This window comes from Eubacterium xylanophilum ATCC 35991 (assembly GCF_000518685.1).
GTDB classification, from domain to species: domain Bacteria; phylum Bacillota; class Clostridia; order Lachnospirales; family Lachnospiraceae; genus Eubacterium_F; species Eubacterium_F xylanophilum.
Genome location: NZ_JAEB01000015.1, coordinates 1 through 57,671, shown reverse-complemented (window position 1 = coordinate 57,671; position 57,671 = coordinate 1). Strand labels below are relative to the sequence as shown.

The following is a 57,671-nucleotide window of genomic DNA, read 5'->3' as shown; positions in this document are numbered from 1 at the left end:
GCCATCGAGAATTACTTTCATACCGCGACGATGTACTTCCTCCATAAACTTGGCAAAGAACTTATTGCTGGCTTCCAGATTCTCCTTGTTTACAACACGCTGAATATACTTTGTGGCATGGGTATTGTCTTTATCCCACTCCTCCAGAGGTTGACCCCCGTCATTCTTGATAACCGTATAATGAGGATCTATATAATCATAATCCTGAGTATCATATTTGTGATTTGATGGAGAAACAAAGATCGGATTCAGATAAAGCACCTCAACGCCCAAATCCTGCAAATAGTCGAGTTTCTCCATAACTCCCTTCAAATCCCCGCCATAGAACTCTCTGACATCCATAGTTGCAGGATACTTGTTCCAGTCCTTTACGCGAACTACATGCTCTCCTATGTAAGAATACTCCCTGTCGACTACGTCTGTAGAAGAATCTCCATTATAGAATCTATCCACAAAAATCTGGTACATAACTGCACCTTCCGCCCACTCCGGAACTTCAAAGCCCGGAATAATATCATAGTCGAAGCGTGAATCATAGCTATCCATGTCCCCTCGTTTGTTAAAGTAAACACTTTGGTTATTCTTCACAATTTGAAACTGGTAGGTATATCTCTCTCCGCCCATGGTCATGTGTATGCTGTAGTAATCGAACATTTTTCTTGAAAACTCCAGCTTCATCTCATGGCTTCCGTCCTTGTCAACCAAGAACACCTTGTCCACATTGTTTCGCCCTACTCTACATCTAATTGTAACTCGTTGATTTTTCTTGGGATTTTTGGGTAATACATATAAGCTTGAACCTGATGAAAATATTGCCTCTCTATTCAAATAATCTCCTGGCATAAATACTCCTTATCTTGCCGGATAACTCCGGCTACATCTTCAGTCCTGCTTTCATAGAATACTCTTGTACATTATAAACCTTTATAAAAGTCAAAAGGACAGCTCACATCTGCTGTCCTTTTGGGAGAAGGTATTTTTGTTACTTATGGGGTGTAGCAAAAACTATATAATGTATTGGGGTTTACGATAGTAAGTATAGCACCATGCAACATTTCAGTGTGCACAAACATTGAATTTTTTTTAAAATTCTTTTTGTTAGATTTGCCCAATGCTCTTCTCCAAAAAGGTATAATGCACAATTCACAGAGCATAATCAACATTTTATTGTTAATTTTGTTCTATGGGTTATATCATACAATCTCAGTATTGTCGAATAATTGCTCGAATTCCTCTCTGGTGATTCTCTCCTTCTGAATCAGAAGATCAGCCAGTTTGTCGAGAATTTTTCGATTCTCTGTGAGAATATTTGTCGCTTTCTCATAGCACTCATCTATGATTTTCTTAACCTCTGCATCGATAATCTCAGATGTGGCATCACTGAAGTTCTGCGTATGAGCAATATCTCTGCCGAGGAAAACCTCATCGTCGCTAGTCTCGTAATTGATCATTCCCAATTTACTGGAAAATCCATACTTAGTTACCATATCTCTTGCATATCCTGTGGCCTGCCTGATATCCTGAACAGCACCTGTAGTCACATCGTCGAATACGATGCTCTCAGCAATTCGCCCGCCGAGAGAAACTATGATATTCTCTAGCATCTCGCCCTTGGTGACATGCATATTGTCCTTTTCCGGCAATGGCATAGTATAACCGGCTGCGCCCTCTCCGGTAGGAATGATAGACACAGTATACACCGGACCCACTTCCGGAAGAAGATGGAAGAGTATAGCATGTCCCGCCTCGTGATATGCTGTAATCTTCTTATCTCTATCTGTAATGATACGGCTCTTCTTCTCCGTTCCTATTCCAACTTTGATAAACGATTTCTTGATGTCCTCATCGAGGATATATGCTCTCTTGTCCTTAGCCGCCGATATAGCTGCTTCATTCATGAGATTCTCAAGATCTGCACCGGCAAATCCGGCAGTTGCTCTGGCAACATCCTTCAAATTGACATCTTCACCGAGAGGCTTTTCTCTGGTATGAACTTTGAGAATCTCCTCTCTTCCCCTCACGTCCGGTCTGCTTACCATGACTCTTCGGTCAAATCGTCCGGGACGCAGAATCGCAGGATCAAGGATATCAACACGGTTTGTAGCCGCCATCACGATGATTCCCTCATTCTCACCAAATCCATCCATCTCAACCAACATCTGGTTAAGTGTTTGCTCTCTCTCGTCGTGTCCGCCTCCGAGACCGCTTCCACGTCGTCTTGCAACGGCGTCTATCTCATCAATAAATACGATACAAGGTTTTCTCTTCTTTGCCTCTTCAAATAAGTCTCGCACTCGTGACGCACCCACACCGACGAACATTTCCACAAAGTCTGATCCTGAGATACTGAAAAATGGTACGCCGGCCTCACCTGCTACGGCCTTGGCGAGCAACGTCTTACCGGTACCCGGAGGACCTACCATAATTATTCCCTTGGGAATCCTTGCTCCCAGCGCGGAATATTTTTCCGGATTTGAGAGAAAATCTACAACTTCCTCGAGCTGCTCTTTCTCCTCATTAAGTCCTGCCACGTCCGCAAATGTCTTGACTTTATCATCTGGCATTGTCAGCTGAGCGCGACTCTTGCCAAAATTCATGACTTTTCCACCGGATCCGCCATCTCCCCTGGATGTCATCATACTCATAAACAAGAAAAGCATAATGGCAATCAAAACATATGGTAAAATGTTGACATACCATGGTGTTCCCGTCACGTCATTTACTTTTACATTAGTAAAGTGATTATTGTCCAAATACTGCAAGATGCTGTTTACATTTGGAACATATAGATTTTTCTTAGTATTGTCAGTTTTTACAATTTTCAATACACCCGTTGGAACTTCTGGGTTCTGAACGATTTCAATTGTGGCAATGTTTCCACTCGCTATGTCGTTCTTGAACTGCTCCATGTTGTATTCTGTATTGTCCTGGCCCGAATAAATGCGTGTTGTCAAAAATGCAAGGCCAATGGCAATGATTATGACAAATATCAGTCCGTATCCTCTTGTGCCCTTCAAATGTTAGTCCTCCTTAATTATTAACTCTCCAATATAGTCGAGATTGCGGTATTTCTGAGCATAATCCATTCCAAAGCCCACAACGAACTTGTCAGGAATCTCAAATCCCACATAGTCCACATCGACTTCCTTAACCCTTCTAGATGGCTTGTCAAGCAGCGCACAAAGCTTCAGACTTGCCGGCCCTCTCTTAGCCAGGGTGCTAAGGAGAAAGCTTAGAGTACTTCCTGTGTCGACGATATCTTCAATGACAAGTACATCATCGCCTCTAATCTCCAGCTCGTCATCCTCTACGATTCGGATTGCACCACTACTTACAATCCCATCTCCATAACTGGAAACCGTCATAAATTCGAATTCCACCGGAACCGTCAATCTCTTTGCCAACTCACATGTAAAAAATACACTTCCCTTGAGTATACAGAGCAATGTGACCTTCTTCCCCGCATAGTCTCTGTTGATCTGCTCTGCAATCTCATCAATTTTGTCACTTATCTCTTTTTTAGATATAAGTTCGTTAATTTCTTCTTTCATTTTTCCTCCAGATATCTCATACTTTGGCCTGAATCAGCCCGGTGTAATAACCACTACCAAGACATTGGTGGTTGACTCAGTAACCTTGTAATCGTAACTAATTCTACCGGGAATCGCCCAAATCACGTGGTTGTCATCTGCGAGAACAACTTCCTTCTCTCTGACTGATTTTGGTATCTTCTCATCAATAAAGTACCTTGACAGCTTCTTGCGATTTCCCTCAGAATCCATGATGAAGTAATCTCCCTCATTGGGGTTCCTAAATCTCATTTTATTCTTAATTCTATCATAATCAAACCATTTAGTATAGTCTTTTTCGGGAATTTCTTGCTGTAAATCTTCTCGCTTAATGACGTCCATTACTACTCTCATCCTGTCTCCTCTGATGTCTATTACCTTTTCAAAAGGCACATCCACCTCTATATCCACGGACCTGGACAAGCGATTAGAATCCCTAAACCACACCTTATCATATCTCTTCTCGACAAATATTCCGCCGGGCAGACATACCATCTTACCCGTATCCATCTCCACAAGATCAGCAATCATCTTGTAGTGGACCTCCGTGATATCCTTCAGGCTATCCGTCATATTTTCTAACGTCAGTCGTATAATCTCATAGCATATATACTCGTCACATTTGAGAAAATCCTTGCAATCAAAGTAGTATTCTCCGCCATCCATGCGAACAATCTTCATATATCTCTTCTTTGCCTGCTTCTCAACATACATATTCTGCCTTTTAATCTTCTCAGCTGCCCTGGCAATATGCTCCACCGCATTTATATTAATATTCTCCTCAATAAAGGGAATCACATCTAAGCGCAACTTGTTGCGGGAATATTTCTTCTCAAAATTGGTTGAGTCATCTATGTACTCCAGATTATTTTCCTGAATATAATCGAGAATCTCCTCTCTGGAGGCAAAGAGAATCGGCCTAATTAGAAACTCACGCTTTGGTGCGATACCAGATAATCCCCTAGGACCACTTCCTCTAAACAAGTGGAACAAAACAGTCTCCGCCACATCTCCCATGTGGTGGGCAACTGCTATCTTCCTGTATCCCTTCTCGATGCATATACTTCTCATGGCATCATACCTGGCATGTCTTCCTGCCTCTTCCTCAGACATCTTGAGATTCTTCGCCATCTCCGTGACATCTACAACCTCGCAGTGATACTCAATGCCATATTTCTTCGCCATGTTCTCCACGAACCGCTGATCCCTATCAGCTTCCTCACCGCGAATACCATGATTGACATGTACAACACAGAGACTAAGCTCGTACTCATCCTTGAGCTTAACTAAAACATCCAACAGGCACACCGAATCGCGACCGCCGGACACTCCTAGGATAATCCTATCGCCCTTTACCAACAACTTATTCTTCTCTGCATATTCCCTAACCTTATCAATAAACATAAAAATCTCCTATAACATGAAAAGAATCACGCCATTCTCAGACATGATTCTCTACTTTGCTTTGAATACGATTTCATCGCTATAAACTAAACCAAACTTCTCTCTAGCCACATCTTCTACGTACTCATCTGTCTGCATGTACGCTTTCTTCTGCGCGATTTCATCCTTTTCCTGCTCTAATTCCTGTTTTCTGTTCTCCAACTCAACTCTCTGCTCATCGAGTGACGCACTCGTGCTTTTCAACTCATAAATCTGCACAGCCGAGTACAAGACAGAAATAGCAAGAATAACAGCCGCTAACATAAATAGCGCCTTACGACTCTTCTTTCTATTCTTCATTCAATACCTCTCAAACATAACATGCTCAAACACACATGTCTTTCTAACACTTACTCTACTTTTTCTCAATTATCACTTTTCTTATCTTTTTCTAGTTTCTCATTCTACACCTGTCATTTTTCTATTAGTGTAGAACATATATAATTATATAGAATTTTGGTCAAAAATTCAAGGGTTTTTTCAATATTTGTTAAAAAAAATCACAACTTTTTTTGAAAATGTTCCGGCACCACTATTTGCCGTCACAAAATCCCCCTCTAGAGCACCTTGTAAAGCTCTTTGGCCTCATCCTTCTTATATGTCTCCTCCAGGCTCAAAACTTCAACTTTGGTAGTCTTGTTTCCAAATTGAATCTCGATAACATCTCCTATCTTCACATTATATGATGCCTTGGCAACATTGTCATTTACGAGAATTCGCCCTGCATCACATGCCTCGTTAGCCACGGGTCTTCTCTTAATCAACCTCGACACCTTCAAATACTTATCTAATCTCATTGTTTTCTCCTTGTGCGATTATTGTCTTACGACCGAAGGGAGTAAGACCAGCAATATGCGTTTCAATTAATTGTCTTACGACCGAAGGGAGTAAGACAATTCCCAAAAAGCGAAAAAAACGCCAACCCACTTGAGATTGGCGTTATAAATTCCCTTTTCGAAAACTATTAATGAATTATTTATTAACAGCGTCCTTAAGAGCTTTTCCAGCCTTGAACTTAGGTGCATTAGAAGCTGGAATAACCATCTCTGCTCCTGTTGCAGGATTCTTACCTTTTCTCTCAGCTCTCTTAACTACTTCGAAAGAACCGAAACCAACCAACTGGATCTTATCGCCAGCCTTGAGCTGCTCTGTTACAACATCAACGAAAGCCTTTACTGATGCCTCTGCATCTTTCTTTGAAAGACCTGTCTTACTAGCGATAGCTGCTACTAAATCTGTCTTATTCATGGATTATATCCTCCTCGTTTATTTTCTAGAATTATACGTAAACTTCGTACGTTTTAAGCTACTATATATATTTATAAACCTATTTTAGCGATTTGTCAAGTGTTTTCGGCAAAAAAATCACTATTTAAGGGCATTTTCAAGGTTTTTTTCGAATTTTTGATGGGGCAACTCCATACATTTTCTTAATCAACTTACTAAAATGATATGCATCGTCATATCCAACCCGCTTCGCCACCTGTGAAATCCCGAGTTTTTCCTCGTTTTCAAGCATTATTTTGGCCTGTTCTAATCTTATTCTTATCAGGTAGTGAATAGGCGATTCTCCCATCTTCGCCTTGAAAAGCTTTGATATGTAGAAGGGACTCAAGTAGAGCTCCTCAGCAATTTGATCCAGAGATATCTTCTCAGCAAAATGTTCCTCCAGATAGGCCGCCAGCTTTATAGGAACTTCCTCTGTCTTGGAGTACTCGAAGATTTCACCCTGAATCAGCGAGTCCACCTCATACTGCTCCCTTGCAATCAATATTAGAAGCCTCTCCATCAGCGACTTTACCATATAGTATCGCCCAAGCTTTCTCGACCTGTTCTCGGTCTCCATCTCTCCACAAACCTTCTTAATCTCTTTCCAAACCTCTCCCTTGGTATGGAAAACCGATTTGCCGTTCCTGAGATTAATTTGACCCTCATGCATCCCCGAAAATTTGAAGTTGATTGCACCAAAGAAAAATTCGCGGCGAGGCATATCGCCTTCCCTGATTATGCTCTCATGCCTTGTGCCCGGTAGGAAAACCATTACATCTCCTTCTCTAACATCCACGTATTCATCGCCAATGTGATATATACCCTCACCCTCGAGGATAATCCCAATCTCCATAAATGCGTGGCTGTGAAAATTATTCTCGCTCTCTGTTCGATGAATCTCACCTGAAAAAAGTAGCTGTGGGTTGAATTCTCCCTCGACCAAATCAAATTCCGAATATTGCATGTTCTACCTCTTTACTCTATACTATAAAGTTGTCTATTAACCTCGTCTTTCCTATGTAAACAGCAATTGCGCAGAGTACCTCTCCATCAATCTCGCTGATTTCATCGAGCCCATCCCAGCTGACTATTTCTACATAATCGATCTTTGCGAGCGGCTCATTTTCTATAATCTCTCTAATAGCTGATGTCACCTTGCTTACGCTCTTTTCGCCACCACGAACCAGCTCCTCACCTGCAGCTAACCCTCTGTGAAGTACCAAGGCAGCCTGTCTCTCCTCCGGATTTAGATAGGTATTTCTCGAGCTCTTCGCCAATCCGTCCTCTTCTCTGATTATCGGACATCCTACTATCTCCAGTGGAAAGTTCAAATCGCGGACCATTCTCCTGATTACCGCAAGCTGTTGCGCATCCTTCTGTCCAAAATAAGCTTTGTCGGGTGTTGTAATGTTGAAAAGTTTTGATACAACAGTGCAGACTCCCCTAAAGTGTGTCGGTCTGGTTTTACCGCAAAGTCCCTTTGTAAGACCATCCATATCCACATATGTACAGAAGTCATCGTAGTACATTTCCTCCGGTTCAGGGTGGAAAACAACGCTAGCTCCTGTCTCCTCGCAGAGTTTGGCATCCCTGTCCAGATCTCTTGGATATGTAGCCAGATCTTCCGTCGGTCCAAACTGAATAGGATTTACAAAGACACTTACTACAACTTTTGTATTCTCCTCCACTGCTTTTTTGATAAGACTCTGATGTCCCTCGTGGAGATAACCCATAGTTGGCACAAGACCGATAGTCTCGCCAGCCTTTCTCCATTCTTTTATTATGCTTCTAAGTTCTTCAACTGTATTTACAATTTTCATTAGTACTCATTCTCCTTTGCTGGGAAGACTCCTGCGCTTACTTCCTCTTTGAATTTTACAAATGCTTCTTTCATAATATCCCCGATATTGGCATATTTCTTGACAAACTTCGGTGTAAAATCAGAAAACATTCCGAGCATATCCTGATATACAAGCACCTGACCATCACAGGCAGAACTTGCTCCTATACCAATAGTTGGAATGCTTAACTGCTCAGTAATCTTCACTGCAACCTGGCTTGGAACACCCTCTATAACCACGCAAAATGCTCCTGCCTCCTCGACAGCCTTAGCATCTTCAATTATTCTCATAGCCGCTTCTTCGTCGCGTCCCTGAATCTTAAACCCGCCAAATGCCTTGATAGATTGAGGGGTTAAACCGACATGTCCGCAAACAGGAATTCCGGTTTCGACAATTGCCTTTATCTGCTCCTTTATATTCACTCCGCCTTCGATCTTTACTGCATCAGCGTGGCCCTCCTTTATCAGGCGACCTGCATTTACAACTGCATCATAAACCGAAGTCTGGTAGGACATAAATGGCATATCAGTGACAACCATAGCATTGCTGGCACCTCTGGCAACCGCCGCACTATGATGAATCATGTCCTCCATCGTTACGGATATGGTGTTTTCATAACCTAAAATCACATTTCCAAGGGAATCCCCAACAAGAATACTGTTGATTCCGGCCTCATCTATAAGCTTCGCTGTAGAATAGTCATAAGCCGTCAACATTGTGAGTTTCTCGCCCTTTTCTTTTGCTTCTTGAAAAGTTAATACTGTGTTTTTCATCTTATTCCTCCATATTTTGAAAATATTCCGTTTTTTCAAAAATTCATAATTGGATTTTTGGTGAATAGTATTGCGCAAGAAACACATTATAAGATAAGCCTAGCGGGAGCTAGACATGTAAGATATCAATTGGATGCTGGGTCTTACACCTGCGGTGTAAGACATTAGATGCAGTTTCTTTCGAATACCACTCAATCTCAAGGATAGCACAAAATATGCTTTTTGTCTAGTGTTCACTAAAAATGTTGAGAAATTGTTGAGAAATTATTACATGAAATTTAAAAATTGTAATAAAATATTTATTTGACTACCTTATTTTGATTTGATAAAATTGATAAGGGTAAATTAAAGATTAAAGGAAAACATAGTATAGGTGAGGTCATGAAAAAGAAAGTATTAATCGGATCAGCGATATCCGTTGCCGTAATATTATTGGTGCTCGGTGCAATTATCGTTTATAGAAATATTCATTACAATGACATATGGTATGATTCAACAATAGTCAATGGAATAGATATCAGCGGACTCACAGTTGATGAGGCCAAGAACAAGATTCTTAATGACAAGAGAGATTACTCTCTCAATATATCCGCGAGAAACAACGGTGCTCTCATGATTGTGGGAAGTGATATAGGTTACCAATTGAATATAGGTGAGGAGTTTGACAAGTTGTTTGAGGCACAACACAGTGGGATTTATATTTTCCCAACGAAGAGTTCATACGATCTCAAGTACAATGCCTCCTATGATAAGGAAAAGCTGAAGGATATTCTCTTTAATTGCGAGTTGATTAAGGGCAGCGACACATATCCTATAGAAAAACCAGTTCCGGCTAAGCCGGAGTTCTCTGAGGAAAAGCAGTACTTTGTCTGCAAGCAGGAATTTCTCGGCAACAAACTGAAGAAAAAAGCATTTCTTGCTGCTGTAGAATCATCTCTTATGGAGGCAAGATCTGAGATAAACCTTGACGACGCGGAACATTTTCCTGATGTATATAAGAAACCATCGAGATTCTCAACTGATCCAAAGATCACAAAGCAGGTCAATGCCTGCAACAACACAGCTCTGAAGTTTGTCGTTTGGGATTTGGGAAATGGTCTGAAGGAAAAGCTCACACCTAAAACCATCGCAACATGGATTAATTACAAGGACGGCCTTGCTTCCATCGACGAGGCAAAGCTCACCAAGTGGGTTGAGAACTTCTGTCTCAAGTACAAAACCGTGGACAAAAACAGAACATTTGTCTCACATACCGGGAAAAAAGTCAAAGTTCCCGCTGGAGATTATGGCTGGCAACTAAACTACGACAAGACCTTGGAGCAGGCAAAATCTTCCGTCTTGAAGGAGCTTGACTCTGAGATTATAGAGACATATATCGCAGATCCAAGTCAGGAAAACAAGAGAAGCTTGACTTTCAAGAAGAAAGCTGTATATCTTGCCACCGCTGCAAAGCAGAGTTTTGGGCAAAACCCTGAGGATTGGGATCCAGATAATTATACGGAAGTTAGCCTTGCAGACCAGATGGTTTACGTTCACCGCGGAGGTAAGGTAGCATTCAAATGCAAGTGCATCACCGGGCTTCCGGTAGCTGGAAGACAGACAACTAAAGGTGTTTTCTTCATCAAAGAGCACCGAGACGCCTATACCCTCAAGGGAGCTGACTATGAGACACCGGTTGTCAACTGGGTGCGAATCACATGGTCGGGAACAGGCTTCCATCCGGCTACATGGCAACCATGGAGTAGGTGGAGCAAAACTCTTTACAAGACTCGAGGCTCCCACGGATGTGTTAACCTACATCCAGACGATGCCAAGAAAATATATGAATTGACAAAGTACAAGGAAGCAGTATTTATACACTAAACTGATTGAATCGGGCTTCAGCCTGGTCACCAATATTGACGGAAAGGATTTGTAGATTATGAACCAACGAAAAGCAGGAGCAATGCTGTCATACGTATACCTTGCCCTTACTTTTGCAGTGGGCATTTTCTACACTCCCCTTATCCTTCACTGGTTGGGAGACAGCGAATATGGAGTTTACTCTGTAGCGAGCTCCATTATTTCATTTTTGGCTATTCTTGACCTTGGATTCAATCAGACAATGATTAGATATGTGGCAAAAGCAAAGGCCGAAAAAAAGGAAGATGAAATTGACAAGCTCAATGGCATGTTCCTTATTTTCTACTCAATTATTGCGGTTATTGCCCTTATCGCAGGACTTATCATAACACTATTTATCGAAGATATTTTTCAAAAGGGATTCACTCCACATGAGTCGGAAACACTTACTATAATTTTTAGAATTCTCTTGGTTAATTTGGTGGTTTCATTTCCATTGGCCACCTTCTCAGCTGTCATCAATGCCAATGAAGGATTCTTCTTCTTGAAGCTTACCAATATAATATCTTTCATTCTGACTTATGGCGGAATATTGCTTTCGCTATACCTTGGAAATAAGTCTATTTCAATGGCATTAATAACTGCAGTTGTCGGAGTTTCCCTAAAAATCATCACAGCTATTTATGGAACAAAAAAATACAAGATTAGATTCAGATTTTCCGGTTTTGACAAAGCTCTTCTCCGAGAAATATTTATCTTTTCCTTCTTTATTTTCTTAAATATTGTAATTGATCAATTGTATGCAAGCACAGATAAGTTCATCCTCGGTGCACTCTGTAGCTCAGCAATTGTTACAACTTATACTGTAGGAGTACAGTTTTCATCGTATTTTGAGCAGTTCTCTACTTCCATAAGTGGAGTATTCCTACCCAAAATAACCCAGCTTGTGACAAAAGACGGAGACATGAAAAATGTTTCCGAACTATTTATCAGAATCGGTCGAATACAGTTTATCATCCTCAGCTTTCTCATGAGCGCATTTATCATATTCGGACAGAACTTCATATCGCTTTGGGTCGGCGACAAACAGCTTGATGCCTACAGAATAGCTCTAGTCGTTATCATCCCGGCTATTATACCCCTATCTCAAAATCTGGGTATTTCTGTCCTTCGCGCCATGAACAAGCACCACTTTAGGTCGATAATATACTTCTTCTTGGCGATAATGAACGTAGCACTGAGTATACCGATGGCCATAAAATTTGGCGGATTTGGAGCTGCTGCTGCCACGGGAATCTCAACTTGCTGTGGCCAGATTATCGCAATGAACTGGTTCTATTACAAAAAAATCGGAATCAACATCCCGGGATACTGGAAAGAAGTTACAAAGATAGCTGCCATAACCGTCTTAATCGGGCTTATTGGATATGGAATTCACATAATTCCAATCTGGCAAAACCCCTCATTAACAGCCCCTCTTCACGGTTGGATAAGCTTTATAATTCAGTGTATTATCTATGCTATTGCATATTTTATAATTGGATGGGTTGCTATATTTAACGAATACGAAAAAGAACTTGTAGACGGAATACTAAGAAAAATATTCCGCCACAAGTCCTGATTAAAAAATTATTATTTCTAAATTAATGATGGAATAATCTCAAGCCGGTAAAGCTCATAGCAATTCCATGCTTATTACAAGCATCTATAACATCCTGATCTCGGATAGATCCACCCGGCTGTGCGATATACTTAACTCCACTTCTATATGCTCTCTCAACATTATCACTAAATGGGAAGAATGCATCTGATCCACAAGTTACATCCTTGGCATATTCCTTGAGCCATGCTTGCTTCTCTTCTTTGGTAAATACAGGTGGCTTCTCTGTAAATACGCGCTCCCACTCTCCGTCTGCCAAAACATCCATATAATCTTCACCGATATAAAGGTCGATTGCATTATCTCTCTCTGCTCTCTTCATTCCCTCTTTGAACGGAAGGTTAAGAACCTGTGGAGACTGTCTCAAGAACCAATTGTCCGCCTTGCTTCCTGCAAGTCTTGTACAGTGAATTCTTGACTGCTGTCCGGCACCAATTCCGATAGCCTGTCCACCTTTGACAAAGCAAACAGAATTTGACTGAGTATACTTAAGAGTAATCATAGAGATTGCCATATCAATCTTAGCCTGTTCAGGAATTTCCTTATTATCTGTGACAACATTGGCAAAGAATTCATCGTCAATATTTAACTCATTTCTTCCCTGCTCAAAAGTAATTCCATAAACTTCTTTTCTCTCCAACTGCTTAGGAACATAATTAGGATCGATCTCGATAATAGCATATGCTCCCTTTTTCTTCTCCTTGAGAATCTCCAGTGCCTCAGGCTCATATCCCGGAGCGATGATTCCATCTGAAAACTCTCTCTTAATAAGCTTTGCAGCTGATACGTCACAAACATCAGAAAGAGCGATAAAATCACCATATGATGACATTCTATCAGCACCTCTTGCTCTTGCATATGCTGCTGCAAGTGGTGATAATTCTCCCAAGTCATCAACCCAGTAGATCTTTGCCTCAACTTCACTTAGAGGAAGTCCCACTGCCGCTCCTGCCGGAGAAACATGCTTAAATGATGTTGCAGCTGGAAGCTTTGTTGCTTTCTTTAACTCACTTACAAGCTGCCATCCGTTAAATGCGTCCAAAAAATTAATGTATCCCGGTTTTCCATTCAAAACAGTGATAGGAAGTTCTCCCTCTTCCATATAAATTCTTGAAGGTTTCTGGTTTGGATTACATCCGTATTTTAATTCTAATTCTTTCATGATTCACCTCGTAATTTTACTTGTTTTTATTAACAATTCTTGTAGAATATTTTCCTGTCTCAATATCAATATATCTCACGAAAAGTGATACTTTATTATCTTCATTGAGATTCTTCCAAATCATATCTGTATACTCATCAATATCATCCATAATATCAACTAGCTTTGGCTCACCCTCGAAACTTGGAAGTGGTTCTTCATTTCTAGCATAAGTGTGGATAAAGTGTCCTTCTCCAGCTATTGGATTAGAGTAATCAAAGGTATATCTGTTGCATGCATCAGGATTACCATTGTTGCTCTTAAGAATAGACATCTTATAATCAAAATCTCCATCAATATGCATAATTCCAGAGATTCTAGGTGTATAGTTTGGTCCATCCGGCTCAAACTCTCTGGTCTTAAGTGCACCTGCAAAACACTTGCCATCCTTGATTCCATCATAGATGGTATCTGTCTGATCACCATTAGTCACAATAGTGTCCTTTCCCAGCACGCGAACAGGAGCATAGATAATTAGACTTGGATCTTCAAGCTTAGACGGATCAAAAGCCTCTGTCCTGATTCCCTCGCCCTCTTCAACAAATACTCTGTTTCTACTGTTTTCGCTGCGACCCATGATAAAGTAAGCTGTTACCGCATACTTTCCATTAGGTGACTTCCCAATAACAATACCTCTTCCTGGATATGGATTATTTGCTAATTCCTTTTCCAATGACAACATCTGCATGACGAACCTCCTTATATTTGGAAAACTTTAGATTTACCTTATCATTCTATCACACATCGGAATATTTTACAATATGGGTTTCACACACAGATTCGCCGATATTCCATCGAATACCGGCGAATTCTGAAAATATATTTTTTACTGCTGGGTATACTATTGATTTTTATCAATAAGTGTATTATACTTAAAACACTAGCTATTTCCTAAGGGATAATGGTGAGAAGCATGAAAACAAGGAATTTTATAGGAAAGGACGATTTTATGTCGAATATTTTTGAAGATATGGCAGACGCTTTAACAGAAGCTGCTGAAACTGTAACAAACAAAGCTCGCGAGGTCAAGGATACTAGCGCTCTTAAAGCTAAGTTACGCTCTCACGAAAAGCACATCAATGATACATATAGTAAGATTGGAAGGTCATACTTTAATCTTCACAAGGATGAGGAAGACAATGAATATCTCACAGATATTAATTCTATAAAAGCAGATATGAAAGAAATCGAGTATCTCAAAGAGTGCATTGATAATCTCAACAGATAGTATATAAAAGGCAAGTGATCATCATCACTTGCCTTTTTTGAAAACATTAATATATTATCTGATATAGAAATCTCTATCTCTGCGACTATTTCCGCGCCTTCTATTCCTATATCGCCTTCTATTCTCTGTTCGAATCTTGTAAGATCTAAGCATAATGAGTGCAAATATAATCAATCCCATAACTATCACAATTGCTATAGTAATTACGATTGCTTTTCTCCAAGGAAATGGCTCCTTCTCCGCCTCTTGCTTGGCTTCATCAAACCACTCGCTCATATTAATGCTGTCATTGAGAGTTGTAGCTTTCTCGCTTTCAAAGTAAATATTCGATGAACCTACATCTGATCCATCATACTGGTAAGTTACTTTTCCGATTATTTTTTTTCCGACATTATCTGTCGGCTGATCAAAAAACTCAATATTTCTCGTGGTCTCACTGAGTTTTGCTCCCTTGGGAAGAACCACCTGAGCTCCCTTTTCCAAGTGAACCAGCTTTTCCTCAGAATTATACATCGGAGCAAATTTTGTAAAAAGATACTTAGAGTTAATCTCATTTACCTTGTCATTCTCAATAGAGATACCCTCATAATTCTGAAAACAATAATTGAGAAGTTTTGTGGAATCAGTATACGCATTCTCAGGTTGCCATGCAGCTCCCGGATTTCTCATTACGACACACACAAGTTCCAGATCATCCTTCTTTGCAAATGTTACAAGAGTGTTCTTACATTTATATGTATATCCTGTCTTTCCCCCCGTACAATACTTGTACTCTAGCTGTGGATAATTTGCCGGACAAAGCATCTTATGATGATTGATGAGGGTATATCCAGCTTTTCTCTTATTGGTCTTAGACATCCTATATATCTTCGTTCCCGTGATAGTTCTGAATGTCGGATTCTTCATAGCTTCTCTTCCAATGAGAGCCATGTCATATGCACATGTATAGTGATCTTTTCTCCACAAACCGTTGGTATTGGCAAAGTGAGAATTAGCACATCCAAGACTTTGCGCCTTAGCATTCATCTTCTCAACAAATTTGTCAATATCTCCACATATATAATGAGCAACACCATTACATGCCTCGTTTGCCGATGCCAACATAACCGCATAGAGACTTTCCTCCATACTTATCTTCTCTCCGGCAACAATCTCTATATTAGAAGCACCGCTCTCCCAATTGGCAAATGCGTCCTTAGTATATTTGACCTTCTCATCAAGAGAGCTGTTTTCCAGTGCGACCAATGTAGTCAAAATCTTAGTTATACTGGCAGGATACTCCTTTTTCTTCATATCCTTGTCATACAGAATCGTACCAGAATTAATATCCATCACACAGGCAGTCTCGGATATCAGACTTGGCTTTGCTGCCGCATCGGATTTCACACCTCCCGCAAGAATTCCGTTAATTATAATTAGTAAGAAGAACAGTAAAAATGTTCTGCCTTTCCTTATCACTTCTTTAACCTCCTTGAGCTCTGAATTTGATTTTTTAAATATCTTATGTTATAATACATGATATTTACTCACGTATATATACAATATCATAAAATACTAGGATGGTGCAAGTATGAGATTAAGAAAAGTTAAAGGTGCCGAAGAATACATCGAAAATAGCAAATTCGTTGTTCAGGTTCCACAAGATAACAAGGGAAGATGGAGTGAGTTCTTTGGAAATAGCAATCCAATCCATATTGAAATAGGAATGGGAAAAGGACAATTTATCCACAAACTCGCTCTTCAGAACCCGAATATTAACTATATTGGTATAGAGATGTACTCGAGTGTCCTCTACCGCGCAATCGAAAAACGAGAAAAGTATCTCGCCGACGGTACTGATTTGAAGAATCTATTCTTCATTAGAATGGATGCCAAGGATATCTGCGATGTTTTCGATGAAAACGAGATTTCTCGAATTTACCTCAATTTTTCAGATCCATGGCCAAAGGACAGACACGCCAAACGTCGTCTCACAAGCTCGCGTTTTCTCCCATTGTACGATATTATATTATCGCCTGATGGAGAAATTTGCTTTAAGACAGATAACAGAGATCTCTTTGATTTCTCCGTAGAAACCATCAACGAATCTCCGGTCTGGAATCTTAAAGATGTTACATATGACCTTCACAACAGTGAATTTGCGAAAGGTAATGTTATGACCGAGTACGAAGAGAGATTCTCATCACTCGGTCAGCCAATCAACAGATTAGTTGCTTACAGATAGCTTTATGAGGATTAGCTTTCGCTAGTCCTCATTTTTTTGGAAACGCATACTGCTGGTCTTACAAGCTCTGCTTGTAAGACATTTTTTCCTTCTTGGCATTATAGAATACCTTTATTAGATGAACTATAACTGCCACTGTAGGCACTCCCAAAAACATTCCTATCACTCCAAAGTATGCCCCACCTACTGTAATTCCAAATATTACCATCAAAGGCTTAATACCGGTCAAATCTCCAAGAATCTTAGGTCCAAGATACAGGCCATCAAACTGCTGGAGAAGGAAAATCATTATGGCAAAGATAAGGGCATTCTTTGGTTCAATAACCAGATATATAACTACACCGGGTATTGCCCCGATAAATGGTCCGAAATAAGGAATCATGTTAGTTATTCCAACGATAACACTAAATAATATAGAATATGGGAGCCCAATAATATTCATAATTATCAAGCACAAAATACCTATAATTAATGAATCAATCATCTTTCCAACAAGGAAACCATTAAATATATGATTACATTCTCTTATAGTATTCCATACCATCGGAGCATTTTTCTTCTTATAAAAAACATATATTATTTCTTTTAACTTGGCTGCAATCTTAGCCTTGTCAATTACAAAGTAACAAGATATGACAATTGAGAAAATTATATTAACTGCTCCACTTACTATAGATTTTGAAAAGTTGAAAATATATGGAAATACAAAGGTGGCAAAATCCTTACCATATCCCACTGAAATTTTCGAAACATTTTCATGTAAATATTTTACGATTGATTCCATTGGAAGAATTGGATACTTGCGCTGTACCTCGGCTGGGTTCTCAATCAAGAATTTATATGAATCTCTCAGAGATACTGTCAAATCCTTGAAACTTTTGATTACTTGTGGAACAATATATACCAATGTTACTCCTAGGAATACCAACACTATTACATAAGATATAGCTATGCTTATTGTTCTGATATGACTCTTTTTGTCTTCAGATCCTGTTATCTTCTTAAGCAACCAATGAATTTTGTCCACCAAAGGGCTCACAAGGAAAGCTAGAATAATGCCAGCTATGAAAGGAGTTATGATTTTAAAGAACCTTCCTATCTGGTAAATTGTTGCTCCCCAGTTGATAATCATACCCGTTACGATTACTATAACAGCAATAATTACTACTATTGATAGAAGGTTACCCTTCATGGCTCTAAGGTATCCTCCGATTTTGTTGTTGATTTTTTTGTTTTGTTTACTCATATTTCCTCCACTATTTGCTTTTTTTCTATATTATATACTACATATTTTAGTTCTATTTGTCAAAAAAACGCTTATATTTCACGATTTTATATGTATTTTGCATAAAAATACATATTTTCTGAATTTTTTTCAAATTTCCTCTTGCATTTTCCAAAGTTTTGTTATATAATAAATCTTGCATTACGGAATTGAAGTGCTAAGCGCCTTTAGCTCAGTTGGAAGAGCACCTGACTCTTAATCAGGGTGTCCGGGGTTCGAGCCCCCGAAGGCGTACTCCCGAGTCCTTGTTTGGCAGACCTGCAACTGCTGGGTAAGGGCTTTTTTTTTGCCAAAAATAAATAACTAACAAATATCATTTCTATATTATATTTATTAGTTATCAATTTATTGTCTTACGACCGAAGGGAGTAGGACCAGCAATATGCGATTCCTTTTATTGTCTTACGACCGAAGGGAGTAAGACCAGCAATATGCGATTCCTTTTATTGTCTTACGACCTGAAGGGAGTAAGACCAGCAATATGCGTTTCCTTTTTGGCATTTTTTATTACTTACAATTTAAAGCCTGCTCCAAGGCCTGTTTTTCCTCTTCTGAGAGTGTTACAAACACTTCCCCACCTTTTACCTCTTTGATAAAACTATAACAGCCCTCTGCATTAGAATGCATCGAATTAAATATAAATCCGTCATTTTCATTATTTAGCATAGCGAGGACAAAACTAATAGTTCCTCCAACTTCTTTGAAGGCATCATACTTGACTATAGCAAGCTTCTGATATGTTTTCAGAAGGTTCTTATCAATATTAACAAGTCGCTTATTAATATCTACAATCTCGTCATTTATCTCCTCCATATTATCAAATTTATCTTGAAAAGCCTCTTCTAGACTCTTGCCATCTTTACCTTCCATAAAGGTCTCATATCTCAACCTTAGACTGCTAATTTTGGCAAGTGCAACTATAACTAATACAAATAATAATACAACCAATCCGATTAGTATTAAACTCACCAAATCAGCATCAATTCCTACATCTGTCCAATGAAACATTGGTATTATACCTCCATAAATATATATTTTTTTAATTTTCCTTGAGCTTTAAAATATCTGTAATTCTCTCAAAATCTTCGTTTGAATAATACTCAATTTCTATCTTACCAGACTTCTCGTCCTTTCGATTAATAGAAACTTTTGTTCCCATGATTTGCTTGAGTTTTTCTTCAAATTCACGATATACAAAATCATTACTAAGCTCTTTTGGTTTTTTCTTCTTCTTTTCCGGCTTGTCAAGTGACTTAATCAGCTTTTCAACTTCACGTACACTTAACTTCTCATCAAATACCTTTAAGGCGAAGTCATACTGCTTATCCATATCCTTAATAGCAAGAAGTGCCCTTGCATGTCCACTACTAATTCTTTCATCCACAAGCATGTCCTGAACTCTCTTATCTAGTTTCAAAAGTCTCATGGAGTTGGTAATAGTTGTTCTGCTCTTAGCAACTCTCTCAGCAAGTTCATCCTGCTTTAGATTATATTCTTCTATAAGATTTTGATAAGCCATAGCTTCTTCAATTGGATTGAGATCTTCTCTCTGAATATTTTCGATAAGAGCAATCTCCATTATCTCCTGATCAGTATAATCTCTTACAATTACAGGTACTTTCTTAAGACCTATTTTCTTAGCTGCACGCCATCTTCTCTCTCCGGCAATTATCTTATAATAACCATCTTTCTTGGTTACAAGAAGTGGTTCAACAACGCCATGAACTTTGATTGACTCTGCCAGCTCGATAAGTTTATCTTCGTTGAAAGTCACACGTGGCTGATTTTTGTTTGGCTCAATTTTATTAACATCAATCATCTCTTCAGCACTGAGTAACTTCTCATTTTTAGGAGTTATTAAGGAATCTAATCCATTTCCCACATCTTTTTTTAATCCTCTACCAAGTCCTTTTCTTGCTGCCATTATAAGTCTCCTTTCGATATAATCTCTTCCGCCAAAGCCTTATATGCCTTCGCACCCGCAGATCTTCTATCATAAATATTTATAGGCAAACCATAACTTGGTGCCTCCGCTAGACGAACATTTCTAGGTATTATAGTATTATAAATATGCTGATTCAGATTTTCGCGAACATTTTCTATTACCTGAAGTGATAGATTTGTTCTTGAATCATACATAGTAAATACAACTCCATTAATATGAAGTCTGTCATTCATTCTATCCCTGACCAATAGTATTGTCCTTATAAGCTGCTCTAATCCCTCGAGAGCATAGTATTCACACTGGATTGGAACTAGGATTGAATCTGCTGTTGTCATGGAATTCAGTGTCAATGAGTTAAGAGAAGGTGGACAATCAATGATGATATAATCATAATTATCTCTCTGCTCCTCTATTCTTTCTGACAACATATAATACCTATTATCCATATCAAGAGTTTCTACTTCAAAACCAGCTAAATCAACTTTGGTTGGTAGCACATCCAGATTTTCCAATACTTCACTCTGAACACACTCTTCAAAAGTATTATTACCAATCATATACTCATATACAGTATATTTTACCTGGTCCTTTTCAACTCCAAGTCCACTTGAAGCATTTCCCTGCGGATCCATATCAACTACTAAAACCTTCTTGCCCTTTTCAGCAATTGAAGCAGCAAGATTAATTGTGGTGGTAGTTTTTCCAACTCCGCCCTTTTGGTTTGCTATCGCAATAATATTATTATCCATTATTTCCTCCGCTACTTTACTCTTCAAATTCACTTTGCAACTCCCATAAACTTTATTATACCAAATCTTGGATTTATTGTAAAGAATGTGAAAGCTTAGAAATGCTTTAAATTAAGCATTTTTAATGGTTTTTGTCGAAGAAAAATATTCCTTCCTAGATATAGTATGTCAAATTTATCAACCCACTATATAATGTTTCACGTGAAACATTATAATGGTTTTTTCTTAGGTTTACCCGGATTTCTTGGATATTTATCCGGAGTCGAATCGAATTTATCAATGACTACAACACTACGATAGTACTCATCTTCATTACAAAGTTCAAGATTTTCTCGAACTTTACAATTTAACTTATTAAGCGCATTGTCAGAATCTTCAATTTCCTTATCTGATTTTAGGCTTTTATATAACAGTAACTCGCCATTCTTTTTAATAAAAGGTGAACAATACTCAAGAAGTATAGGAAGGGATGCAACTGCTCTTGATATAGATAAATCAAACATTTCTCTATATATTTCATCTCTTCCCAACTCTTCTGCTCTTCCATGAACTAAAGAAACATTGGTTAAACCAATTTCTTTGATGACAACACTTAGAAAATCAATTCTCTTTCTCAGAGAATCAATTAATGTAAATTTAGTGTTACTTAACAATATAGCCAGTGGAATTCCAGGGAAACCTGCACCTGTCCCCACATCTATAATACTCTTTCCATCAAACTCCGCCTTATCCATTTTAGATAAGATTAACACACTATCAAGGAAATGTTTCTTGATTACTTCCTCGTATCTGGTAATAGTTGTTAGGTTAATTTTCTCATTCCAATCTATCAATAATTCATAGTATTTTTGGAACTTTTCTATTTCATCATCATTTAAATCTATATTATAATTATAGAATAATTTTCTCATGGCACTTTCCTTTGTTCAATATTTATCATTTTCCACAATATATAGTAAAAAAATGTTTCACGTGAAACATTTTTCTACAGTAAATATTTGTATAAATCATTCACTTTCGGTACTATTATCATTCTTCTGTTTTCCCTTATAGTCAAGATAAACAAGAAGAACAGATATATCTGCTGGAGAAACACCAGATATTCTGGAAGCCTGACCAATGGAATTTGGTCTAATATCAGATAATTTTTGAATAGCTTCAAGTCTAAGACTATTTACATCATTATAATCTATATCATCCGGTATTTTTTTTTCTTCCATCTTCTTAAACTGAGCAATTTGCTTATTCTGCCTGTTGATATATCCCTCATATTTAAAGAATATATTGACCTGCTCGCAAACATCATAATCTAGTTCCGGCCTATCTTTATCAATCGGAGCAATTTTGAAGTAATCAAGTTCAGGTCTCTTGATAAGTTCTGAAAGATGAATTCCACTTTTGAGTTCTGTACTCCCATACTTTCTGAGAACATCCTGTACTTCAGGTCTGTTACCTGTAGTAGCTTTCTTAATTCTCTCGATTTCCCTATCAATAGATTCCATCTTATTAAGAAACTTCTGATATCTTTCTTCATCAATCAATCCTACTTCATATCCAATTGGAGTTAATCTCTTGTCGGCATTATCCTGACGAAGAACTAATCTATACTCAGCTCTTGAAGTCATCATTCTATAAGGTTCATTGGTACCTTTTGTCACAAGATCATCTATGAGAACTCCGATATATGATGAGGATCTATCTAATATTATAGGTTCCTTGTGTTGCATTTTTCTTGCAGCATTGATACCGGCAATCAATCCTTGTGCGCCGGCTTCCTCATAACCGGAACTTCCATTTGCCTGACCCGCGCTAAATAGTCCGTCGACTTTCTTCATCTCCAAACTCGACTTACACTCTGTTGACTGAATACAATCATACTCAATAGCATAAGCATTTCTTACAATCTCGGCATTTTCCAAACCGGGAACGGATCTGTACATATCATATTGAACATCTTCCGGTAGGGAACTGGACATTCCACCTATATATACTTCGTTGGTATATAATCCTTCCGGTTCAATAAATACCTGATGTCTTTCTTTGTCAGAAAATCTCACAACCTTATCTTCGATAGACGGACAATACCTTGGTCCAACTCCCTTTATAATTCCGGAGTAGAGTGGAGATCTATCGATGTTGTCATTAATAATTTTATGAGTTTTTGCATTAGTATATGTAAGCCAACATCTTACCTGTTCTCTCTCTATGTCTTCCGGTTTGTTGGTAAAGGAAAATGGTACTACATTTTCATCTCCATACTGTGGTTCCATCTTAGAAAAGTCCACAGTATTTCCATCTATTCTAGCAGGAGTTCCCGTCTTAAATCTCATAATATTAATTCCAAGATTTCTTAGGGAATCTGTGAGAAAAGTCGCCGAGTCAAGACCATTAGGTCCAACCTCTTTATATACGTCTCCTGTAATACATCTTGAGTTAAGATAAGTTCCGGTACATATAACACAAGTTTTACAATTATATATACTGTGATTATATGTCTCTACAGCTTTAACTACTACTCTGCCATCTACTTTCTCAGTCTTAATATCTATTACTTCATTCTGAACAATAGTTATATTCGGTTCATTCTCCATCTTTCTTCTCATGAGATTGGAGTATTCCTTCTTATCAGCCTGAGCTCTAAGGGAGTGAACTGCCGGACCCTTAGACTTATTAAGCATCTTACTCTGTATATATGTAGAGTCAATATTTTTACCCATTTCTCCACCAAGAGCATCAATCTCCTTAACAAGATGACCCTTTGATGATCCACCTATATTGGGATTGCATGGCATCATTGCAATACTGTCAACACTTATCGTAAACAGAGCAACTTTAAATCCTAACCTGGCAATAGCAAGAGCAGCTTCACATCCGGCATGACCTGCTCCTATAACAACTGAATCAAAATTCTTCTCTAACAAAACATTTCTCCTATAATCATCTACTTGCCAATACAGAACTTTTTGAATATATTATCAATCAAGTCATCATCAACACTCTCACCGATTACATATCCAAGGCTTGTATAAGCATCCATTAAATCAATAGTATAAAAATCTTCTCCGAGCATATTTTCCATGCTCACCATAACATTCTCTATACTTTCCTTTGCTTTTTCTATATGTGTCAACTGTCTCTGGTTTGATAAATAAATTTCATCATTGAAAGACAGAACATTTAAATCAAACTTTTCTTTAATTATATTTTCAAATTCCTCTATTCCATTTCCACTTTTGGCGGAAATCTCTACGATATCATCATCCGTAATACTTTTAATTTTATCTAAATCTATCTTAGTTTCAAGGTCATTTTTGTTAATTAATATAATTCTTGTCATATTACTAGTATTATTAATTAACTTTACATCTTCATCATCAAGACATCTACTTCCATCTAGTATCAATATACACAAATCTGCAATTGTGAGATGTTCCTTCGCCTTTTCTATTCCAATCATTTCAACTCTATTATCAGTATCATGAATTCCAGCTGTATCTATCAAGTGAAGAAGAATATTACCTATTACTACATCTTCTCTAATTACATCTCTAGTAGTTCCGGGTATATCAGTAACAATCGCTCTTTCCGCACCTAAAATAGAATTCATAAAAGAAGATTTACCCACATTTGGTTTTCCAACTATAACAGTATTAATTCCCTCTTTTATAAGTCTTCCATTATTGAAATTATCTATTATTTTCTGCAACTCATCCCTGTATTCTTTGAGCCTTACTTCAAACTTGGCATCGAATTCATCCAGAGAAAAATGTTCCGGATCATCAAGAGCTGCCTCTATATATGATATATCATCTAGGACTATTTTTCTTAGATTAATTATTTTTTCTTTGACCTTGCCATGTAGCTGACTGACAGCACTTTTGAGGGAATAATTACTCTTTGATTCTATTACATCCATGACTGCTTCAGCCTGAGAAAGATCAATTCGACCGTTGAGAAAAGCTCTCTTCGTAAATTCTCCTGGCTCGGCTATTCTAACTTTTCCGCCGGAGCATAAAAGACTCAAAATCTGTCTCGCACACATGGAACCGCCGTGGCACTGAATTTCTACTACATCCTCTCTGGTATAGCTTGATGGTCCGCGCATTAATAGAATTATAACCTCATCTATGAGAGTGCCATCTTTGTCCCTTATAAATCCATAGCTTATCCTGTGTGTTTCCATATCGGACAATTTTTTTCCGGAACCAAAACTAACAATATCATCAACAGATGATACTGCATTTTCTCCAGAAACTCTTATAATACTTATACTTCCACCCAAAGAACTGGTGGCAATAGCCGCAATAGTGTCCTCGTTAAACATAATATTCCTCATCCACAAAATTTGAAAAAAGGCGCTGCCAATCTGCAACGCCTAAAGCTAGTCAAAATCTTAATTACTCTGCACTGTTCTCTTCATGATTACTTCTGTAACCAGCATTGTTGTAATCAGATCTATAATCACTCTTATAACTCTTTCTATAAGTGTTCTTTCTGTAACCACCTTTGTTACCGCCTCTATAGCCGCCTCTGTTTCCACCTCTGCCGCCATAATTGTTATTTCTGCGACGGAAGTTTCTTCTAGGAGCTGTAGCAGCAAATTCCTTAGTTACTCTGATTACTACCTTACGATATGGATCCTCACCCTCACTATTTGTCTCAACATCAGGATTATCCTGCAATGTAGCATGAATGATTCTTCTCTCATAAGGATTCATTGGCTCAAGTGCAACCGGCTTTCTAAACTTCTTAGCTTTGTTAGCCATATTTCTCGCCAAATTTTCGAGAGTCTGCTTTCTTCTCTCTCTATAATTCTCTGTATCAAGCTTTATCTTTAAATAATCATCTCTGTCTTTGTTGACAACAAGAGAAGTAAGATACTGAATTGAATCAAGTGTCTGTCCTCTCTTACCGATAAGAGCTCCCATGTCATCGCCTGTTAATTCGATATACATGGCATTTTCCTCGACATTAAACTCCATGTCAACATTTACATTCAAGTTCATTTTCTCAAAAAGATTATCTAAAAATGTTCTGATAAGATCTTCTACACTATCTTTCTTCTTAACCTTAATAATCGCAGGCTTACTTCCAAGACCAAGAATTCCTGAAGTGCCTTTCTCAATTACCTCATATTCAATATTATCGCTAGTTGTCTCTAGCTTTACAAGTGCATCTGTAACTGCTTCTTCTACAGTTTTTGCACTAACTTCAATCCATTCTGACATTGATTTTCCTCCACCTTCCTTACATCTAAGGAATCAATACAAATTATTTCTTGTCATTTGATATCATATTAGCATACCCTGAAATGCTTCCCTTTTTGTACTCTTTCTTCACCTTAACATCACTGTTTCCCTTGTCATCATTAGAAGGGTTACTATAACTGCTTACGGAACTAATCGAACTTGTCTTTTTCTTAGAGTACATCTCCATCTGCTTTACAGCTTCTTCTCTCTTCTTATTCTTAGCTGCTGCCTTCTCCTTATTTTTCTCAATAAGCTCATCCATATCAATACTATCAACTTGCTTATTGATGATAACTGCTTGCACACATCTAAAAATCGAACCAATAATCCAGTAGATACCAATTCCTGTTGACAATGAGAGACAGAAAAATCCTGACATAAGAGGCATAAAGTTGTTCATCATCTTCATACTCTGAGCCATAGAATCCTGCTCTGATCCTGAATTAGTATTGGTATTATTCTGCATAAGCCTAGTGTTCAAAAACTGGAATACCACTGCAAGAATTGGCACAAGAAATGCCAATGCACCAAGTACACCACCTATTGCCTTAAAGTTTTCAATAGGAGTAATTCCCACATTTAAACCAAGGAACATCTTAGCACTCTCAAATTTTGCAAGTTCAGGAACATACTTATGTACATTATTTGGGTTGATTACCTGATAAAGAGCAAACATGATTGGCAATGTAATAAGAAGTGGTAAACATCCTCCCATAGGGGATATTCCATACTTTGCATACAAAGCCTGGGTCTCAGCATTCATCTTTGCCATAGAGTCATTATCTTTTTTTCCCTGATACTTCTTCTTAATCTCATTCAATTCAGGATTGATTTTTGACATGAGTCTAGAAGACTTCTGTTGCTTAGAATTCAAAGGAAACATAATTGTATACATGATAATTGTAAATATTATAATACATACACCTATGTTGTGAATTCCAAATACTGAAAATACAGCATAGTCTATTCCATACAGTATTTTACCAAGTATGGTATACAAAATATCCAAGATAAAAACCTCCACGTTTGTCTAAAACTATCTACTACACCTATAATCATGGTACCGGATCATAACCACCTTCGTGAAAAGGATGGCATCTTAAGATTCTCTTCGCACCCAAAAAACTACCTTTCAAAGCACCATACTTTGTTATTGCCTGGTAAGCATACTCAGAACAACAAGGGGTATAAATGCAACAAGGTCTCTTTAATGGGGATATAAACTTCCGATATATACTAATCATAAACAAAAATATTCTTTTCATTTTAATATACCATGAATCTTAAACAAATGTTCAACTGCGCTCTTGATTTCCTTCAAGCCGCATTCACTACAACTACTCCTGGCAACTATAACTATATCGTAGCTATTCTCCACACGTGCGTCCAACTCTCTTACGGATTCTCTCAATAATCTGGTGATATGATGACGCACAACACTGTTACCAACCTTCTTACTAACAGAAAATCCGTAACTATTGGGACCGCTTTCCCTCTTCAAAACTATCATCACCAGTAACTTGTTTGCCTTGGACTTACCATAACGATAAACCCGGCGAAAATTGCTATTACTACCTAATCTAACAAAACTTTTCTTCATCTCAAATCTACTATCCCATAATAGCAAAAAGAAGAAAAAGCCACATCAAAATGTGACTTTGCACATATATATCTAAATTATGCAGATAATTTCTTTCTTCCTTTAGCTCTTCTTCTAGCAAGAACTTTTCTTCCGTTTGAAGTACTCATTCTCTTTCTAAAACCATGAACCTTAGATCTTGATCTTTTCTTTGGCTGATATGTCATTTTCATGTCTCTTAACACCTCCTTAAAGAAATCCGTATCAAACCTCATTATAGATAGATTTTGACAATTAGTCAAGTGTTTTTTTCAAAATTCCTACAATTATTGACAACTTTTTCAAAATTCCATTGAAAAAATTGTGATTTTGAGTTAAAATGGTAGTGTATGATTTGTACTTAGAATGTCCAAATTAGCTTTAAATTGAATTCTAAGTAAGTTAGGTAGGTTTTTTTATGATTTCAGATGTAAAATCAAAATGGAACGATATTATCGCTTATATAGATAGTCAAGATTTTGTAAGTGGTCCTGTATTCAGAACATTTATCAAACCTCTTGAGGTATACAAAGAGGAAGGTGACACTGTTATTCTATCAGTTGACAAAGAAAAACAGAATGCAGTTCTAGGTGTCATCAAGAATAATTATACTTCCTTCATTGAAGTGGCAATTGAAGAAGTTCTTGGTAAGAGATACAGTGTAGACTTCATCTATAAGCAGGATATAACTGTTCAAGTTGACAATTCATCAGATTCGTCAGACAGGTCCAGTATTATCAAAGCCCAGTATCCTTTCCTATCATCTGGAAACTCATTTGATAACTTTGTAGCCAGTGATAACAATCTCATGGCCTACTCCGCATCACTTGCAGTTGCCGAATCTCCAACTTCCCAGGTATATAATCCACTTTTCCTATACAGTAGTCCTGGACTTGGAAAAACTCACTTGATGCACTCCATTGCAAGACATATAATAATGAACAACCCTGAACTAAAGGTATTATATGTAACAGGAGAAGATTTTACTAACCAAGTTGTAGAGGCAATAAGAAATAATAAGGAAAAGGATTCCACTGCAACAGCAAATCTAAGAAGCAAATTTCGAGATGTTGATGTTTTACTCATCGACGACATACAATATATAATAGGTAAGGAAGCTACACAGGTTGAATTCTTCAACACATTTAACTATCTCTCAGATCAGAACAAACAGATAGTTATATCCAGTGATAAGCCTCCAAAGGATATGAAGGAATTGGATAACAGATACAAGTCTCGTTTTGTATCCGGACTTCCTATCGATATCCAGCCACCTAGTTATGAGACTAATATTGCCATCCTAAGAAATATTCAGGAAAAGCAGAGCGTCAAACTCGAAGAATTTGTTCTTGATTATATAGCGAAAAATATCAATGACAACATTCGAGACCTCATTGGTGCTCATAACAAGATGGTTTTTGTAGTATCCCACTTTAAAAAAGACCTTACCCTCAGTGAGGTCGAAGAAGCACTTAGCGATATCATTGTTTCTAATAAGAGCAATGAGATAACTGTTGAGTATATTGTCAAAGTGGTTGCGGATCACTACAATATTTCCGAAGAGGATATTTATTCCAACAAAAGAACAGAGTACATAGCTCGTCCAAGACATATTGTCATGTACTTATCAGGGTTATTGACAGACTTATCGACAACCAACATTGGAAAAATCCTCGGAAATAAGACACATGGAACAGTTATTAACGGTCGTGACAAGATTCGTGAGCTTATTAAGACCGATGAAAAACTAAAAAATGAGATAGATATTATAATTAAAAAGATTAATCCTAATAATAATTAACATTTTGTCAATAACATCTGTTAATTGATGTCAGTTATATGTTAACTATAAAAAGTTAAATTTGGATTTGATAAGTTTTTAACAATTATTGATAATCTATTGATATATAATTGATATAGTTTTTGACTCCAGTTTTTTCGACTATTGCTGGTTTAGTTGGGGTTTTTAACAAATTAACAGCTACTATTACTATATACTACTACTTTTATATATATTTATATATATGATTTACACTGAAAGGAGTTTTTAACAAGATGAAGTTTACATGTAACAAAAATGACATTAACAATTCTCTGGATATAGTTCTTAAAGCAGTACCAAGCAAAACTACTATGCCAGTACTTGAATGTGTTGTGATAGAGACATTGGATGATAGTATCAAACTTACAACCAATGATATGTCTCTCGGTATAGAAGCTAGATTTGAAGCTAGTATTGAGGAGAAGGGAATTATATTGGTTAATGCCAAGATGTTATTTGACATTATAAGAAAACTCCCTAATGAAAGTTTGTCATTCGAGGCAGATGAGAACAACAATATTCTTATTTTCTGTGGAAAATCCAAGTTCAACATCATGGGAATGGATCATGAGGAGTTTCCATTGCTGCCTACAATCGATAAATCCAATAAGATAACAATATCTCAGTTTACTCTCAGAGAAATGATTAAGCAGACTATTTTCTCGATTTCAAACAATGAGAGCAATAAGATATATACAGGTGAGCTTTTTGAAATCAGCGGAGACAATATCAAGATTACTTCTCTTGATCTTCACAGAGCTTCCATCAGAAATAATAGTCTCAAAGAGAGTTTTGATGATATCAAGTCTGTTATTCCGGGAAAAACTCTCAACGAGGTTGTTAAGATATTGAATGGTGGAATAGATGATGAGGTAGAGATCTACTTTACCAATAATCATGTTTTGTTTGAGATTCCTAATATCATCATCATATCCAGACTTATCGAGGGTAACTTCTATAATGTCAATCAGATGATCAATAATGACTATGAGATTAAGGTAAAAGTTTCCAAAAGAGAGCTTTTGGAGAGTATTGACAGAGCCACACTTCTTCTCAGAGAGAGTGAGAATAAGCCAGTAATCATGAACATCGTTGGCAATGAGATCAAGATGGAGATGAATACTAAGATAGGTTCTATGGATGAGAATATTGTAATTGAAAAAGAGGGTAAGGATCTGAGAATCGGATTTGATCCTAAGTTTTTCATAGATGCATTGAAAGTAATAGATGATGAGTATGTAGATCTTTACTTCTGCAATGCCAAATCACCTTGTTTCATCAAGGATGAAAATAGTTATATATACATGATTCTTCCAGTAAAAATTGATTAGTTAGGAGAATAGAATGGACAATATATATATCAAAGATGAGTATATTAAGCTTGGCCAGGCTCTTAAACTAGCCGGGTTGGTAGGCTCAGGGGTAGATGCCAAGTTTATTATCGAAGACGGTCTTGTAATGGTCAATGGCGAAGTTGAGTATAGGCGAGGGAAGAAGCTCAGAGAGGGCGACGTTTTCGAGTTAGAAGGAAATCAAGTAAAGGTTAATAAAAGAATATGATCATAGAATCAATTGAGTTGGATTCTTTTAGAAATTATGAGAGAGAGCTTTTTGAATTTGACAGTGAGACAAATGTGATATATGGGGATAATGGTCAGGGAAAGACCAACATTCTCGAGGCTATTTATCTGTGTTCTACTACTAGGTCACATAAGGGTAGTAAGGATAGGCAGATGATTAACTTTGGCAAGGATGAAGCACATTTGAGAATGATAATCAAGAAAAATGATATCAGACATAGAATTGATATACATCTCAAGAAGAATAAGACTAAGGGAGTAGCCCTTGACGGAATTCCCGCCCGAAAAATTGGAGATATTTTGGGAATATCCAATGTTGTTTTCTTCTCACCTGAGGATTTATCGATTATTCAAGATGGTCCGGAGGCAAGGCGAAGGTTCATAGATATGGAGATTTGTCAGCTGGATAAATTATATCTTTATAATTTGACAAATTACAAGAATGTGCTTAAGAAGAGAAATAATCTGCTCAAACAAATCGGTGATATACCGGAGCTTCTCGACACTTTGGATGTATGGAATGCTCAGTTTTTGGAGTATGGAAGCTATATTATAAAGGCCAGGCAAGAGTTCATAGAAAAGGTAAATGGTCATATCAAAGAAATATATGAGAAGTTGACTGGTGGCAGAGAAACTATCGATGTCAAGTATGAACCAAATGTGACTACAGAATCATTTGAGATGAATCTTCTGATGAGCGAAAAAAAAGATTTGTTTACCAAAACAAGCAATGTTGGACCTCACAGAGATGATATATCATTTATTTCAAATAAAAATGATCTGAGAGTTTATGGTTCAAGAGGACAACAACGAACCGGAGCATTGTCCCTCAAACTTACTGAAATTAGTATACTTGAGGAGAAGACAGGAGAGAAGCCAATTCTTTTGTTGGACGATGTGTTATCGGAGCTTGATAGAAACAGACAGAATTATCTTCTTGAGAGTATAAAAGGTGTGCAGACGATAATAACCTGTACCGGACTTGTTGAGTTTATAGAACAGGAGTTGAATATCAAGAAGAAGTTTAATATAAAAGATGGTAATATAATAGATTAGAGATTATAAAACAAATTATAGGAGAGGATCAGAATGCCAAAGAAAGAAGAAAAAGTAGAATATGGTGCCGACCAGATTCAGATTCTAGAGGGATTGGAAGCTGTTCGTAAGAGACCCGGAATGTACATAGGAAGTACATCCGAAAGAGGTTTACATCACTTAGTATACGAGATTGTGGACAATTCTATTGATGAGGCTCTAGCTGGATATTGTAATAAAATCGATGTTTATATTAATGAGGATAACTCTATTACCGTCAGAGATAACGGAAGAGGTATCCCTGTTGGCATTAATAAAAAAGCTGGAAAACCAGCAGTAGAGGTAGTATTTACCGTACTTCATGCGGGAGGAAAATTTGGCGGCGGCGGATACAAGGTATCAGGAGGACTACACGGTGTAGGTGCTTCTGTTGTAAATGCACTCTCCAATTGGCTTGAAGTAGAAATCTACAAAGATGGAAAAATATATCATCAAAGATATGAGAGAGGCAAGACTTGTGGAGAGCTAGCTGTTATCGGAGAGACTGATAAACAGGGAACAAGAGTTACTTTCTTACCTGATGAGACTATTTTTACGGAAACTACTATCTTTGATTATGAAACTCTAAGAAAAAGACTTAGAGAGATGGCATTCCTCACTAAGGGAGTTAAGATTGTCCTACATGATAAGAGAGTCAAGGAAGACGGTGAGGACAAAGTTGAAGCATTCTTATACGAGGGAGGTATCAAAGAATACGTTGAATATCTCAATCGAGGTAAGAATGAATTATACGAGGATATTATTTATTGTGAAGGACAAAAAGGCAATGTTTACGTAGAAGTTGCTTTCCAGCACAATGATTCATTTACTGATAATTGTTATAGTTTCGTCAATAATATAACTACTCCTGAAGGTGGAACTCATCTAACAGGTTTCAAGAATGCAATGACGAAGACATTTAACGATTATGCAAGGATTAATAAAATACTAAAGGACAATGATCCTAATCTCAGTGGAGATGATATAAGAGAGGGTCTTACTGCAATTATAAGTATTAAGATTCCTGAGCCACAGTTTGAGGGACAGACAAAGCAAAAACTTGGTAATAGCGAGGCTAAGAGGGCTGTTGAAAGCATAGTAACTGAGCAGCTGACTATTTTCCTTGAACTCAATCCGAGTGTTGCAAAGCTGATTTGTGAGAAGTCAATTCTTGCTCAGAGGGCCAGAGAGGCAGCTCGTAAGGCAAGGGATCTCACTAGAAGAAAGACAGCTCTTGATGGAACTAGTCTTCCTGGAAAACTTGCAGATTGCAGTGACAAGAATCCTGAGAATTGTGAGATTTATATCGTTGAGGGAGATTCAGCCGGTGGTAGTGCCAAGACTGCCAGAGATAGAGCAACACAGGCTATCTTGCCACTTAGAGGTAAGATTTTAAATGTTGAGAAAGCAAGACTTGATAAGATTCTTGTAAATAATGAGATAAGGGCTATGATTACGGCTTTTGGCACGGGAATTTCGGAAGATTTTGATATAAGTAAGTTAAGATATCATAAGATTATTATCATGACAGATGCCGATGTAGATGGAGCTCATATCGCGACATTGTTGCTGACATTTTTCTACAGATTTATGCCAGATCTTATAAAAGAGGGTTATGTATATCTTGCGCAGCCTCCGCTTTATAAGATTGATAAGAATAAAAAGTCATATTATGTTTACTCGGATGAGGAGCTTAACAGCAAGTTGGAAGAGTTAGGTAGAGATGGCAATAACAGTATTCAGCGATACAAAGGACTTGGCGAGATGGATGCAGAGCAGTTGTGGGATACGACCATGGATCCTTCCAAGAGAGTTTTACTCAAGGTTCAGATGGATGAGGAACAGTCATCTGAGATAGACTTAACATTTACCACTTTGATGGGAGATCAGGTTGAGCCAAGAAGAGAATTTATAGAGAAAAATGCAAGATTTGCTAATTTGGATATTTAGCAGAAAGGAAATATAATCGATGGATGAGAACATTTTTGATAAAAATTCCATAGACGATATTAAACCCGTAGATCTTAAGAAAACTATGGAAGATTCCTATATAGACTATGCTATGTCGGTTATTGCATCGCGTGCACTTCCTGATGTAAGAGATGGATTGAAGCCTGTTCAGAGACGTATATTATATGCCATGAGTGAGTTGAATAATACACCTGACAAGCCTCATAGAAAATGTGCGCGTATCGTCGGTGATACGATGGGTAAGTATCATCCACATGGTGATAGCTCTATTTATGGTGCACTTGTAAATATGGCGCAAGAATGGTCAACTAGATGCCCATTGGTAGATGGACATGGAAACTTTGGTTCCGTCGATGGAGATGGAGCAGCTGCCATGCGTTATACTGAGGCAAGACTTAGTAAGATTTCTATGGAAATGCTTTCAGATATTAACAAAGATACAGTTGATTTTATTCCTAACTTTGATGAAACGGAAAAAGAGCCAAAAGTGCTTCCTTCACGTTATCCAAACCTTCTTGTAAATGGAACATCTGGAATTGCAGTTGGTATGGCGACAAATATTCCGCCACACAACTTACGAGAAGTTATTAACGGTGTTGTCAAAATAATTGACAATATTGTTGAGGAAGATAGAGAAACTTCAATCGAAGAGATTATGGAAATAATCAAAGGACCTGATTTTCCAACAGGAGCTATGATCCTTGGAAGAGCGGGAATAGAGGAAGCTTATAGAACAGGACGCGGAAAAATTAGAGTTAGAGCGGTCACAGATATTGAGGCCATGGCCAATGGCAAGAATAGAATCGTAGTAACAGAGCTTCCATATATGGTCAATAAGGCTAGACTTATTGAAAAAATAGCTGATTTGCACAAGGAAAAGAAAGTTGATGGAATAACAGAACTTCGAGATGAGTCAAACCGCGAGGGAATGAGAATAGTCATCGAGTTAAGAAAGGATGCCAATCCAAATGTTATTCTAAATCAGTTATATAAGCATACTCAGATGCAAGATACATTTGGAGTAATTATGTTGGCTCTTGTAAACAATGAGCCGGTAGTCATGAATATCATGCAAATGCTCAGCAATTATCTTGCTCATCAAGAGGAAGTTGTCACAAGAAGAACTAAGTATGATCTCAACAAGGCAGAGGAAAGAGCTCATATCTTAAAGGGCTTGTTAATAGCATTAGATAATATTGACGAAGTGATTGAACTCATTAGATCTTCTAAGAGTACAGCAGAAGCAAAGGAAAAACTCATTGAGAGATTTGATCTCGATGATGTTCAGGCCCAGGCTATAGTTGATATGCGTCTTAGAGCTCTCACAGGTTTGGAGAGAGAAAAGATTGAGAATGAGTATGCAGAGCTTCAAAAGAAAATAGAAGAGTATAAGGCTATACTTGCAGACAGAAAGCTCCTTCTCGGAGTAATAAAAGACGAGATACGAGTAATTGCCGATAAATATGGCGATGATCGTAGAACAAGCATAGGCTATGATGAATTTGATATTTCAATGGAGGATCTTATTCCTGTTGAAAATACAGTTATAGCTATGACAAAGCTCGGATATATCAAGAGAATGACTGTAGATAATTTCAAAAGTCAGCACAGAGGTGGCAAGGGAATAAAGGGAATGTCTACAATCGATGATGACTATATAGAAGAATTATTCATGTGTACGACTCATCATTATCTTATGTTCTTTACGAATAAGGGAAGAGTTTATAGGATAAAGGCATATGAGATTGCTGAGTCCGGTAGGACGAGCAGAGGAACTGCGATTGTAAATCTGTTGCAACTTATGCCTGATGAGAAGATTACCGCCACTATTGCTATGCGAGAGTATAAAGAAGATACATATCTCTTCATGGCGACAAAACATGGCTTGGTTAAGAAGACTTCTATAACCGAATATATGAATATCAGAAAAACCGGACTTATTGCAATTCACTTGAGAGATGATGATGAATTGATAACAGTTAAGGTAACGAATAACAATAATGAGATTGTATTGGTTACGAAGCATGGACAGTGCATAAAGTTCAAGGAAACTGATGTAAGAATTACCGGAAGAACTTCTATGGGAGTTCGAGGAATGAATCTCGGTTTTGAAGATGAAGTAATCGGAATGCAGCTTGATACCCAAGGAAATGAGCTTCTTCTCGTATCTGAAAAAGGTCTCGGAAAGAGAACAGCTCTTGAAGAATTTACAGTCCAGCACCGCGGAGGTAAGGGTGTTAAGTGTTATAAGATTACAGAAAAAACTGGTGAAGTAGTAGGTGCTAAGATTGTAAGTGAAGATCAGGAGATGCTTCTCATAACTAATGAGGGAATCATTATTCGTATAAAGATTGCTGATATCTCCGTCCTTGGCCGAATTACTTCAGGAGTTAAGCTTATGAATATTACTGATGACAATGTTGTCATTGCTAGTATTGCTAAGGTGCGAAAGGAAGATAAGACTGATTCCGAAGAGGAAGAATCTGAGGAAGAGGAAAAGCCGGAAGAATAATATAAAGATAATATAACAAAGACAACCCCTAAATGTATGAATTCCTCGTAATTATCATATTTTGGGGGTATTGTCTTGTATGTAATACAATTATTTTACGAGGAGATTGTTATATGAGAGTTGTAAATACAAGTGAAATTACCAAGAATATCAAGGAGATGTGCATTGATGTGAATCTTTCATTATCAAGTGATGTAAAAAATGCAATCCTTGATGCACAGAAAAGAGAAGAGTCTTCACTTGGAAAGCAGATATTAGGTCAGCTTGAAAAGAACATGGAGATTGCATCCGAGACAAATATTCCGATATGTCAGGATACAGGGATGGCAGTTGTTTTTCTTAAAGTTGGGCAGGATGTTCACTTTGAGGGCGATTACATAGAGGATGCTATAAATGAGGGTATCAGACAGGGATATACTGAAGGATATCTGAGAAAATCTGTTGTTAAGGATCCTGTTGAAAGAGTAAACACAGGTGACAATACTCCAGGTGTTATTCACTATGAAATTGTACCCGGAGATAAGGTAGAGATACTAGTTGCTCCAAAGGGATTTGGAAGTGAAAATATGAGTAGACAGTATATGCTCAAACCCGCTGATGGAATCGAGGGAATAAAGAATGCAATTCTTGAAACAGTAGAGATGGCAGGTCCCAATGCTTGTCCACCTATTGTTGTTGGAGTAGGAATTGGCGGAACATTTGAAAAGAGTGCTATTCTATCAAAAAAAGCTCTCACTAGAGATCTGAATTCTAAGTCTGATATTCCTTACGTGAGAGAACTTGAGGAAGAGATGCTTGAGAAAATCAATAAGCTAGGAATCGGACCAGGTGGACTTGGAGGTAGGATTACAGCTCTTGGAGTAAATGTTGAGACTTATCCGACACATATTGCGGGGATGCCTGTTGCAATAAATATTTGCTGTCACGTAAACAGACATATCAAGAGAGTAATATAGAATATGGAAAATTTCATATATAGCATTAATGCTACTCTTCCAATATTTTTGATTATAATATTGGGAGGAGTTTTGAAGAAAATTGGAATAATAGACGAGAAATTTACAAAAACAGCCGATAAATATGTATTTAAAATTGCTCTTCCTGCACTAGTATACAAGGATTTGGCGGGAAATAATATTCGGGATATTTTTCGAATAGATTATGTAATATTCTGCTTTATTGTTACTTTTGTATGTATTATGGTCATATGGATTTTGACAGATGTATTTATGAAGGATGAATCTTCAAAAGGAGCATTTATCCAAGGATCATATAGGAGCAGTGCAGCGATACTTGGTCTTGCTTTTATAGAAAATACATACAATGACGCAGGTCTTGCGCCCCTTATGATAATAGGAGCTGTGCCACTTTATAATATATTTGCTGTTATAATCCTTGAAATCAAAGGAGAGAAGAAAAAGAAGATAGATTTTAAGTCCACGGTGATTGCGGTTTTCAAAAATCCAATTTTGTTGGCAATACTGTTTTCATTACCATTTGCATTTTTGGATTTGAGCTTTCCTGTTTTTGTAGAAAAGGCAATATCAGGAGTTGCTTCAACAGCTTCTCCTCTTGCACTAATATCTATTGGAGCCGGTTTTAAGCTGAAGGGTGCAATAGCTAAGATAAAACCTACTATAATTGCTTCTTTTACGAAGTTAGTACTTCTTGCGGCTATTTTTCTTCCTTTGGCAATATATATTGGATATAGAAACCAGGAGCTGATGGCAATACTAATTATGCTCGGATCGCCGGCAACTGTGTCATGTTATATAATGGCCAAGAATACCGGAAATGATGCGGAGTTAACATCAAGTATTATTGTTGTTACAACCCTATTTTCTTCTGTAACACTTACTTTATGGATATATATGTTGAGGATAATGGGTATGTTGTAATTAGGAGGAGAAATTAAAGTGGTAACTAATTGTGAATTTTGTGCTTTGTATTATGTGGATGACGACGGATATGGAGAGTGTCAAGTCAATTTGGATGAAGATGAGATGTATAGATTTATGAATACATCGTACTCATCTTGCCCATATTATCAAAGTGATGATGAATATAAAATTGTAAGAAAACAAAATTAAAAAGTGAGGAACGATATGGATAAATATTTAGAAACACCATTAACAAAGGAAAAGGTTGAGGATTTAAAGGCAGGAGATTATGTATATATATCAGGAGTAATATATTCTGCCAGAGATGCTGCCCACAAGAGAATTATCGAGGGGTTAGCGGAAGGAAAAGAAATTCCTTTTGACATAGAGGATGCCATAGTATATTATCTGGGACCGACACCAAATAGAGAAGGACAAGTTATAGGATCAGCAGGACCAACAACGGCGAGTCGAATGGATAAATATACTCCTACTCTTTTGGATAAGGGGCTTTCCGGGATGATAGGGAAGGGAAAGAGAAGTGAGGATGTAATTAATTCAATGAAGAAGAATAAGTGCGTTTACTTTGCAGCAGTAGGGGGTGCAGGTGCCCTTCTGTCAAAATGTATAGTAAAAAGTGAAGTGATTGCATATGATGATCTTGGTACAGAAGCTATCAGAAGGCTAGAAGTTAAGAATCTTCCAGTTATTACGGTAATTGATTCAGAGGGAAACAATTTATATGAGACCGCAAGAGAACAGTGGAAATTGTAGAAAAAATAATCAAATTTACTTGACAGTAAATTACTAATATGATAGAATATCTATTGTGTCAATTGAATATGTGTAATAATTCAGAGACTAGGAGAAGTACTCAAGTGGCTGAAGAGGCGCCCCTGCTAAGGGTGTAGGTCGTTCGCGCGGCGCGAGGGTTCAAATCCCTCCTTCTCCGTAAAAAAAACAGATCGCGAAAGCGGTCTGTTTTTTTTGCGGAGAAAGGGAAGAACCCGAGCGCCGCGCACGCGGCGTGGGCAAAAGCACCGAAGCGCCGCCAGTGGCGGAAGAAGCGAGGTGCTTTTGTGACGATGTCCGAAGAGCCTGACCGAAAGGGAGGGCGATTCGAAGACAGAGGAAGGGCAACTTCAAATCCCTCCTTCTCCGTAAAAAAATTAGAAGGCTATTAAGCTGCATATTTTAGTAATCATACACACAGTTGTTTAGTTGTGTGTATATTTGCTTTAATTTTCTCTTGATTTCTTTCTGAAACGATGTTATAATTAAAGTAATCATACACACAAATTGATAGTTGTGTGAGTGATTGCTTTAAGAAGGGAGGTATTTCCATGCTTTTGACCTATCAGGAATGCCTGGATAAATATGGAAGTGATTATCAATTAAAAAAAGAAATCGGAAGAGGAGCCCTATTTATGAAGGAGAAGGGAATCTACTCAACCAAGCGGAACGCTTCGGAAATAGACGTGATTATGCGGAAATACCCTAAAACGATATGCACGGGGAAAAGCGCTTTTTACTACCATTCCCTGACCGACGTGATCCCGGATCATTATTACCTTGCGACCAGACGAACGGATACAAGGATAAAAGATCCCCGCATCATACAGTCCTTCCTGAAGGATGAAATATTTGATGCCGGCATTACGGAGATTCAATACAACAATTCCAGCATCCGCATATATGACAAAGAGCGTATGCTGATCGAGCTTATGAGATTTAAGTCAAAGATTCCGATGGATTATTATAAAGAAATCATAGGTAACTACCGCAAGCTTTCATTTGAGCTGGATTTCGGGATCGTCGAAGATTATGCCGCCTTGTTAAAAAGCGGCTCAAAGCTTATGAATATGATACAGATGGAGGTGCTCTAATGAACCTGTATGAAGAAATAGAAAAGGTTAAGGTGTCCGGCTACAGCGAGCAGAATGCTCAGTCAAAGCTCGGACAGGATATTGTGTTGAAGGCATAGCCGACATCCGTAACACCAGATACAAGGATATCTACGACATCTGCTATCTGAGCGAGCGCGTGAATATGGATCAATTGAAGGACTGCATTCAGAAATACATTTTTGACGATGCCACGCTGAGGAATGTGTCCGATATGAAATCGGTCGTTGCCAGAATAGAGCGAATGTTTACGAATCCCGACTATCTGCGAGAGCTTCACAAATCCAATAAGAACTGGCTTGATATTTCAGATGACGTGGCTCTGGAAAAGAATCTTGCCTTTATAAAGAGTATTACCTTCTAAAAAAGTCCCCGTAACCATCTGCCATACAAATGGTTACTGGGATTCATCACCTCCAATCTTCTCTTACTTATTCATCAACTTCAACAATCTCAAAATCCGGATCCTCACAGTCGTCCAATGGATAATCACCCGGATTTGACAGATTCAGGGTCTCTGCTTCCGTTCTGCAGCAACCAACTAAGTAGCAGCCGTACTCTTCTGCATCTTCCTCAGTATCGAAGATCTCGTCATCCAGTTCTTCAGTTCCATCGGAATACTGCATAGATTTTTTATTTATAAGTGCCAGGATTGTGTAAAGCTGGAAGCGATTCGATCACATGTTTTACATTGGGATGATACTGTTATATTTGTTAATACTAAACGCGCATGCATGCAATTTTATGGCAATGAATGGATATCTCTATTTAAAGCTCATGATACAAAAGCTAGAACTGGGATTGATAAAGATGGTATTCTCCCTGCTTTAGGTCCTGATACAGTAGTTTGCTAATTACAAGGGCCGCTTTCGGTGCATCTTTATTCAATCAGTAGCGAAAGTGGCCTTTATAAAGTCGAAGGAAAATTATTCTCTGGGTTGTGGTATAGTGAAGTTCGCTTCAATATTTTAATCTTCTCCAAAAGAAATTGAAGTTAAGTGTTTAATATGATAAAATCCCGTCTTTGACAGTTTTTGTTTTCGTTTTGAAGTATGGTAATTTTATCTACCTTTACTTTTTTTCTGGATATTTTTCATCTTTTGCTTGGTAATGAACTGAAAATCGGTTTGAAATCCGCATACAGTATGAAGGTCATCTGTTATTTCATTGCGTCTATACAAAGGCATAAATCCCTGTTCCTCAACATCGGCAAAATTTATGTCTCTAAGTGTTTTAAGTATTTCGTCACAGGTATATTTGTTTCCGAGTTTTTTCTCCAAAATCCTGTAGCATAGGAGTGCAAGGAAACAGATGAGGAAGTGTGCTTTTATTCTGTCCTCACGTTGGACATACACAGGTCGTGCGGAAAAGTCTGTTTTCATGATGCGGAAGCATTCCTCTATCTGCCATCTGCCTTCGCTTACTTTCAGTATTTCGCTTACATCATCATCTAAAAGGTCGGTAAATACCGCATATAGACCATCGTAGCGCTCTTCCTCCATTATTTTTTTTTCGTCAAGGAAGTAGTGAATGTCAGCTATTTCTCCATCTCCGGTCACTGCGTACTTGTTTATAAATCTTGCAGGATCATTTGTTTTTTTAAAGACCGTCTCAAAATGCAAGAGAAAAAAATTGACATTATTACTCATATCAGTTATAATACATGATGGATTGAAATTAACTATAGTAAGGGGATTCACATATGAAGAAAATAAAAATGTATATTGTTATTCTTTTGATTATATGTTTGGAGGCTAGTGCTATTAATGTTGCTAGCTCTAAAGCAATTGAAAATTCAATGTGCAAAAAGGATGTATTTTCCGAAATTAATAAAGATCAAGTGGAGGAGAGTGGAAAAGTTGATTTTATTTTTTCGATTGAGTCCGAGTGGAAAAATCATTATAATGGATTAATCAGAATCAAAAACACTTCTGTTTCTGATGTGGAAAATTGGAAGATATCTTTTGTAACTAGTGATAAAATAGAACATATTTGGTGTGGGGAGATAGTGTCACATGAATCTGATACTTATGTTGTTAAAAATCTTGGATGGAATCAAGATATAAAAGCAGGAGGGGAAGTCAATTTTGGCTTTACGGCATATTGTGATGACGAGAAAGATATTCCACATGATTTTTATATATCTCAAGAATGTACCAAAGTCAATGCTGAACACTCGATAAATTATCGAGTTATTTCGGAATGGGATACAGGATTAAATGGAGAAATAATTATACATAATGATTCTGAAGAGAAAATAGAAGATTGGAAACTAACATTTGATTGCACTAGTAAAATTAGTTGTTTTTGGACTGCTGACATTGATAGCACTAAAAATAATACATATTTTATTGATAATAGGGGATATAATTCTAATATTCAACCTGATGAGAATATTGTATTGGGATTTAATGTGATAAAAGAAAATCCTAATGAGGTATTTGAAATAGATAATTTTCAATTATATTGTATGGATGTTTATAAGGAGGATACTAATGATGCGGATGAAGATGGTCTATATGATAATGTAGAAAAGTCAATTGGTTCAAATCCAAATCAAGAGGATAGTGATGGAGATGGCTTGAATGATTATCAAGAAGTTGAAATTTTGGGTCTGAATCCGTTGTCAATGGATTCAGATAATGATGGAATATCAGATTTTAATGAGGATTATGATGGTGACGGATTATCAAATGGAGAAGAAATTACTGCAAAATGTAATCCAATTATGGAAGACAGTGACGGGGACAGATTGAATGATTTTGAAGAAATGAGAATCTATAACACAAATCCAAATGAGATAGATACGGATGGTGATATGGTAGATGATTTTGTTGAAGTGAGATTAGGAATTAATCCATTATTGAAAGATACAGACGATAATGGGATTCTAGATGCTGATGAAAAAATCGAGCAAAACTATCATGCTGATATGGATTTTGGAGAGGCAGGCTCATTAGATTTTTTTATTAATACTAATTTATACCTAGAGGATGAATTAGAAATAGATTGTTCAGAAGAGGAAATAAGTGTTGAAAATTATGATAAAGTAGGAGAAGGCTCGTTCCTGAATTTAGAGGGCAGTTTATACACTTTGGATGGAGATGTGGTTGAAACAGCGACACCAGCGACAATCAAGTTTAATTTAAACACAGATGCAAATGAAATAAAAGTGTACTATCATGATGGTGAAAGATTTAAGCCAATTGAATATTATTGCAATAAAGAAGACAATTCCATTATAGTGCACACGAAGAGATTGGAAAAGAAATATTTTTTGAGTTGTACCAGATCCAATTCGGATTCTAGTCGAAGAGTAAGATTAAAGGCAAAGAAGAGAATAAAATATAGCAAAGCAAATTTGATAAAAGACATAAAGAAGGATTTTGAAAAAGAAAAAGGATTGAAAACAACCTTTGGCACATATACAGTAACGGAAGCTGTCAATATTGTTTTGAGATATGATTCAGAAATAACCGCAGCCGCAAAAAAATATAAAGTAAAAAAAGAAATGATCCAGTCGATAATAACAAGAGAATTAATTTGTATTTGGGCTCAGGACGCTGTAGTAGATGGTTGGGTTGCAAATTATTATCATAACAAGAGAGAGATAGAGTATTATATGTCGTTAGAGTGGTGGAAACAGTTGTTGTATGGAACCCCTAATTGTATATATCCCCAACGAGAAGATTCTAGTACGGGGATTGGACAGATATATGCGAAGACCGCTATAAATGCTACAAACTATTTAGGGGAGACGAACATAAAGTATGGTGATTGGAAAAAAAGAAAAATTGTCTGGTATAATTTAAAGGATGATAAGAAATATAGTGCAGTTATGGTTGCTAAGGTATTACGTCATATTGCAAAGAAGGAAAACATTAGCAGTCCAACAAAAAATAAAATAAAGAATGTTGCAGCTTTTTATAATGCATCAACAGTGAAAAAAGGAGCTCATTATGGGAAGAAAATATATAAATACAATAAGTGGTTCACAAAATACAACAAAAATAGTTAAAGGAACACGTATGGGGAAATTATATATATTTTTAAAAAAATTACTTATAATAATATTAGGTATTGTTTGGGGAGTGATATCTTTTTTTTGGCTAGGATATAGTATATTATCGTTGGGGAATTTCATGGAAGAGCCAGGCTCATATGATTACGTGATTGAAGGAGATACAATGCGCATATTTGGACTTGTGGGGCTTGTTATATATGCTTTAATCTTCATGTCATTATTTTTCCTTTTGTTAAAAAAAAAGTATTTGTATATATTTTTTATATCGTCGGTTTTGGGCGGTGGGTTTACGGCGATTTACATGTTTTTTTTGAGATAAAAAAATGCAAAAATAGTGAGGTGGGTTGATAAAAATTTCAATTGTAAGTGCAAATCAAGGTGCAAACCTCAACATGAAAGAGTCCCTTAAACCTCCCTATATAGACAAGTCTTTTTTCCCTTAAAATAAGGGATTTTGTTTAATTGTTTCTCAGTAAAATGAGCTTTTATCATGGATATTTCTATACATCTGGCGCGAAAATAGTGGTTTCTGGGTACACTTATTAAAACGTCTCTTTTTCTTCGTTTTAAATGGCCTTGTGTATACCCGTCCCTCTATGGTGATGTACCTCCCGTGTCTACCAGAATCATCTCAACTTTGAGAGTCCTCACTTCCTTCGTTCCACCTATCCACAACCAGGGTGTCAGCTTAGCTCCTTTGCAGGGTCTTGCCCTCTGGAAAATATTCCTGCCGACTACTGGCTCATTATTTGTAAATTTTTCTTACTGACTGTTTCTATGAAAGCACCTTTCGGTGGACGTTTACCTCTCATTTCCACATTTGCCGATTATTCAGCTTCTTTTATCAGCCTTTATCGTGGCTGAGCAAAATAATCAGACCCTAATTACTTTACTCGACCGCGATAACAAGCCTTGGTTTCTGTGTTTCTTTAGTTCATTGCTAATGCTGGTCGTTTGATATCCTCAAGCATTTTAGCTCCATCATATGCAACTCCTTTGTTAATATCGCATAAAATATGCGAATCACCTTACACGCAACCGCTATTACCGACTGCATTTTCTTTAACGGATTCCTTTCTCTATGTTCGATAATAATGATGGATTTCTTTAAACTCCGCATTCTTTCCTATCAGCGATATTGCTGCTTCGTATAGAACATAACGTAATCTTTTTTTTCCTCGATAGCTGATATGACTTTTTCCGTTATGCTTTCCTGAATCATTACTAACAATTGCATAACCAGCTAGTTTCTGTAGTTGCTTTGGATTGTCAAAACGTCTTATGTCTCCAACCTCCGCAATAAAACCACAGATTGTTATCATACCAATTCCTTTTATCTCCAAGAGTTTATCTATATATGGAATCTCATTTGGTTTTTCTTCTATTGTTTGCATCAAATCATCCATTCGATGATTATACATTTCATAATCGCTTAGTAAAATCTGAAGTTCCACTCTTGCTGCTTCTGGTGCTTCCTGACTTCCAATACTATGCTCTGATCTATTTACCAGGGTCTTCGCCCTCTTAAGTCCTACTGCTCGCAGCTTCGCATCTCGCCAGATCTTGTTCACTCCATCCACTCCAAGTTTCACGATATCCATTGGCAATGGCGCCAACTTTAGAATCATCATTCCACTTAGCGCATCCAGATTCCATAGACTTCCCTATACTCTGGAAAATAAATACTGAACAAACGTACTATTCGATTCTTAATTTGTGTAATCTGTTCTTGTGTCTGAAATCTAAGCTTTGACAGATTTCTAATTTCTGCATAAATCCCTGACGGAATATACGGATAAGAAAATCGTCCTTCATTTACCAACGTAGCAATGGTCTTTGGATCTTTTCGAACATTTTTATTCGGATTATTATCATCCAACTCTTTTGATTTTTTTACATGATGTGGATTTACGTGTACCGGACGCATTCCCATATCCTGCTCCTTCTTGTAAACTTCCTATATTTATATTATACAGGAATCTCCTTTTTATGCATATTTGCGGAGACAGGAAAGGGTTCGAATCCTTCCTCTCTTTGACGATATTTAGTAAATCATGTTATTTTTAAGAAATAATTAAGAAATAAAAAAGATACAGATTAAGACATTAAGATTTCTAAGTGGTATTATAATGTTGTAGTTAGCAATAAGCAGCAAAAAAGGAGCGAGAAAATGAGTAAAGAAGTAATATTGGAAGTAAAGGATTTATCAAAAACTTTTTCAAATCAGACAGTTCAGCAGCATGTGCTTAAGAACTTGAATCTAAAGGTATATAAGGGTGATTATACTGTGATAATGGGAAACTCTGGTTCAGGAAAGAGTACATTATTATATGCATTGTCCGGTATGGACAGACCAACGATGGGGCAGATTGTGCATCATGCGGGGGGTGAACCTCTGAATATATCGGAGTTTAATAATGACAAACTGGCCATGTTTCGAAGAAAAAACTGCGGCTTTGTTTTCCAGCAAAATTATCTCAATGATACCATGAGTGCACTTGACAATGTCATGATAAGTGGACTTCTCGTCAACAAGAACAGAAAGAAACTTGCCAAGAGATCCAAGGAGCTTCTACAGGAAGTTGAGCTCTACGAAGATGATTGGAAGAAGTTTCCGACCCAGCTCTCGGGAGGTCAGCAGCAAAGAGTGGCAGTGATTAGAGGAGTGATAAATAATCCGAATATTTTATTCGCCGATGAGCCAACTGGTGCACTAAATTCTCAGAATACAGAAAATGTTATGGAAATAATGACAAATCTCAACGAGAAAGGGCAGAGCATCATCATGGTAACTCATACGATTAAGGCGGCAGAGAGAGGAAATAGAATTATATATCTTGCCGATGGTGTGATAACAGATGAGATTGAACTAGGTCCATATATGGGAGATTACAGAGACGAATCCAACCCTAATCAGCAAATTGCCAAGGAAAGGCATCAGAAATTAAAAGATTTCTTGCAGGAAATGGGGTGGTAAGATGTACAGATTATTGGTTATTGCTAAGAATAATATCAAGAAACAGAAGGGCGAGATGTTTGTATTTGCATTGATTGTAATAATATCTTCATTCTTGATTTTTTCATCCAGCATGATTCTAAGCGGACTCGGAAATGTAACAGGTCAATTATTTGATAAGATTAATGGAGCTCACATCTTATCCTTTATTTTGGATGAGAAAACAGAGGTTGAAGCTATGAAGAACACTCTGGAAAAAAACAAGGACATCGAGGATTATGAATCCAGCAGGGTTATTGTAGGTAGCATGAATTTTAAACACGGCAAGGAGAGTAAGTGGGCAGAGTACCAATTTTGCATGGGTTCCTTTGATCAGAAAAGGAGAATTCACAATGTGGATTTTGGAGATGTTAATCTGGACGAGAAGGATATGCTTCTCCCATATCACATGTGTACAAATTACAAAATCGGAGATACTATCAATATAAAAATTGATGATAATAGGTATGACTTTAGGGTAGCAGGTTTTGTAGAGGACCCATACTTTTGTTCTACGCTAAATATAACTATAAATTCTGTTTTTATTTCAGATAGCATGATTGACAAAATTCACGGGGAAAATAGTCTGAAAGCCAAGACTTATCAGCAATTTTGTTCTAGAGTAACTGATGACTTTCTGAGGAGAGGTGACTCTTTAGAAGACCTGGAATCAAAGGTAGTAAAGGAATATACCAATGAGGCAAGTTCCAAGATAAAGCCTAATGAAGCACCAAATTATCTTGATTATATGTCTGTTCACTGGGAGATGATGAAGGCCGGAGCTACATTTCTTCCGCAGTTAGCCCTCTCATTTATCATTATTTTTTCAATTATTATTCTCATAGTTGGAATAATTATTGTTGTATATGGTGTAAATAGTTTTATCCAGAGAAACATGAAGAATACCGGAATTCTTGAGGCAATAGGCTATACTGTGAAGGAACTCAGAATGACAATTGTTATGCAGATGACTGTAACAGCATTTCTTTCAACAGTTATTGGCGTAGCTATGGGAATGGGATTTCATCAGCAAATTGGCGATATATCAAGCCTCATAACTGGACTTAGATGGAATCAAGCTCTGGATTCTATGTTAGGCGTATATATTGTAGCCGGATTTGTCATCGGAATATTTATCACGAGCATATTTATTAGCAGAAAGTACAAGAAAATAAGTGTGCTGGAGGCAATGAAAAATGGTATTAGTTCCCATAATTATAGGAAGAATCACTTTGCTTTTGATAAGTTTAGGATTCCAATGCCTCTCTCAATTGCCATGAAGGAGACTTTTGGAGGAAAGGGAAGGACCCTTCTTCTAATAATCATTACAGCTGTTTTGTCTATGTCAGCGGTTGTCGGTATAGGAAGTTATATCACATACGGCACCAGGGACAAAGAGGTAATGAAAATAGTCGGCGTTGAGATGGCTGATGTGTTTGTAGAAAAGGACGATTATTATGATAGGGTAAATAATTTGGAATGTACAAAATCCGTATTGAGAATCGGAAGGTTTGACTCTGAAGTAGAGTATAATGGCAAGGTAAAAAAGACTCAAGGTTATCGATACGATGACATGAATAAGAGAGTTAATATGAATCTTGTAGAGGGAAGGGTGGCAACTCATGACAACGAGGTAGTGATATCCACGGGAGTTCAGGATGATATGGGCTGTAAAGTGGGCGAAGTAATCACAATCTCACATGCGGGAAAAAAAGCTGATTATCTGATTGTGGGAATTGACCAGAAGACGGAGCAGATGGGAAGAACAGTGGGTATAACGTTGGACGGTGCAAAGAGAATTGTCAGCGGAAAAATCGAAAATGATATGAGTATAACTCTCAAGCCAGGATATTCATTTAAAGAAGCTAAGAAGATGATACAGAGTATATCACCGGATTTGAATATTTCAAATTCCAGGAAGAATATGGAGGAAACTCTAGAGACGGTTAAAGTTGCCATAGGTATGATTTGTAAGGTGATTCTCATTATAACAGCTATAATAGTGATTTTTGTAGAGTCACTTATTGTAAAAAATAAGATTACAAAGGAGTGGAGAAACTACGGAATAAGCAAGGCTCTTGGAATGAAAACAAGTGATCTGATTGTCCAGATTATGCTGTCAAATATGCCGGCAATAGCATTTGGTTCGATAGTTGGAATATTGCTTTCAAGCTTGGTCGGTGCCAACATGTTTAAGGTTGCTTTTTCCATTATGAGTTTTAGAAATGTGGAATTCTGTGTTCCAAACATCTGGAAACTCGTGACATTTGTAGCTATAATTGTTATCGCCTTGGGAACTGCCGGAATTGTGGGATTGAGACTGAGAAAGCTAAATCCTATAGAGATGATTTCCGAGGAATAGTCGCAGAGCAAAGACACTTTACATTACTGTATAGTTGTTATAATATAGTAATATGAAGAATGTTTTTGGAGGAGATAGGATTGCATTACAATTGTTTAATTGTCGATGATGAGAAAGAATTATCGAAGATGACAGCAGAGTACTTTCAAATGTTCGGTGTTACCACAGCATATGTGGAGTCGGCAGAAGAATGTTATAGCTTTCTTGATAACAATAGTGTAGATTTAATATTACTTGACATCAACCTCGGAGATAATTCGGGGTTTGATGTATGTAAGCGCGTCAGAGAGGATATGCAGATTCCAATTCTCTTTATCAGCGCAAGGCAGAGCGATGATGATGTGCTGATTGCACTCAGTATAGGCGGGGATGACTACGTTAAGAAACCCTATAGCCTGTCAGTTCTATTAGCCAAGGTAAAGGTGAATTTGAGGCGAATAGAACAACTGAGGGCAGCAGGTGAGAAAAATTCGAGAGAAATGATTGAGAGCGGAAGATTTTACATTGATGAAACGACTATGTCTGTTATAAGGGATGGGGAGCAGATTCAGTTGAAGGCCAAGGAATTCGATCTCATAAAGTGTCTCTATAATCACAAAAACTCTATTGTGAAGAAGGAAGCTCTGTTTGAGGAAGTGTGGGGAGATGCTTTCTATGGGGATGGGACATTAAATGTTCATATAAGAAAACTTCGGGAGAAACTTGAAGAAAATCCCAACAAACCAAAGCTAATCAAGACAGTTTGGGGAACGGGGTACATGTTAGATTTGGAGAATAATATTGAAGCAGATAGTTAAAATAATAATTGTTTATACTTTATTTGCATGTGCGTGTCTGGGAATATTTTTCTTCACGCATAAGGAGCAAACCTACAAGGGAAGGGACTTAACTAAGTATAATGATCAATTATATAATATATATAGCGAGTACAACAAGGGCGTAAATATCCCACAAATTGAAGAAAAATATCACTGTAAGATAATTATGACCAAGGAACTCGTGGAGGCTAGAATATCAAAGTACTATGAAAATAGTTCGCTCGTGCTTGACTTTTCTCCGAATGGAAATTATATGGGGAAGATAGTTTGGGACGACAAAACTGATGATTATTTGAGGTTTAGAGATAAGATTTTATATGATTCCTTTATATTTTGGGCAATGGTATTTGTCTTGGGATATATACTTATAATTGTATATTACCTAGCTATTGTGGCACCTATAAAGGAGATTGATAGATATGCGGAGGAAATTGCCAAGGGAAAGCTGGACTTACAACTTCCCATGCGGCGCACTAATCTCTTCGAACGCTTTACAGAGTCATTTGATATGATGCGAGAGAGCCTTAAGCAGGCCAAAAAAGAAGAGATGGCGGCAAATGCAGCAAAGGCGGAGCTGGTATCGGAGTTAAGTCATGATATTAAAACCCCGATTGCAACCATCGAGGCCACATGCGAAGTAATGCAGATGCAATATCAGAACAAGCTTGCAAAGCTGGAAGAGGAGAACGGCGACAAGGAAGAAATAGATGAAGTAAAAGCCGGCTTAGAAAAGCTCGGATTCATCGCCAATAAGTCGGAGACAATCATAAAGCTGGTTGAAAATGTTCTGCATGTAAATATGGATGAAGTCGATGAGCTTAAGGTAGAACCGCGAGAATTAGACACCATTGAGATAGAGAAATTGATTAAAAATACAACAGGATATGGGAATATTATTCTCAAAAATCATATCAGAAGATGCCTTGTTTACGCAGATAAACTCAGATTAGAACAGGCAATTGATAATGTAATTAATAATTCTTATAAATACGCGGGAACTGATATTATGGTGGAATTTGCTGAGAGCAGTGAAGTTATAGATGGCAGGGATCGAGGCTTTATAAAGATTATTATTAGCGACAGGGGACCGGGTGTCTCTGACAGAGAAATGCCTCTTCTCACAGAGAAATACTACAGAGGGAAAAACAAGGGTGAGAAAGATGGGTATGGACTTGGCCTTTATCTGGTGAAGCTATATATGGAGAAACAGGGTGGAGGTATGGAATACTATAATTCTGATGGGTTTGTAGTTGAATTAATATTGCGAAAAGTATAGAAAAGCTCACATCTTATGATGTGAGCCTTGCTTTTTAGGAAACGCATATTTAATCGAATCGCATACTGCTGGTCTTACTCCCTACGGTCGTAAGACATTTAATCGAAACGCATAATGCTGGTCTTACAAGCATAGCTTGTAAGACAATTAATAATTATTTACAGCTGTTGCCATAGTTGTTGATGAGATTTTCTTATTGCCGGCAGCAAAAACAAGTACAGTAGGTGTTCCTGTGTCGCTGAACATAGATGAAGCTGTTATTCCCTTGCCCTTAGTTGAATCCATACAGAGCTTTCCGGCTGTTTCATTGTAGATATCGCTTTCGGAAATTCCCAGATTCTTTGCTAATGCAGATACAAGAGCTTCATTCTCTGAATCAGATGATCCCTGGCAAACAACCTTTGTCTCGCCGTCGATTATCTTAATCTCAAATGTCTTATTAAATCCGGATTCCTTGACTGCTGATTGGGTTGCCTTCATGACTTTATCGAGAATATCTCTGTCATTTTTCTCCTTTTGAGCGTCGGTCATCCCTGCGCCAAGGTTCGGATCAACTTCAACTTTTGGTTTACTCTCCGTGCCACCACAAGCAGTTAGTACAAGTGATGTAGCAAGCATAAGCGCCATAATATGTTTCTTCAATATAACCATCCTCTTTCTTAAATTGAATATTTATATACCTATAATACAGTATGCAGATGGAACTCGTCAAGAAAATCTCCAAATATATTTTTATTGCATTCTCTTTTTTTTCATGATATGATTAAATCGGTTTGTTATGTATTTTTTTGTTAGATGAAAGTATTGGAGAGGATGCGTTTATGAATAAACCTCACGAATTGGATTTAAAGAGTGTGGGAAATGCCAGAGAACTTGGCGGATACAAGACACGGGATGGTAGATTGGTAAAGAGAAATCTTCTTTTAAGGACAGCTGATATAACCAAGGTATCAGATGAAGATAAAAATGTTCTGAGGAGAAAATACAGTCTTTCTACAGTAGTAGATTTTAGATCTGATTATGAGAGAGACAGAAGTCCTATTGTAAATATTGATGGTGTAGAGGTTAATCACATTTCTATTCTTGATAGTACAGTGATTCCCAAAACCAAGGTTGCAAAGCTTGATATATCATACAACGAAGAGTCAAAATACAAGATTATTCTTGCTGCTGTGGACAGAGGTATAGTATCGGAGGAACTCTATGTAAATATGGTTTCATCTGAGACAGGTAAGGCTGGATATACAGAGTTTATCAGACTTTTAGTTGGTCAACCGAAGGATGAGGCCATCCTATTTCATTGCACTCAAGGTAAGGATAGAACAGGGATTGCTGCTCTTATAGTTCTTAGTATTTTGGGAGTTGATGAGCAGACTATTTTCGATGATTATCTATTAACTAATGTTTATAATAAAGATATCATTGTGAAAGAGAAGAAAGAATTGAGAAATATGCTTGGGGAGGGCGCTGATATAGATAAGTATATGTCGGCACTTGATCAAGTAAATATAGATTATATGAAGAGATTAGTTGAGTTTATGAAAGAGCAATGTGGATCTGTTGTTGGCTATATTAAGGAGAATTTTGGCGCAACAGATGAGATAATTGCTGAGTTGCAAGAGAAGTATTTGGAGGAAGAATGATGAATAACGAAGGAGAAGTTGGGTACAATCCAATGCCTATGATTGGTGACAAAGCGCCCGAATTTCGCGCGATGACGACAAAGGGAAAGGTAAATTTTCCGCAAGACTACAGTGGATCTTGGGTAGTACTTTTCTCACATCCGGCTGATTTTACGCCAGTTTGCACGACTGAATTTATAGGTTTTTCCAAGCTGGCCGGTGAGTTTGAGAAGATAAATACCAAGCTCATAGGGTTGTCTATCGATTCACTTCACTCACATCTTGCTTGGGCAAGGAGTGTTGAAAATATCGACCTCTACGGAGAGGGAAAAGTGGAAGTATCATTTCCTATTATCGCAGACATCAGCATGGATGTTGCGAAAAAGTACGGAATGATTCAGACAGTAGCTAGAACTCAGACAGTTAGAGCTGTGTTTATCATAGATCCAGAAGGAGTAATTAGGACAATTCTATATTATCCTATGAGCACGGGAAGAAATCTGCCTGAGATTCTTAGAATTCTGCAGTCGCTCCAGCTACATGATGAGGAAAATGTAAGTACGCCGGCTGATTGGAAGCCAGGAGACGAAGTGGTTATGGGAGCCCCGCTCACATTGGATGAAGCTGATGAGCGCCTAAACAGTCAGGATGGTAATCTTCGCAGCCTGGATTGGTACTTGACAATGAAAAAGATATAAGGAGAATGATTTGAAAAAAAACAATGAGACAGTAAAATCTTGGATTTTAGTAGTGGTCGGAGCGATACTGGCTGCCTTTTCTCTGGAGGAATTTCTGGCACCCAATAACCTTTTAGATGGCGGAGTAACGGGAATTAGCATGGTTATAGTACATGTCTTTAAGATGTATTTACCGGCAGTGATTGCGGTGTTAAATATTCCGTTTATGATTATAGGATATAGAGAAATAGGCAAAAGTGTAATCGTGAAATTCATAGTTGCCGTGTTAGTTTTTTCTGCGGCAGCAGGTGTATTTGAGAGATTTGACAAAGTAACCGATGAATCTCTGTTGGCAGTTATATACGGTGGAATAATGCTTGGAATCGGTGTCGGAATGGTTCTTCGAGGTGGAGGATGTATCGATGGGACCGAGATTGTGGCTATTATCCTGGCGAGAAGATTTGGAATTTCAACAGGAAATATCATATTATATGTAAATGTTTTGGTATATTCCATAGCGGCGATAGTATTCGGGCTCGACAGAGGTATGTATTCTCTGCTTATGTATTTTGTTACATCTAAGGTTATAGATATTGTGGAGACGGGTCTAGACAGTGCAAAATCCGTTATGATTATTACGGAGAGTGGCGAAGAGATGGCCAATCTTATATTTGAGAAGTTGGGACGAACAGTAACATATATCAAAGGCGAGGGACACGTGAGTCAGGAGAAGAAGACAATTCTCTACTGTGTCGTGACGAGAGCGGAGATATATGAATTGAAAAAATTGATAAAACAGGTAAATGGAAGTACTTTTACGACAATTTCAGATGTCACAGAGATAGTTGGAAACCATGTGAAATCCAGCACTCTGACTCAATAATAAACAAACAAGAAGAAGATTAACAGGAGGAAATGAAAATTAATGAACGTAATTTCGATTATTCGATTGTTTGGAGGCGTAGGACTATTTTTATTCGGAATGTCTCTGATGGGGAGTTCTCTTGAAAAGCTAGCCGGATCAGGACTCGAGAAAATATTGGAGACGCTTACAACAAGTAAGAAGAAAGGTGTGGGCGCCATCAAGGGATGGGCCTTGGGAACCGGTGTAACCGGAATTATCCAGAGTTCAGCTGCGACGACAATCATGCTTATAGGCTTCGTAAATGCCGGAATTATGACTCTTAGCCAATCGATACCGGTAGTGTTCGGGGCAAATGTTGGAAGTACCGTTACGGCTCAAATTCTGCGTCTGGGAGACCTTGGATCGGGTACAATCATATTGCAGTTGTTGAAGCCATCGTCTTTTGCACCTATGCTTATCACTGCTGGTGCAGTTATGTTCTTCTCAAAGAAAAAAAGGAAGATGCGAGATGTCGCGGGAATCCTTATCGGTCTTGGAATTCTCTTTTATGGAATGACCATAATGGAGGAGGTTTTTGCGCCGTTGAAGGAGTCTGAGACATTCAGAAACTTCTTTACTTCTTTTGAGAATCCGCTTGTGGGAATCCTCACAGGAACTATATTGACGGCAATTATCCAGAGTTCAAGTGCATCTGTGGGTATACTGCAGGCTTTGTCTGCGACAGGTAGTGTTACATATGGAATTGCAGTGCCAATCATTATAGGTCAGAATATCGGAAAGTGCTTTACGATTATTCTCGGAGGAATCGGGGCAAACAAGAAGGCTAAGCGTGTTTCGGCATCATACCTTATATTTAATATTATTGGTGCAGTGGTCTACTCACTGATTATATATGGTATCTACTATACTGTAGGTATTCCGCAGTTTTCCAATGTGGTAAACCGTGGAGATATCGCCAATGTGCACCTAGCATTTAACCTAATTATGAGTATTGTGTTACTTCCATTTTCCGGTAAAGTGGCGAAGCTCACCGGAAAAATGCTGAAGGATTCAGATGCTACTCCAGGGGATAATGAGCTTCAAAAACTCGATTCTATGCTTCTCAAGACGCCTGGAATCGCTCTCAAGCAGTGTGCTGATGTAATCAATGTCATGAGCGAGAAGATTCTTGAGAACTTCAGAATAGCCACGGAGCTTATCCATAACTATGATTCATCTGTATTCTCCAAATTAGAAGAGAATGAAAATTTTGTCGACAGATGTGAGACAGCATTATCTTCTTATATAGTTAGAATTGACAGAAAGCGACTTACTGCTGATGATAAGCTGCAGGTGTCGGAAATCCTCAACTCCATAGGAGATTTTGAGCGAATCGGAGACTACTGTATGAATATTGCTTATGTTGCAAGAAGTATCAATGAAGATAAGATAACATTCTCTCAGGCCGGCGAGGATGAGCTTGAGAAGATGCGCAAAGCAGCCAAGTATACTCTTCAAACAGCGATAACTTCTTTTGCCGAAAGTGATGGAGATAAGGCAGTAAGAGTGGAGATCCTATCAAATACGATTAACAAATTGAAGGAAATCATTAAGACCAATCATATCGAGCGTCTCCAAGATGGAAAATGTGGCGTCGAGGGCGGAGCAATGCTATTTGATATCACTAATAGTTACGAGCGAATTGCGGCACACTCAGCAAATATTGCCATGCACGTAGTAAAAAGAGTTAAGGCGGACAGCGATTTCGACGAGATGCATGGACATATGTCTGATATGAACTCTGAGGAGACAAAGGCATTACAGGAATATTATTCTGGCAAATATATTGATCCTATCATTTCATATAATGACAATTCTGATGAGGAAAATGTTCCGCCAGTTGAAAAGTCCTCAAAAAAATCTGGCGCAAAAAAGAAGAAAAAAAAGAAAGAAAAAGAATAAATCTTAAAAATATTCCCACTATATCATAAGTAAGTCTTGTGTTTATCGGGGTGAAAAACCCCGATATATAGTGGCAAAAGAAAAAAGTTTAAATTTTTAAAAAAAAATTCGAAAAAAGTGTTGACATCTGAGTAAAACTTTGATAAGATAGTATTCGCTGACGCAAACAAAATAAATTTTGCACAGCAGAGAACCTTGATAATTGAACAGTGAAACAACCCTGAAAATTCAAAATAAAAAAGGCAAGAATGGCCTTAACGAATTTTCAGAAACTACAAACTTATGACAAGTTCTCATTAGTGAGAACGGGTAAGATTAGTTTCCTGAAATTCTTTTGAATTATTCATTAACGTTTCGTGAACGAAACACCAAGTAAACAACTCGTACTATGTACGATGCTTACTGAACGGATTAGCCAAGCAAATATCTTGGCAGAATCAAACATTTTAATT

The 57,671-nt window shown here is 37.6% G+C and carries 55 protein-coding genes, 2 tRNA genes and 1 pseudogene (1 of these 58 running past the window's edge); 28 read left to right on the top strand and 30 right to left on the bottom strand.

Features of this window, described 5'->3' with window-relative positions:
- The 10 genes from L877_RS0104505 to panB form a co-directional block, all read right to left on the bottom strand.
- A protein-coding gene (locus L877_RS0104505) for a glycoside hydrolase family 13 protein (RefSeq protein WP_242837117.1) crosses the window boundary here: on the bottom strand, positions 1 to 843 show its start. The gene continues 1,215 nt to the left of window position 1, outside the view; 843 of the gene's 2,058 nt are visible here — the first part of the coding sequence; the start codon lies at positions 841 to 843; the stop codon falls past the left edge of the window.
- Between the two features lie 350 nt (positions 844 to 1,193).
- On the bottom strand, positions 1,194 to 3,017 hold the full coding sequence (ftsH, locus tag L877_RS0104500; protein ID WP_026835069.1) for an ATP-dependent zinc metalloprotease FtsH: 1,824 nt from the start codon (positions 3,015 to 3,017) through the stop codon (positions 1,194 to 1,196).
- A 3-nt stretch (positions 3,018 to 3,020) separates the two neighbouring features.
- On the bottom strand, positions 3,021 to 3,551 hold the full coding sequence (gene hpt, locus L877_RS0104495) for a hypoxanthine phosphoribosyltransferase (protein ID WP_026835068.1): 531 nt from the start codon (positions 3,549 to 3,551) through the stop codon (positions 3,021 to 3,023).
- Positions 3,552 to 3,584: 33 nt separating this feature from the next.
- A complete protein-coding gene (gene tilS / locus L877_RS0104490) occupies positions 3,585 to 4,973 on the bottom strand; it encodes a tRNA lysidine(34) synthetase TilS (RefSeq protein ID WP_034785083.1) in 1,389 nt (462 codons plus the stop codon).
- 51 nt (positions 4,974 to 5,024) lie between these two features.
- Entirely contained in the window at positions 5,025 to 5,312 is a 288-nt protein-coding gene (locus tag L877_RS12165; protein WP_051437679.1) for an FtsB family cell division protein, read from the bottom strand.
- Positions 5,313 to 5,569: 257 nt separating this feature from the next.
- Complete coding sequence (locus L877_RS0104480) at positions 5,570 to 5,809, bottom strand: RNA-binding S4 domain-containing protein (RefSeq protein WP_026835066.1); 240 nt, start codon at positions 5,807 to 5,809, stop codon at positions 5,570 to 5,572.
- A 175-nt stretch (positions 5,810 to 5,984) separates the two neighbouring features.
- Positions 5,985 to 6,260 carry an HU family DNA-binding protein gene (locus L877_RS0104475; protein ID WP_026835065.1) on the bottom strand — a complete coding sequence of 92 codons (276 nt, stop codon included), beginning with the start codon at positions 6,258 to 6,260 and terminating at the stop codon, positions 5,985 to 5,987.
- A gap of 136 nt (positions 6,261 to 6,396) precedes the next feature.
- Positions 6,397 to 7,245: a helix-turn-helix transcriptional regulator gene (locus tag L877_RS0104470; protein ID WP_026835064.1), complete on the bottom strand. Its 849-nt coding sequence runs from the start codon at positions 7,243 to 7,245 to the stop codon at positions 6,397 to 6,399.
- Positions 7,246 to 7,261: 16 nt separating this feature from the next.
- Positions 7,262 to 8,101 (bottom strand): pantoate--beta-alanine ligase, encoded by an 840-nt coding sequence (gene panC / locus L877_RS0104465; protein WP_026835063.1) that lies wholly within the window; start codon positions 8,099 to 8,101, stop codon positions 7,262 to 7,264.
- A complete protein-coding gene (gene panB / locus L877_RS0104460) occupies positions 8,101 to 8,895 on the bottom strand; it encodes a 3-methyl-2-oxobutanoate hydroxymethyltransferase (RefSeq protein ID WP_026835062.1) in 795 nt (264 codons plus the stop codon). The genes panC and panB overlap by 1 nt, the downstream gene beginning before the upstream one ends.
- A 381-nt stretch (positions 8,896 to 9,276) precedes the next feature.
- On the opposite strand from panB, the gene L877_RS0104455 reads away from it, so the two are divergent.
- Positions 9,277 to 10,758 (top strand): L,D-transpeptidase family protein, encoded by a 1,482-nt coding sequence (locus L877_RS0104455; protein ID WP_026835061.1) that lies wholly within the window; start codon positions 9,277 to 9,279, stop codon positions 10,756 to 10,758.
- A gap of 58 nt (positions 10,759 to 10,816) precedes the next feature.
- Positions 10,817 to 12,358, top strand: coding sequence for a lipopolysaccharide biosynthesis protein (locus L877_RS12160; RefSeq protein WP_051437678.1), 1,542 nt, complete (start codon positions 10,817 to 10,819; stop codon positions 12,356 to 12,358).
- Positions 12,359 to 12,380: 22 nt separating this feature from the next.
- On the opposite strand, the gene L877_RS0104445 is transcribed toward L877_RS12160, so the two are convergent.
- A complete protein-coding gene (locus tag L877_RS0104445; protein ID WP_026835060.1) occupies positions 12,381 to 13,559 on the bottom strand; it encodes a phosphoribosylaminoimidazolecarboxamide formyltransferase in 1,179 nt (392 codons plus the stop codon).
- Between the two features lie 16 nt (positions 13,560 to 13,575).
- A complete protein-coding gene (locus L877_RS0104440) occupies positions 13,576 to 14,286 on the bottom strand; it encodes an IMP cyclohydrolase (RefSeq protein ID WP_026835059.1) in 711 nt (236 codons plus the stop codon).
- 261 nt (positions 14,287 to 14,547) lie between these two features.
- Here L877_RS0104440 and L877_RS0104435 point away from each other — a divergent pair, with 261 nt between their 5' ends.
- On the top strand, positions 14,548 to 14,826 hold the full coding sequence (locus tag L877_RS0104435; protein ID WP_156922983.1) for a hypothetical protein: 279 nt from the start codon (positions 14,548 to 14,550) through the stop codon (positions 14,824 to 14,826).
- A 54-nt stretch (positions 14,827 to 14,880) separates the two neighbouring features.
- Here L877_RS0104435 and L877_RS12155 read toward each other — a convergent pair whose 3' ends face one another.
- The gene (locus L877_RS12155; protein ID WP_051437677.1) at positions 14,881 to 16,284 is read right to left on the bottom strand and encodes a D-alanyl-D-alanine carboxypeptidase family protein; all 1,404 of its coding nucleotides are present in this window, start codon (positions 16,282 to 16,284) and stop codon (positions 14,881 to 14,883) included.
- Between the two features lie 112 nt (positions 16,285 to 16,396).
- Here L877_RS12155 and trmB point away from each other — a divergent pair, with 112 nt between their 5' ends.
- On the top strand, positions 16,397 to 17,050 hold the full coding sequence (gene trmB, locus L877_RS0104425) for a tRNA (guanosine(46)-N7)-methyltransferase TrmB (RefSeq protein ID WP_026835057.1): 654 nt from the start codon (positions 16,397 to 16,399) through the stop codon (positions 17,048 to 17,050).
- A gap of 58 nt (positions 17,051 to 17,108) precedes the next feature.
- On the opposite strand, the gene L877_RS0104420 is transcribed toward trmB, so the two are convergent.
- Positions 17,109 to 18,296 (bottom strand): AI-2E family transporter, encoded by a 1,188-nt coding sequence (locus tag L877_RS0104420; RefSeq protein WP_026835056.1) that lies wholly within the window; start codon positions 18,294 to 18,296, stop codon positions 17,109 to 17,111.
- 200 nt (positions 18,297 to 18,496) lie between these two features.
- Here L877_RS0104420 and L877_RS0104415 point away from each other — a divergent pair.
- Positions 18,497 to 18,569 (top strand) — tRNA-Lys (locus L877_RS0104415).
- Positions 18,570 to 18,842: 273 nt separating this feature from the next.
- Here the strand turns inward: L877_RS0104415 and L877_RS0104410 are convergent.
- The 11 genes from L877_RS0104410 to rpmH form a co-directional block, all read right to left on the bottom strand.
- Positions 18,843 to 19,343: a DUF4446 family protein gene (locus L877_RS0104410; protein WP_026835055.1), complete on the bottom strand. Its 501-nt coding sequence runs from the start codon at positions 19,341 to 19,343 to the stop codon at positions 18,843 to 18,845.
- 31 nt (positions 19,344 to 19,374) lie between these two features.
- On the bottom strand, positions 19,375 to 20,259 hold the full coding sequence (locus L877_RS0104405) for a ParB/RepB/Spo0J family partition protein (protein WP_026835054.1): 885 nt from the start codon (positions 20,257 to 20,259) through the stop codon (positions 19,375 to 19,377).
- Positions 20,259 to 21,029, bottom strand: a complete 771-nt coding sequence (locus tag L877_RS0104400) for a ParA family protein (protein ID WP_034785081.1) — start codon at positions 21,027 to 21,029, stop codon at positions 20,259 to 20,261. Before L877_RS0104400 ends, L877_RS0104405 begins: the two co-directional genes overlap by 1 nt.
- Positions 21,030 to 21,238: 209 nt before the next feature.
- On the bottom strand, positions 21,239 to 21,940 hold the full coding sequence (gene rsmG, locus L877_RS0104395) for a 16S rRNA (guanine(527)-N(7))-methyltransferase RsmG (RefSeq protein WP_026835052.1): 702 nt from the start codon (positions 21,938 to 21,940) through the stop codon (positions 21,239 to 21,241).
- Between the two features lie 96 nt (positions 21,941 to 22,036).
- A complete protein-coding gene (gene mnmG, locus L877_RS0104390) occupies positions 22,037 to 23,950 on the bottom strand; it encodes a tRNA uridine-5-carboxymethylaminomethyl(34) synthesis enzyme MnmG (protein ID WP_026835051.1) in 1,914 nt (637 codons plus the stop codon).
- A 20-nt stretch (positions 23,951 to 23,970) separates the two neighbouring features.
- Positions 23,971 to 25,353 carry a tRNA uridine-5-carboxymethylaminomethyl(34) synthesis GTPase MnmE gene (gene mnmE / locus L877_RS0104385; protein ID WP_026835050.1) on the bottom strand — a complete coding sequence of 461 codons (1,383 nt, stop codon included), beginning with the start codon at positions 25,351 to 25,353 and terminating at the stop codon, positions 23,971 to 23,973.
- Between the two features lie 73 nt (positions 25,354 to 25,426).
- Positions 25,427 to 26,257: an RNA-binding cell elongation regulator Jag/EloR gene (gene jag, locus L877_RS12150; protein WP_051437676.1), complete on the bottom strand. Its 831-nt coding sequence runs from the start codon at positions 26,255 to 26,257 to the stop codon at positions 25,427 to 25,429.
- Positions 26,258 to 26,300: 43 nt separating this feature from the next.
- A complete protein-coding gene (locus L877_RS0104375) occupies positions 26,301 to 27,287 on the bottom strand; it encodes a YidC/Oxa1 family membrane protein insertase (protein ID WP_026835049.1) in 987 nt (328 codons plus the stop codon).
- A 46-nt stretch (positions 27,288 to 27,333) separates the two neighbouring features.
- On the bottom strand, positions 27,334 to 27,543 hold the full coding sequence (gene yidD / locus L877_RS13835) for a membrane protein insertion efficiency factor YidD (protein WP_084554767.1): 210 nt from the start codon (positions 27,541 to 27,543) through the stop codon (positions 27,334 to 27,336).
- Positions 27,540 to 27,878, bottom strand: coding sequence for a ribonuclease P protein component (gene rnpA, locus L877_RS0104370; protein WP_026835048.1), 339 nt, complete (start codon positions 27,876 to 27,878; stop codon positions 27,540 to 27,542). The genes yidD and rnpA overlap by 4 nt, the downstream gene beginning before the upstream one ends.
- A 77-nt stretch (positions 27,879 to 27,955) precedes the next feature.
- Positions 27,956 to 28,090: a 50S ribosomal protein L34 gene (rpmH, locus tag L877_RS0104365; protein ID WP_026835047.1), complete on the bottom strand. Its 135-nt coding sequence runs from the start codon at positions 28,088 to 28,090 to the stop codon at positions 27,956 to 27,958.
- 224 nt (positions 28,091 to 28,314) lie between these two features.
- Here rpmH and dnaA point away from each other — a divergent pair, with 224 nt between their 5' ends.
- The 13 genes from dnaA (at position 28,315) to L877_RS0104295 (ending at position 41,003) form a co-directional block, all read left to right on the top strand.
- On the top strand, positions 28,315 to 29,697 hold the full coding sequence (gene dnaA, locus L877_RS0104360; RefSeq protein WP_026835046.1) for a chromosomal replication initiator protein DnaA: 1,383 nt from the start codon (positions 28,315 to 28,317) through the stop codon (positions 29,695 to 29,697).
- Positions 29,698 to 29,951: 254 nt separating this feature from the next.
- Positions 29,952 to 31,049 (top strand): DNA polymerase III subunit beta, encoded by a 1,098-nt coding sequence (gene dnaN / locus L877_RS0104355; RefSeq protein ID WP_026835045.1) that lies wholly within the window; start codon positions 29,952 to 29,954, stop codon positions 31,047 to 31,049.
- Positions 31,050 to 31,062: 13 nt separating this feature from the next.
- Positions 31,063 to 31,278, top strand: a complete 216-nt coding sequence (locus L877_RS0104350) for an RNA-binding S4 domain-containing protein (RefSeq protein ID WP_026835044.1) — start codon at positions 31,063 to 31,065, stop codon at positions 31,276 to 31,278.
- The gene (gene recF, locus L877_RS0104345) at positions 31,275 to 32,354 is read left to right on the top strand and encodes a DNA replication/repair protein RecF (RefSeq protein WP_026835043.1); all 1,080 of its coding nucleotides are present in this window, start codon (positions 31,275 to 31,277) and stop codon (positions 32,352 to 32,354) included. Before L877_RS0104350 ends, recF begins: the two co-directional genes overlap by 4 nt.
- 33 nt (positions 32,355 to 32,387) lie before the next feature.
- Entirely contained in the window at positions 32,388 to 34,322 is a 1,935-nt protein-coding gene (gene gyrB, locus L877_RS0104340; protein WP_026835042.1) for a DNA topoisomerase (ATP-hydrolyzing) subunit B, read from the top strand.
- A gap of 19 nt (positions 34,323 to 34,341) precedes the next feature.
- Entirely contained in the window at positions 34,342 to 36,855 is a 2,514-nt protein-coding gene (gene gyrA, locus L877_RS0104335) for a DNA gyrase subunit A (protein ID WP_026835041.1), read from the top strand.
- 113 nt (positions 36,856 to 36,968) lie between these two features.
- Complete coding sequence (locus tag L877_RS0104330) at positions 36,969 to 37,811, top strand: fumarate hydratase (RefSeq protein WP_026835040.1); 843 nt, start codon at positions 36,969 to 36,971, stop codon at positions 37,809 to 37,811.
- A gap of 3 nt (positions 37,812 to 37,814) precedes the next feature.
- The gene (locus L877_RS0104325; RefSeq protein ID WP_026835039.1) at positions 37,815 to 38,753 is read left to right on the top strand and encodes an AEC family transporter; all 939 of its coding nucleotides are present in this window, start codon (positions 37,815 to 37,817) and stop codon (positions 38,751 to 38,753) included.
- Positions 38,754 to 38,765: 12 nt separating this feature from the next.
- Entirely contained in the window at positions 38,766 to 38,945 is a 180-nt protein-coding gene (locus L877_RS0104320) for a DUF6472 family protein (RefSeq protein ID WP_026835038.1), read from the top strand.
- A gap of 15 nt (positions 38,946 to 38,960) precedes the next feature.
- On the top strand, positions 38,961 to 39,509 hold the full coding sequence (locus tag L877_RS0104315; protein ID WP_026835037.1) for a Fe-S-containing hydro-lyase: 549 nt from the start codon (positions 38,961 to 38,963) through the stop codon (positions 39,507 to 39,509).
- A 90-nt stretch (positions 39,510 to 39,599) separates the two neighbouring features.
- Positions 39,600 to 39,687: transfer RNA gene (locus tag L877_RS0104310), tRNA-Ser, on the top strand.
- 391 nt (positions 39,688 to 40,078) lie between these two features.
- Positions 40,079 to 40,621 carry a hypothetical protein gene (locus tag L877_RS0104305; RefSeq protein ID WP_026835036.1) on the top strand — a complete coding sequence of 181 codons (543 nt, stop codon included), beginning with the start codon at positions 40,079 to 40,081 and terminating at the stop codon, positions 40,619 to 40,621.
- A gap of 163 nt (positions 40,622 to 40,784) precedes the next feature.
- A complete protein-coding gene (locus tag L877_RS0104295) occupies positions 40,785 to 41,003 on the top strand; it encodes a hypothetical protein (RefSeq protein WP_026835035.1) in 219 nt (72 codons plus the stop codon).
- A gap of 67 nt (positions 41,004 to 41,070) precedes the next feature.
- On the opposite strand, the gene L877_RS0104290 is transcribed toward L877_RS0104295, so the two are convergent.
- On the bottom strand, positions 41,071 to 41,265 hold the full coding sequence (locus L877_RS0104290; RefSeq protein ID WP_051437675.1) for a hypothetical protein: 195 nt from the start codon (positions 41,263 to 41,265) through the stop codon (positions 41,071 to 41,073).
- A gap of 435 nt (positions 41,266 to 41,700) precedes the next feature.
- Positions 41,701 to 42,240 (bottom strand): annotated as a pseudogene (locus L877_RS0104285) (IS1634 family transposase); the annotation flags it as partial.
- Between the two features lie 101 nt (positions 42,241 to 42,341).
- Here L877_RS0104285 and L877_RS13405 point away from each other — a divergent pair.
- Positions 42,342 to 44,657 carry a cellulose binding domain-containing protein gene (locus tag L877_RS13405; RefSeq protein ID WP_026835032.1) on the top strand — a complete coding sequence of 772 codons (2,316 nt, stop codon included), beginning with the start codon at positions 42,342 to 42,344 and terminating at the stop codon, positions 44,655 to 44,657.
- Positions 44,599 to 44,982, top strand: a complete 384-nt coding sequence (locus L877_RS0104275; RefSeq protein ID WP_026835031.1) for a hypothetical protein — start codon at positions 44,599 to 44,601, stop codon at positions 44,980 to 44,982. Before L877_RS13405 ends, L877_RS0104275 begins: the two co-directional genes overlap by 59 nt.
- Positions 44,983 to 45,742: 760 nt before the next feature.
- Here L877_RS0104275 and L877_RS14530 read toward each other — a convergent pair.
- Together L877_RS14530 and L877_RS14525 are read right to left on the bottom strand one after the other, a co-directional pair.
- Positions 45,743 to 46,294 carry a transposase gene (locus L877_RS14530; RefSeq protein ID WP_341349128.1) on the bottom strand — a complete coding sequence of 184 codons (552 nt, stop codon included), beginning with the start codon at positions 46,292 to 46,294 and terminating at the stop codon, positions 45,743 to 45,745.
- A 5-nt stretch (positions 46,295 to 46,299) separates the two neighbouring features.
- Positions 46,300 to 46,596, bottom strand: coding sequence for an IS110 family transposase (locus L877_RS14525; protein ID WP_341349127.1), 297 nt, complete (start codon positions 46,594 to 46,596; stop codon positions 46,300 to 46,302).
- A gap of 237 nt (positions 46,597 to 46,833) precedes the next feature.
- On the opposite strand from L877_RS14525, the gene L877_RS0104265 reads away from it, so the two are divergent.
- From L877_RS0104265 to L877_RS0104250, 4 genes are all read left to right on the top strand, one after another.
- A complete protein-coding gene (locus L877_RS0104265) occupies positions 46,834 to 47,640 on the top strand; it encodes an ABC transporter ATP-binding protein (RefSeq protein WP_026835030.1) in 807 nt (268 codons plus the stop codon).
- Between the two features lies 1 nt (position 47,641).
- Positions 47,642 to 50,020, top strand: coding sequence for an ABC transporter permease (locus L877_RS0104260; RefSeq protein ID WP_026835029.1), 2,379 nt, complete (start codon positions 47,642 to 47,644; stop codon positions 50,018 to 50,020).
- An 80-nt stretch (positions 50,021 to 50,100) separates the two neighbouring features.
- The gene (locus L877_RS0104255; protein ID WP_026835028.1) at positions 50,101 to 50,817 is read left to right on the top strand and encodes a response regulator transcription factor; all 717 of its coding nucleotides are present in this window, start codon (positions 50,101 to 50,103) and stop codon (positions 50,815 to 50,817) included.
- Positions 50,801 to 52,114, top strand: a complete 1,314-nt coding sequence (locus L877_RS0104250; RefSeq protein WP_026835027.1) for a HAMP domain-containing sensor histidine kinase — start codon at positions 50,801 to 50,803, stop codon at positions 52,112 to 52,114. Before L877_RS0104255 ends, L877_RS0104250 begins: the two co-directional genes overlap by 17 nt.
- Positions 52,115 to 52,261: 147 nt before the next feature.
- On the opposite strand, the gene L877_RS0104245 is transcribed toward L877_RS0104250, so the two are convergent.
- Positions 52,262 to 52,756 (bottom strand): hypothetical protein, encoded by a 495-nt coding sequence (locus tag L877_RS0104245; protein WP_026835026.1) that lies wholly within the window; start codon positions 52,754 to 52,756, stop codon positions 52,262 to 52,264.
- A gap of 179 nt (positions 52,757 to 52,935) precedes the next feature.
- On the opposite strand from L877_RS0104245, the gene L877_RS0104240 reads away from it, so the two are divergent.
- The 4 genes from L877_RS0104240 to L877_RS12130 are packed head-to-tail and all read left to right on the top strand — an operon-like array spanning position 52,936 to position 57,219.
- Entirely contained in the window at positions 52,936 to 53,757 is an 822-nt protein-coding gene (locus L877_RS0104240) for a tyrosine-protein phosphatase (RefSeq protein WP_026835025.1), read from the top strand.
- On the top strand, positions 53,754 to 54,434 hold the full coding sequence (locus L877_RS0104235; protein ID WP_242837116.1) for a peroxiredoxin: 681 nt from the start codon (positions 53,754 to 53,756) through the stop codon (positions 54,432 to 54,434). Before L877_RS0104240 ends, L877_RS0104235 begins: the two co-directional genes overlap by 4 nt.
- Before the next feature lie 10 nt (positions 54,435 to 54,444).
- Entirely contained in the window at positions 54,445 to 55,296 is an 852-nt protein-coding gene (locus L877_RS0104230; RefSeq protein WP_026835023.1) for a YitT family protein, read from the top strand.
- Between the two features lie 42 nt (positions 55,297 to 55,338).
- Entirely contained in the window at positions 55,339 to 57,219 is a 1,881-nt protein-coding gene (locus L877_RS12130; protein WP_051437674.1) for a Na/Pi cotransporter family protein, read from the top strand.
- Positions 57,220 to 57,671 lie beyond the last annotated feature (452 nt).

What these genes read in the sequence shown, in the direction of transcription:
- L877_RS0104295 (WP_026835035.1), top strand. Translation starts at nt 40,785, where the DNA reads ATGGATCAATTGAAGGACTGCATTCAGAAATACATTTTTGACGATGCC.
- L877_RS0104240 (WP_026835025.1), top strand. Translation starts at nt 52,936, where the DNA reads ATGAATAAACCTCACGAATTGGATTTAAAGAGTGTGGGAAATGCCAGA.
- L877_RS0104410 (WP_026835055.1), bottom strand. Translation starts at nt 19,343, where the DNA reads ATGTTTCATTGGACAGATGTAGGAATTGATGCTGATTTGGTGAGTTTA.
- gyrB (WP_026835042.1), top strand. Translation starts at nt 32,388, where the DNA reads ATGCCAAAGAAAGAAGAAAAAGTAGAATATGGTGCCGACCAGATTCAG.
- L877_RS0104350 (WP_026835044.1), top strand. Translation starts at nt 31,063, where the DNA reads ATGGACAATATATATATCAAAGATGAGTATATTAAGCTTGGCCAGGCT.
- L877_RS0104405 (WP_026835054.1), bottom strand. Translation starts at nt 20,259, where the DNA reads ATGGCAGCAAGAAAAGGACTTGGTAGAGGATTAAAAAAAGATGTGGGA.
- trmB (WP_026835057.1), top strand. Translation starts at nt 16,397, where the DNA reads ATGAGATTAAGAAAAGTTAAAGGTGCCGAAGAATACATCGAAAATAGC.
- L877_RS0104260 (WP_026835029.1), top strand. Translation starts at nt 47,642, where the DNA reads ATGTACAGATTATTGGTTATTGCTAAGAATAATATCAAGAAACAGAAG.
- L877_RS0104325 (WP_026835039.1), top strand. Translation starts at nt 37,815, where the DNA reads ATGGAAAATTTCATATATAGCATTAATGCTACTCTTCCAATATTTTTG.
- L877_RS12160 (WP_051437678.1), top strand. Translation starts at nt 10,817, where the DNA reads ATGAACCAACGAAAAGCAGGAGCAATGCTGTCATACGTATACCTTGCC.
- gyrA (WP_026835041.1), top strand. Translation starts at nt 34,342, where the DNA reads ATGGATGAGAACATTTTTGATAAAAATTCCATAGACGATATTAAACCC.
- yidD (WP_084554767.1), bottom strand. Translation starts at nt 27,543, where the DNA reads ATGAAAAGAATATTTTTGTTTATGATTAGTATATATCGGAAGTTTATA.
- tilS (WP_034785083.1), bottom strand. Translation starts at nt 4,973, where the DNA reads ATGTTTATTGATAAGGTTAGGGAATATGCAGAGAAGAATAAGTTGTTG.
- rnpA (WP_026835048.1), bottom strand. Translation starts at nt 27,878, where the DNA reads ATGAAGAAAAGTTTTGTTAGATTAGGTAGTAATAGCAATTTTCGCCGG.
- L877_RS0104400 (WP_034785081.1), bottom strand. Translation starts at nt 21,029, where the DNA reads ATGGATAATAATATTATTGCGATAGCAAACCAAAAGGGCGGAGTTGGA.
- hpt (WP_026835068.1), bottom strand. Translation starts at nt 3,551, where the DNA reads ATGAAAGAAGAAATTAACGAACTTATATCTAAAAAAGAGATAAGTGAC.
- L877_RS14530 (WP_341349128.1), bottom strand. Translation starts at nt 46,294, where the DNA reads ATGATGATTCTAAAGTTGGCGCCATTGCCAATGGATATCGTGAAACTT.
- L877_RS0104455 (WP_026835061.1), top strand. Translation starts at nt 9,277, where the DNA reads ATGAAAAAGAAAGTATTAATCGGATCAGCGATATCCGTTGCCGTAATA.
- panB (WP_026835062.1), bottom strand. Translation starts at nt 8,895, where the DNA reads ATGAAAAACACAGTATTAACTTTTCAAGAAGCAAAAGAAAAGGGCGAG.
- mnmE (WP_026835050.1), bottom strand. Translation starts at nt 25,353, where the DNA reads ATGTTTAACGAGGACACTATTGCGGCTATTGCCACCAGTTCTTTGGGT.
- L877_RS0104420 (WP_026835056.1), bottom strand. Translation starts at nt 18,296, where the DNA reads ATGAGTAAACAAAACAAAAAAATCAACAACAAAATCGGAGGATACCTT.
- L877_RS0104305 (WP_026835036.1), top strand. Translation starts at nt 40,079, where the DNA reads ATGCTTTTGACCTATCAGGAATGCCTGGATAAATATGGAAGTGATTAT.
- L877_RS0104290 (WP_051437675.1), bottom strand. Translation starts at nt 41,265, where the DNA reads ATGCAGTATTCCGATGGAACTGAAGAACTGGATGACGAGATCTTCGAT.
- dnaA (WP_026835046.1), top strand. Translation starts at nt 28,315, where the DNA reads ATGATTTCAGATGTAAAATCAAAATGGAACGATATTATCGCTTATATA.
- jag (WP_051437676.1), bottom strand. Translation starts at nt 26,257, where the DNA reads ATGTCAGAATGGATTGAAGTTAGTGCAAAAACTGTAGAAGAAGCAGTT.
- L877_RS0104440 (WP_026835059.1), bottom strand. Translation starts at nt 14,286, where the DNA reads ATGCAGATGTTGTCATTGGAAAAGGAATTAGCAAATAATCCATATCCA.
- L877_RS12165 (WP_051437679.1), bottom strand. Translation starts at nt 5,312, where the DNA reads ATGAAGAATAGAAAGAAGAGTCGTAAGGCGCTATTTATGTTAGCGGCT.
- L877_RS0104475 (WP_026835065.1), bottom strand. Translation starts at nt 6,260, where the DNA reads ATGAATAAGACAGATTTAGTAGCAGCTATCGCTAGTAAGACAGGTCTT.
- L877_RS0104235 (WP_242837116.1), top strand. Translation starts at nt 53,754, where the DNA reads ATGATGAATAACGAAGGAGAAGTTGGGTACAATCCAATGCCTATGATT.
- L877_RS12130 (WP_051437674.1), top strand. Translation starts at nt 55,339, where the DNA reads ATGAACGTAATTTCGATTATTCGATTGTTTGGAGGCGTAGGACTATTT.
- L877_RS14525 (WP_341349127.1), bottom strand. Translation starts at nt 46,596, where the DNA reads ATGGGAATGCGTCCGGTACACGTAAATCCACATCATGTAAAAAAATCA.
- L877_RS13405 (WP_026835032.1), top strand. Translation starts at nt 42,342, where the DNA reads ATGAAGAAAATAAAAATGTATATTGTTATTCTTTTGATTATATGTTTG.
- L877_RS0104435 (WP_156922983.1), top strand. Translation starts at nt 14,548, where the DNA reads ATGTCGAATATTTTTGAAGATATGGCAGACGCTTTAACAGAAGCTGCT.
- L877_RS0104330 (WP_026835040.1), top strand. Translation starts at nt 36,969, where the DNA reads ATGAGAGTTGTAAATACAAGTGAAATTACCAAGAATATCAAGGAGATG.
- dnaN (WP_026835045.1), top strand. Translation starts at nt 29,952, where the DNA reads ATGAAGTTTACATGTAACAAAAATGACATTAACAATTCTCTGGATATA.
- L877_RS0104265 (WP_026835030.1), top strand. Translation starts at nt 46,834, where the DNA reads ATGAGTAAAGAAGTAATATTGGAAGTAAAGGATTTATCAAAAACTTTT.
- L877_RS0104480 (WP_026835066.1), bottom strand. Translation starts at nt 5,809, where the DNA reads ATGAGATTAGATAAGTATTTGAAGGTGTCGAGGTTGATTAAGAGAAGA.
- rsmG (WP_026835052.1), bottom strand. Translation starts at nt 21,940, where the DNA reads ATGAGAAAATTATTCTATAATTATAATATAGATTTAAATGATGATGAA.
- recF (WP_026835043.1), top strand. Translation starts at nt 31,275, where the DNA reads ATGATCATAGAATCAATTGAGTTGGATTCTTTTAGAAATTATGAGAGA.
- L877_RS0104275 (WP_026835031.1), top strand. Translation starts at nt 44,599, where the DNA reads ATGGGAAGAAAATATATAAATACAATAAGTGGTTCACAAAATACAACA.
- panC (WP_026835063.1), bottom strand. Translation starts at nt 8,101, where the DNA reads ATGAAAATTGTAAATACAGTTGAAGAACTTAGAAGCATAATAAAAGAA.
- L877_RS0104470 (WP_026835064.1), bottom strand. Translation starts at nt 7,245, where the DNA reads ATGCAATATTCGGAATTTGATTTGGTCGAGGGAGAATTCAACCCACAG.
- L877_RS0104445 (WP_026835060.1), bottom strand. Translation starts at nt 13,559, where the DNA reads ATGAAAGAATTAGAATTAAAATACGGATGTAATCCAAACCAGAAACCT.
- L877_RS0104315 (WP_026835037.1), top strand. Translation starts at nt 38,961, where the DNA reads ATGGATAAATATTTAGAAACACCATTAACAAAGGAAAAGGTTGAGGAT.
- rpmH (WP_026835047.1), bottom strand. Translation starts at nt 28,090, where the DNA reads ATGAAAATGACATATCAGCCAAAGAAAAGATCAAGATCTAAGGTTCAT.